The sequence below is a fragment of the Belnapia arida genome (assembly GCF_016773205.1).
In the GTDB taxonomy this organism is placed as follows: domain Bacteria; phylum Pseudomonadota; class Alphaproteobacteria; order Acetobacterales; family Acetobacteraceae; genus Belnapia; species Belnapia arida.
In genome coordinates, this window is sequence record NZ_JAETWB010000002.1 from 1 (window position 1) to 53,913 (window position 53,913).

General features: G+C 71.5%; 56 protein-coding genes, 1 rRNA gene and 1 riboswitch (1 of these 58 only partly in view). Of the genes, 25 read left to right on the forward strand and 32 right to left on the reverse strand.

The window, feature by feature from the left end; genetic code table 11:
• Window positions 1-75 (reverse strand): 16S ribosomal RNA (locus tag JMJ56_RS06935); the annotation flags it as partial.
• A gap of 496 nt (window positions 76-571) precedes the next feature.
• On the opposite strand from JMJ56_RS06935, the gene JMJ56_RS06940 reads away from it, so the two are divergent.
• Window positions 572-1,798, forward strand: a complete 1,227-nt coding sequence (locus JMJ56_RS06940; protein ID WP_202830906.1) for a M23 family metallopeptidase — start codon at window positions 572-574, stop codon at window positions 1,796-1,798.
• A 3-nt stretch (window positions 1,799-1,801) separates the two neighbouring features.
• On the opposite strand, the gene JMJ56_RS06945 is transcribed toward JMJ56_RS06940, so the two are convergent.
• Entirely contained in the window at window positions 1,802-2,074 is a 273-nt protein-coding gene (locus JMJ56_RS06945) for a cytochrome o ubiquinol oxidase subunit IV (protein ID WP_328702332.1), read from the reverse strand.
• A gap of 263 nt (window positions 2,075-2,337) precedes the next feature.
• Complete coding sequence (gene clpB / locus JMJ56_RS06950) at window positions 2,338-4,926, reverse strand: ATP-dependent chaperone ClpB (RefSeq protein WP_202830908.1); 2,589 nt, start codon at window positions 4,924-4,926, stop codon at window positions 2,338-2,340.
• Window positions 4,927-5,050: 124 nt separating this feature from the next.
• On the opposite strand from clpB, the gene JMJ56_RS06955 reads away from it, so the two are divergent.
• Window positions 5,051-5,821 carry an MOSC domain-containing protein gene (locus tag JMJ56_RS06955; RefSeq protein ID WP_202830909.1) on the forward strand — a complete coding sequence of 257 codons (771 nt, stop codon included), beginning with the start codon at window positions 5,051-5,053 and terminating at the stop codon, window positions 5,819-5,821.
• Between the two features lie 186 nt (window positions 5,822-6,007).
• Here the strand turns inward: JMJ56_RS06955 and JMJ56_RS06960 are convergent, their stop codons facing one another.
• The 6 genes from JMJ56_RS06960 to hisS all read right to left on the reverse strand — a co-directional run bounded on the left by JMJ56_RS06960 (window position 6,008) and on the right by hisS (window position 12,549).
• The gene (locus JMJ56_RS06960) at window positions 6,008-6,481 is read right to left on the reverse strand and encodes a VOC family protein (protein WP_202830910.1); all 474 of its coding nucleotides are present in this window, start codon (window positions 6,479-6,481) and stop codon (window positions 6,008-6,010) included.
• Between the two features lie 101 nt (window positions 6,482-6,582).
• Window positions 6,583-8,400 (reverse strand): phosphomethylpyrimidine synthase ThiC, encoded by a 1,818-nt coding sequence (gene thiC / locus JMJ56_RS06965; protein WP_202830911.1) that lies wholly within the window; start codon window positions 8,398-8,400, stop codon window positions 6,583-6,585.
• 67 nt (window positions 8,401-8,467) lie between these two features.
• Window positions 8,468-8,576, reverse strand: a riboswitch (TPP riboswitch).
• Window positions 8,577-8,615: 39 nt separating this feature from the next.
• Window positions 8,616-9,140, reverse strand: coding sequence for a DUF4167 domain-containing protein (locus tag JMJ56_RS06970; protein WP_202830912.1), 525 nt, complete (start codon window positions 9,138-9,140; stop codon window positions 8,616-8,618).
• Between the two features lie 243 nt (window positions 9,141-9,383).
• Window positions 9,384-10,253: a peptide chain release factor N(5)-glutamine methyltransferase gene (prmC, locus tag JMJ56_RS06975; RefSeq protein WP_202830913.1), complete on the reverse strand. Its 870-nt coding sequence runs from the start codon at window positions 10,251-10,253 to the stop codon at window positions 9,384-9,386.
• Window positions 10,250-11,305, reverse strand: a complete 1,056-nt coding sequence (prfA, locus tag JMJ56_RS06980; protein WP_202830914.1) for a peptide chain release factor 1 — start codon at window positions 11,303-11,305, stop codon at window positions 10,250-10,252. The genes prmC and prfA overlap by 4 nt, the downstream gene beginning before the upstream one ends.
• Entirely contained in the window at window positions 11,302-12,549 is a 1,248-nt protein-coding gene (gene hisS, locus JMJ56_RS06985) for a histidine--tRNA ligase (protein WP_202830915.1), read from the reverse strand. Before hisS ends, prfA begins: the two co-directional genes overlap by 4 nt.
• A 129-nt stretch (window positions 12,550-12,678) precedes the next feature.
• On the opposite strand from hisS, the gene JMJ56_RS06990 reads away from it, so the two are divergent.
• Window positions 12,679-13,266 (forward strand): DUF4142 domain-containing protein, encoded by a 588-nt coding sequence (locus JMJ56_RS06990; RefSeq protein WP_202830916.1) that lies wholly within the window; start codon window positions 12,679-12,681, stop codon window positions 13,264-13,266.
• Window positions 13,267-13,289: 23 nt separating this feature from the next.
• Here the strand turns inward: JMJ56_RS06990 and JMJ56_RS06995 are convergent, their stop codons facing one another.
• From JMJ56_RS06995 to JMJ56_RS07015, 5 genes are all read right to left on the reverse strand, one after another.
• A complete protein-coding gene (locus JMJ56_RS06995) occupies window positions 13,290-13,442 on the reverse strand; it encodes a hypothetical protein (protein WP_202830917.1) in 153 nt (50 codons plus the stop codon).
• A gap of 2 nt (window positions 13,443-13,444) precedes the next feature.
• Complete coding sequence (gene ispG, locus JMJ56_RS07000; protein ID WP_202830918.1) at window positions 13,445-14,575, reverse strand: flavodoxin-dependent (E)-4-hydroxy-3-methylbut-2-enyl-diphosphate synthase; 1,131 nt, start codon at window positions 14,573-14,575, stop codon at window positions 13,445-13,447.
• A gap of 73 nt (window positions 14,576-14,648) precedes the next feature.
• Window positions 14,649-15,545, reverse strand: a complete 897-nt coding sequence (locus JMJ56_RS07005; protein ID WP_202830919.1) for a helix-turn-helix domain-containing protein — start codon at window positions 15,543-15,545, stop codon at window positions 14,649-14,651.
• 101 nt (window positions 15,546-15,646) lie between these two features.
• Entirely contained in the window at window positions 15,647-16,684 is a 1,038-nt protein-coding gene (locus JMJ56_RS07010) for an NAD(P)H-dependent flavin oxidoreductase (protein ID WP_202830920.1), read from the reverse strand.
• Complete coding sequence (locus tag JMJ56_RS07015; RefSeq protein ID WP_202830921.1) at window positions 16,684-17,907, reverse strand: aspartate kinase; 1,224 nt, start codon at window positions 17,905-17,907, stop codon at window positions 16,684-16,686. Before JMJ56_RS07015 ends, JMJ56_RS07010 begins: the two co-directional genes overlap by 1 nt.
• 108 nt (window positions 17,908-18,015) lie before the next feature.
• On the opposite strand from JMJ56_RS07015, the gene ubiG reads away from it, so the two are divergent.
• Window positions 18,016-18,708, forward strand: coding sequence for a bifunctional 2-polyprenyl-6-hydroxyphenol methylase/3-demethylubiquinol 3-O-methyltransferase UbiG (gene ubiG / locus JMJ56_RS07020; protein WP_202830922.1), 693 nt, complete (start codon window positions 18,016-18,018; stop codon window positions 18,706-18,708).
• A gap of 3 nt (window positions 18,709-18,711) precedes the next feature.
• On the opposite strand, the gene JMJ56_RS07025 is transcribed toward ubiG, so the two are convergent.
• From JMJ56_RS07025 to JMJ56_RS07045, 6 genes are all read right to left on the reverse strand, one after another.
• Window positions 18,712-19,176: a DUF1178 family protein gene (locus JMJ56_RS07025; protein ID WP_202830923.1), complete on the reverse strand. Its 465-nt coding sequence runs from the start codon at window positions 19,174-19,176 to the stop codon at window positions 18,712-18,714.
• Between the two features lie 98 nt (window positions 19,177-19,274).
• Complete coding sequence (grxC, locus tag JMJ56_RS07030; RefSeq protein ID WP_202830924.1) at window positions 19,275-19,532, reverse strand: glutaredoxin 3; 258 nt, start codon at window positions 19,530-19,532, stop codon at window positions 19,275-19,277.
• Between the two features lie 31 nt (window positions 19,533-19,563).
• Window positions 19,564-19,797 (reverse strand): hypothetical protein, encoded by a 234-nt coding sequence (locus JMJ56_RS07035; RefSeq protein ID WP_202830925.1) that lies wholly within the window; start codon window positions 19,795-19,797, stop codon window positions 19,564-19,566.
• 62 nt (window positions 19,798-19,859) lie between these two features.
• Entirely contained in the window at window positions 19,860-20,276 is a 417-nt protein-coding gene (locus tag JMJ56_RS35235) for a ComF family protein (protein WP_328702296.1), read from the reverse strand.
• A gap of 171 nt (window positions 20,277-20,447) precedes the next feature.
• Window positions 20,448-20,615, reverse strand: coding sequence for a double zinc ribbon domain-containing protein (locus tag JMJ56_RS35240; RefSeq protein ID WP_328702297.1), 168 nt, complete (start codon window positions 20,613-20,615; stop codon window positions 20,448-20,450).
• Window positions 20,612-22,198: a rhodanese-like domain-containing protein gene (locus JMJ56_RS07045; RefSeq protein ID WP_202830926.1), complete on the reverse strand. Its 1,587-nt coding sequence runs from the start codon at window positions 22,196-22,198 to the stop codon at window positions 20,612-20,614. The genes JMJ56_RS35240 and JMJ56_RS07045 overlap by 4 nt, the downstream gene beginning before the upstream one ends.
• A gap of 193 nt (window positions 22,199-22,391) precedes the next feature.
• On the opposite strand from JMJ56_RS07045, the gene rlmB reads away from it, so the two are divergent.
• From rlmB to JMJ56_RS07065, 4 genes are all read left to right on the forward strand, one after another.
• A complete protein-coding gene (gene rlmB, locus JMJ56_RS07050; protein WP_236037550.1) occupies window positions 22,392-23,171 on the forward strand; it encodes a 23S rRNA (guanosine(2251)-2'-O)-methyltransferase RlmB in 780 nt (259 codons plus the stop codon).
• A gap of 13 nt (window positions 23,172-23,184) precedes the next feature.
• A complete protein-coding gene (locus JMJ56_RS07055; protein ID WP_202830927.1) occupies window positions 23,185-23,949 on the forward strand; it encodes a 2-keto-4-pentenoate hydratase in 765 nt (254 codons plus the stop codon).
• Window positions 23,950-24,057: 108 nt separating this feature from the next.
• A complete protein-coding gene (locus JMJ56_RS07060) occupies window positions 24,058-24,285 on the forward strand; it encodes a hypothetical protein (RefSeq protein ID WP_202830928.1) in 228 nt (75 codons plus the stop codon).
• Window positions 24,286-24,337: 52 nt separating this feature from the next.
• Window positions 24,338-24,922 carry a LysE family translocator gene (locus tag JMJ56_RS07065; protein WP_202830929.1) on the forward strand — a complete coding sequence of 195 codons (585 nt, stop codon included), beginning with the start codon at window positions 24,338-24,340 and terminating at the stop codon, window positions 24,920-24,922.
• Between the two features lie 3 nt (window positions 24,923-24,925).
• Here the strand turns inward: JMJ56_RS07065 and JMJ56_RS07070 are convergent, their stop codons facing one another.
• Window positions 24,926-25,312, reverse strand: a complete 387-nt coding sequence (locus tag JMJ56_RS07070) for a zinc-ribbon domain-containing protein (RefSeq protein ID WP_202830930.1) — start codon at window positions 25,310-25,312, stop codon at window positions 24,926-24,928.
• 90 nt (window positions 25,313-25,402) lie between these two features.
• On the opposite strand from JMJ56_RS07070, the gene JMJ56_RS07075 reads away from it, so the two are divergent.
• From JMJ56_RS07075 to JMJ56_RS07090, 4 genes are read left to right on the forward strand one after another with little or no spacing between them, the layout of a single operon-like run.
• Entirely contained in the window at window positions 25,403-26,068 is a 666-nt protein-coding gene (locus JMJ56_RS07075; RefSeq protein ID WP_202830931.1) for a cell division ATP-binding protein FtsE, read from the forward strand.
• A 10-nt stretch (window positions 26,069-26,078) separates the two neighbouring features.
• On the forward strand, window positions 26,079-26,957 hold the full coding sequence (locus JMJ56_RS07080) for an FtsX-like permease family protein (RefSeq protein ID WP_328702299.1): 879 nt from the start codon (window positions 26,079-26,081) through the stop codon (window positions 26,955-26,957).
• Window positions 26,954-27,571 carry a YdcF family protein gene (locus JMJ56_RS07085; protein ID WP_202830933.1) on the forward strand — a complete coding sequence of 206 codons (618 nt, stop codon included), beginning with the start codon at window positions 26,954-26,956 and terminating at the stop codon, window positions 27,569-27,571. Before JMJ56_RS07080 ends, JMJ56_RS07085 begins: the two co-directional genes overlap by 4 nt.
• The gene (locus JMJ56_RS07090) at window positions 27,568-28,326 is read left to right on the forward strand and encodes a lysophospholipid acyltransferase family protein (RefSeq protein ID WP_202830934.1); all 759 of its coding nucleotides are present in this window, start codon (window positions 27,568-27,570) and stop codon (window positions 28,324-28,326) included. The genes JMJ56_RS07085 and JMJ56_RS07090 overlap by 4 nt, the downstream gene beginning before the upstream one ends.
• 266 nt (window positions 28,327-28,592) lie before the next feature.
• Here the strand turns inward: JMJ56_RS07090 and JMJ56_RS07095 are convergent, their stop codons facing one another.
• On the reverse strand, window positions 28,593-29,123 hold the full coding sequence (locus JMJ56_RS07095; protein ID WP_202830935.1) for a gamma-glutamylcyclotransferase: 531 nt from the start codon (window positions 29,121-29,123) through the stop codon (window positions 28,593-28,595).
• Window positions 29,124-29,236: 113 nt separating this feature from the next.
• Between JMJ56_RS07095 and JMJ56_RS07100 the strand changes: the two genes are divergently transcribed.
• The 4 genes from JMJ56_RS07100 to cydB all read left to right on the forward strand — a co-directional run bounded on the left by JMJ56_RS07100 (window position 29,237) and on the right by cydB (window position 33,190).
• Complete coding sequence (locus JMJ56_RS07100; RefSeq protein ID WP_202830936.1) at window positions 29,237-30,199, forward strand: DUF2125 domain-containing protein; 963 nt, start codon at window positions 29,237-29,239, stop codon at window positions 30,197-30,199.
• A 174-nt stretch (window positions 30,200-30,373) separates the two neighbouring features.
• Window positions 30,374-30,646: a hypothetical protein gene (locus JMJ56_RS07105; protein WP_202830937.1), complete on the forward strand. Its 273-nt coding sequence runs from the start codon at window positions 30,374-30,376 to the stop codon at window positions 30,644-30,646.
• 91 nt (window positions 30,647-30,737) lie between these two features.
• Window positions 30,738-32,165 (forward strand): cytochrome ubiquinol oxidase subunit I, encoded by a 1,428-nt coding sequence (locus JMJ56_RS07110; protein ID WP_202830938.1) that lies wholly within the window; start codon window positions 30,738-30,740, stop codon window positions 32,163-32,165.
• The gene (gene cydB / locus JMJ56_RS07115) at window positions 32,162-33,190 is read left to right on the forward strand and encodes a cytochrome d ubiquinol oxidase subunit II (protein WP_328702300.1); all 1,029 of its coding nucleotides are present in this window, start codon (window positions 32,162-32,164) and stop codon (window positions 33,188-33,190) included. Before JMJ56_RS07110 ends, cydB begins: the two co-directional genes overlap by 4 nt.
• Before the next feature lie 68 nt (window positions 33,191-33,258).
• Here cydB and JMJ56_RS07125 read toward each other — a convergent pair whose 3' ends face one another.
• From JMJ56_RS07125 to JMJ56_RS07140, 4 genes are read right to left on the reverse strand one after another with little or no spacing between them, the layout of a single operon-like run.
• The gene (locus tag JMJ56_RS07125; RefSeq protein ID WP_202830939.1) at window positions 33,259-33,744 is read right to left on the reverse strand and encodes a DUF29 domain-containing protein; all 486 of its coding nucleotides are present in this window, start codon (window positions 33,742-33,744) and stop codon (window positions 33,259-33,261) included.
• A 32-nt stretch (window positions 33,745-33,776) separates the two neighbouring features.
• Window positions 33,777-34,664: a prephenate/arogenate dehydrogenase family protein gene (locus tag JMJ56_RS07130; RefSeq protein WP_202830940.1), complete on the reverse strand. Its 888-nt coding sequence runs from the start codon at window positions 34,662-34,664 to the stop codon at window positions 33,777-33,779.
• The gene (hisC, locus tag JMJ56_RS07135; RefSeq protein ID WP_202830941.1) at window positions 34,661-35,752 is read right to left on the reverse strand and encodes a histidinol-phosphate transaminase; all 1,092 of its coding nucleotides are present in this window, start codon (window positions 35,750-35,752) and stop codon (window positions 34,661-34,663) included. Before hisC ends, JMJ56_RS07130 begins: the two co-directional genes overlap by 4 nt.
• Window positions 35,752-36,594, reverse strand: coding sequence for a chorismate mutase (locus JMJ56_RS07140; protein ID WP_202830942.1), 843 nt, complete (start codon window positions 36,592-36,594; stop codon window positions 35,752-35,754). Before JMJ56_RS07140 ends, hisC begins: the two co-directional genes overlap by 1 nt.
• Before the next feature lie 99 nt (window positions 36,595-36,693).
• On the opposite strand from JMJ56_RS07140, the gene metX reads away from it, so the two are divergent.
• Window positions 36,694-37,848 (forward strand): homoserine O-acetyltransferase MetX, encoded by a 1,155-nt coding sequence (gene metX / locus JMJ56_RS07145; protein WP_202830943.1) that lies wholly within the window; start codon window positions 36,694-36,696, stop codon window positions 37,846-37,848.
• Here the strand turns inward: metX and JMJ56_RS07150 are convergent.
• The 4 genes from JMJ56_RS07150 to JMJ56_RS07165 all read right to left on the reverse strand — a co-directional run bounded on the left by JMJ56_RS07150 (window position 37,845) and on the right by JMJ56_RS07165 (window position 40,980).
• Entirely contained in the window at window positions 37,845-38,156 is a 312-nt protein-coding gene (locus JMJ56_RS07150; protein ID WP_202830944.1) for an AtuA-related protein, read from the reverse strand. The genes metX and JMJ56_RS07150 overlap by 4 nt on opposite strands.
• A gap of 2 nt (window positions 38,157-38,158) precedes the next feature.
• Complete coding sequence (locus JMJ56_RS07155) at window positions 38,159-39,493, reverse strand: acyclic terpene utilization AtuA family protein (protein ID WP_202830945.1); 1,335 nt, start codon at window positions 39,491-39,493, stop codon at window positions 38,159-38,161.
• A gap of 4 nt (window positions 39,494-39,497) precedes the next feature.
• Entirely contained in the window at window positions 39,498-40,487 is a 990-nt protein-coding gene (locus JMJ56_RS07160) for a Bug family tripartite tricarboxylate transporter substrate binding protein (protein WP_202830946.1), read from the reverse strand.
• A 64-nt stretch (window positions 40,488-40,551) separates the two neighbouring features.
• Complete coding sequence (locus JMJ56_RS07165) at window positions 40,552-40,980, reverse strand: DoxX family protein (RefSeq protein ID WP_202830947.1); 429 nt, start codon at window positions 40,978-40,980, stop codon at window positions 40,552-40,554.
• Between the two features lie 115 nt (window positions 40,981-41,095).
• On the opposite strand from JMJ56_RS07165, the gene JMJ56_RS07170 reads away from it, so the two are divergent.
• The gene (locus JMJ56_RS07170; RefSeq protein WP_202830948.1) at window positions 41,096-42,046 is read left to right on the forward strand and encodes a LysR family transcriptional regulator; all 951 of its coding nucleotides are present in this window, start codon (window positions 41,096-41,098) and stop codon (window positions 42,044-42,046) included.
• A complete protein-coding gene (locus tag JMJ56_RS07175; RefSeq protein WP_202830949.1) occupies window positions 42,043-43,662 on the forward strand; it encodes a GMC family oxidoreductase in 1,620 nt (539 codons plus the stop codon). Before JMJ56_RS07170 ends, JMJ56_RS07175 begins: the two co-directional genes overlap by 4 nt.
• Here the strand turns inward: JMJ56_RS07175 and JMJ56_RS07180 are convergent.
• A complete protein-coding gene (locus JMJ56_RS07180; RefSeq protein ID WP_202830950.1) occupies window positions 43,659-44,447 on the reverse strand; it encodes an MlaA family lipoprotein in 789 nt (262 codons plus the stop codon). The two genes, JMJ56_RS07175 and JMJ56_RS07180, sit on opposite strands and share 4 nt — an antisense overlap.
• 77 nt (window positions 44,448-44,524) lie before the next feature.
• On the opposite strand from JMJ56_RS07180, the gene hpnI reads away from it, so the two are divergent.
• Genes hpnI through JMJ56_RS07200 form a run of 4 tightly spaced genes read left to right on the forward strand, consistent with a single transcriptional unit; the run spans window position 44,525 to window position 48,909 of the window.
• Complete coding sequence (hpnI, locus tag JMJ56_RS07185) at window positions 44,525-45,658, forward strand: bacteriohopanetetrol glucosamine biosynthesis glycosyltransferase HpnI (RefSeq protein WP_202830951.1); 1,134 nt, start codon at window positions 44,525-44,527, stop codon at window positions 45,656-45,658.
• An 8-nt stretch (window positions 45,659-45,666) separates the two neighbouring features.
• Window positions 45,667-47,109 (forward strand): hopanoid biosynthesis associated radical SAM protein HpnJ, encoded by a 1,443-nt coding sequence (gene hpnJ, locus JMJ56_RS07190; protein WP_202830952.1) that lies wholly within the window; start codon window positions 45,667-45,669, stop codon window positions 47,107-47,109.
• 37 nt (window positions 47,110-47,146) lie between these two features.
• Window positions 47,147-47,947 (forward strand): hopanoid biosynthesis-associated protein HpnK, encoded by an 801-nt coding sequence (hpnK, locus tag JMJ56_RS07195; RefSeq protein WP_202830953.1) that lies wholly within the window; start codon window positions 47,147-47,149, stop codon window positions 47,945-47,947.
• Entirely contained in the window at window positions 47,944-48,909 is a 966-nt protein-coding gene (locus JMJ56_RS07200) for a lysylphosphatidylglycerol synthase domain-containing protein (protein WP_202830954.1), read from the forward strand. Before hpnK ends, JMJ56_RS07200 begins: the two co-directional genes overlap by 4 nt.
• Before the next feature lie 99 nt (window positions 48,910-49,008).
• On the opposite strand, the gene JMJ56_RS07205 is transcribed toward JMJ56_RS07200, so the two are convergent.
• On the reverse strand, window positions 49,009-49,755 hold the full coding sequence (locus JMJ56_RS07205; protein WP_202830955.1) for an SDR family NAD(P)-dependent oxidoreductase: 747 nt from the start codon (window positions 49,753-49,755) through the stop codon (window positions 49,009-49,011).
• Between the two features lie 194 nt (window positions 49,756-49,949).
• Between JMJ56_RS07205 and JMJ56_RS07210 the strand changes: the two genes are divergently transcribed.
• Window positions 49,950-51,116, forward strand: coding sequence for an efflux RND transporter periplasmic adaptor subunit (locus JMJ56_RS07210; RefSeq protein WP_202830956.1), 1,167 nt, complete (start codon window positions 49,950-49,952; stop codon window positions 51,114-51,116).
• A 7-nt stretch (window positions 51,117-51,123) separates the two neighbouring features.
• On the forward strand, window positions 51,124-53,913 hold the 5' portion of the coding sequence (locus JMJ56_RS07215) for an efflux RND transporter permease subunit (RefSeq protein WP_202830957.1). Its footprint extends 357 nt past the window's final position; the window shows 2,790 of its 3,147 coding nt (coding positions 1-2,790); it begins with the start codon at window positions 51,124-51,126; the stop codon falls past the right edge of the window.

Here is a 53,913-nt window from a genome sequence, read left to right on the forward strand (position 1 = left end):
AAGCCCCCGTGCGACTTGCATGTGTTAAGCATTCCGCCAGCGTTCGCTCTGAGCCAGGATCAAACTCTCAGGTTCATACACCAGCTTCACAGCCAGCATACATAACCCAATGCCAAACCTAGCCCCAACCAAACCCAACGCTCACCAGCCATCCCCCCACCATAAACCCAAGGGAATAACCGTAAGCACACATCATCTAATACGCGCTTCCAAAACCAGATGCAGATGTAAAAGAACAAAACTCCCTCGCGGCCGTCTTCAGGCTTTCGCCTGAAGCTTCAGCCGGCGATGCACCCTGCCGGGTTAGGAGAACCGCCTCATCAGCGGGGCGCTTAACTTAGTGACCAGCGTCACTAGCGTCAAGCCCCTCTTTCTCAGCGGCCCGGCGATCGTCGTTGCCGTCGTCGTCGGGAGGCGGCTTCTAGGCCCCTCGTCCGGGCCTGTCAAAGCCCTTTTTTCGAAAATCGTCATACGCTTGAGCTCGTCACGCAGGCGGACACGTCAACCCGTTGACTTTACTTATTTTTCCCTCAAAGGGTTTCGCCATATTTCAGCCCTTGGGAGGGGTTTCATGCTGCACCGCATCGCGCGCCCGGCGCGCTGGCTACCCTGTCTCGTCATTCTGCTAGCCAGCCCCGCCGCAGCTCCGGCCCAGCCAGACCCACCGAAACCCACCTCCTTCGCCCAGACCGAAGCGGTCCGCGTCCTCGTCGCCAGGCCGGGCGATACCCTCGCCCAGCTCCTCGCCGGCGCCGGGGTCGAGCCGGAGGAGGCACGCCCGGCGATAAGCGCGCTCGCCCCGATCTTCCCGCCCCGCCGCCTCCGGCCTGGCCATGAGGTCATCCTCCGCCAGGACCCAAGCCGTGACGACGCCCTTACCGCCCTCATCCTCGATGCCGCGCCGGGCCGCACCGTCACCGTCACCCGCACCCCTTCCGGCTGGCAGGCCGTCGAAGAGGAAGCGACGCGCCATCGCCACCTGGTCTATGCCGAAGGACAGGTGAGCGGCGCGCTGCTGCAGGATCTCGAGGCAGCGGGACTGCCCCCGGCGCTCAGCCTCAACCTCGTGCGCATGCTCGGCCATGCCGTCGACTTCCAACGCGAATTGCAGCCGGGCGACGGATTCACCGTCCTATTCGAGCGCTTCCGCGACGCCGAAGGCGGCCTGCTACGCGACGGCGACGTGCTGCATGCCGGGTTTCGCATGTCCACCCGCCACCTCTCGCTCTGGCGGCAGGAGACGGCGAGCGGGCCCGAATGGTTCGACGAGACCGGGCGCAGCCTTCGCCGCAACTTCCTCCGCACGCCGCTCGATGGCGCGCGCATCTCCTCCGGCTTCGGCCAGCGGCGGCATCCGGTCCTCGGCTTTACCCGCATGCATCAGGGGATCGACTTCGCCGCGCCGCACGGCACGCCGGTGCTGGCCGCGGCCGAGGGCGTCGTCGAGCGCATCGGCTTCGTCAGCGGCTACGGCAAGCTGATCGAGCTGCGCCACCCGGACGGCTCGATGACACGCTATGCCCATCTCTCGGCCTTCGCCCGCGGGCTGAAGCTTGGCACCGGCGTCGGCCAGGCGGAAGTGATCGGCCGCGTCGGCTCCAGCGGCCTCGCCACTGGGCCGCACCTGCACTACGAGATCGTGGAGAACGGCCGGTCGGTCGATCCCGCCATCGCCCGGCCTGCGGCTACGGTACAACTCGCCGACGCGGAGCTTGAGGCCTTCCAGCGCACGCGCCGGGCGATCCTCGCACAGATCGCGCATCTCGACCCGATGCAGGAGGTCGCCTGGGCCGAGTGAAGCCTACATCGGCCTCATGTCGTGGTTCAGGTGGTTCATGATCCAGACGGAGCCGGCGATTACGAAGAAGACGATGAACATGCCGAAGGCCGACCCCATGACATTGTCGGTGTTGTGCGGCGCCGTTGCGACGTGCAGGAAGAAGACGAGGTGGATGCCGATCTGAGCGATGGCGAGCACCACCAGCGCCACAGGCAGGCCGGGACCGTAGATGAATGTCATCCCGGCCAAGCCCAAGGAGCAGACGGCCAGCAACACCGCCAGCCCGAAGCCGATGAGCTAGCTGGTGATCCCCTTGGCGACCCCGCCCAAGCTGGCGGCCTTGTCGTACGGCCAGGCCTGCCGGGCGACGCGGCGCTCAGGGTGGAGCGAGCCACCGCTGCAGGCGACGAGCGACAGCATCAAGACAAGGCCGGCGAGGCGCCAGCGTGGAATCACGTCTCGCCTTTCGCTTCAGCGATGACGTTGCTGCACCCCGAGGGGCTGCGATGCCAGCCTCATGAGGAGGGGCGGGAAAGCCATGCTCTCCCGCCCTTCGGCTAGGCTGCAGCGGCCAGGGGTTGCTGGCTTACCAGCAGGCCGTCGGTGCCCGCCGTGACGGTCAGCTTCTCGCCATCATGGATACGGCCCTCCAGCAGCAGGTTGGCCAGCTGATCCTGCAGGTTCCGCTGGATCACCCGCTTCAGCGGCCGGGCGCCGTAGGCGGGGTCGTAGCCGGCCTCGGCCAGCCACTCGCGCGCCTTGTCGTCCAGCGCCAGGGCGATCTTGCGATCCTCCAGCAGCCGGCGAAGACCCGCGAGCTGGATGTCGACGATGGAGGCCATGTCGCTCCGCGCTAGGCGCCGGAACAGCACGATCTCGTCCAGCCGGTTGAGGAATTCCGGCCGGAAGCGCTCCCGCACCGCCCGCATCACCGCCGGCCGCGCCGCCTCGATATCGGCGGTTTCCGGCAGCTCGGCGATGGCCTGGCTGCCGAGATTGCTGGTCAGCACGATGATGGTGTTGCGGAAATCCACCGTCCGACCCTGGCCATCCGTCAGCCGCCCATCGTCGAGCACCTGGAGCAGGATGTTGAAGACATCCTCATGCGCCTTCTCGACCTCGTCGAAGAGGATGACCTGATAGGGCCGCCGCCGGATCGCCTCGGTCAGCGCGCCGCCCTCGTCATAGCCGACATAGCCCGGAGGGGCGCCGACCAGCCGGGATACGGCGTGCTTCTCCATGTACTCGGACATATCGATGCGCGTCATCGCCCGCTCGTCGTCGAAGAGGAAGGCGGCGAGCGACTTCACCAGCTCCGTTTTGCCGACGCCCGTGGGGCCGAGGAAGAGGAAGCTGCCGATCGGCCGGTTCGGGTCCTGCAAGCCGGCCCGGGCCCGGCGGACGGCCTTGCTGACCGCCTCCAGCGCCTCCGGCTGGCCGACCACGCGCTCGCGCAGCTTGTCCTCCATCTTGAGGAGCTTGGCGCGCTCGCCCTCCAGCATCTTCTCGACCGGGATGCCGGTCCAGCGGCTGACGACGCCGGCGATGCCCTCCTCCGTGACGGCCTCGTTCACCAGCCGCGCATCGCCGTCGCCGGTCGCGGCGAGCTGCTTCTCGAGCGTCGGGATGGTGCCATAGAGCAGCTCGGACGCCTTCGCCAGGTCGCCGCGGCGCTGGGCCAGCTCGACCTCGGTGCGGGCGCGGTCCAGCTCCTCCTTCAGCTTCTGGCTCTCGACGACCTTGCCCTTCTCCGCCTCCCAGCGCTGCGTCATCTGGCGCGAGCGCTCCTCGAGATCAGCGAGCTCCTTCTCGAGCTTGACCAAGCGGTCGCGGGAGGGGGCATCCTCCTCCTTGCGCAGCGCCTCGCGCTCGATCTTGAGGCGCATCAGGTCGCGGTCGATCGCGTCCAGCTCCTCCGGCTTGCTGTCGACCTGCATGCGCAGGCGGGAGGCCGCCTCGTCCACCAGGTCGATCGCCTTGTCGGGCAGGAAGCGATCGGTGATGTAGCGGTTGGAGAGGGTCGCGGCCGCCACCAGCGCGCCGTCCGTGATGCGGACGCCGTGGTGCAGCTCGTACTTCTCCTTGATGCCGCGCAGGATGCTGACCGTATCCTCGACGCTCGGCTCGCCGACGAAGACGGGCTGGAAGCGCCGCGCCAGCGCCGCGTCCTTCTCGACATGCTTGCGGTACTCGTCGAGCGTCGTCGCGCCGATGCAGTGCAGCTCGCCGCGGGCCAGCGCCGGCTTCAGCAGATTGGAGGCGTCCATCGCGCCATCCGCCTTGCCGGCGCCGACCAGGGTGTGCATCTCGTCGATGAAGAGGATGATTTCGCCGGCGGCCTGCTCGACCTCCGACAGCACGCCCTTGAGGCGCTCCTCGAATTCGCCGCGGTACTTGGCGCCGGCGACCATGGCGCCGAGGTCGAGCGCCATGACGCGCTTCGACTTCAGGGCCTCGGGCACGTCACCCTTGACGATCCGCAGAGCGAGGCCCTCGACGATGGCGGTCTTGCCGACGCCGGGCTCGCCGATCAGCACCGGGTTGTTCTTGGTGCGGCGGGCGAGGACCTGGATGGCGCGGCGGATCTCCTCGTCGCGGCCGATGACCGGGTCGAGCTTGCCCTCGCGCGCGGCCTCGGTGATGTCGCGGGCGTACTTCTTCAACGCGTCGAAGCTCTGCTCGGCGTTCTGGCTGTCCACCTTGCGGCCCTTGCGGAGGTCGGTGACGGCGGCCTCCAGGCGCTGGGCATCGGCCCCGGCCCCCTTGAGGATGCGGCCGGCGGTGCCGTCGCTGGCCGCGAGCGCAACCAGAAGGCGGTCCTGCGCGACGTATTCGTCGCCGGCCCGCTGCGCCTGCTGCTGAGCGGCGTCGAGCACGCGGACGATGTCCGGCGTGAACTGGGGCTGGCCGGCGCCGCCACCGGTGACCTTCGGCTGGCGCCCGATCTCGAGATCGACGGCCTGCTTCGCCCGGGCGGGGTCGCCGCCGGCGGCGCGGATCAGCCCGGCGGCTGCGCCCTGCTCATCGTCGAGCAGCGCCTTGAGCAGATGCTCCGCCGTGACGCGCTGGTGGTATTCGCGAATGGCGATGGTCTGTGCGGCCTGCAGGAAGCCGCGGGACCGTTCGGTGAATTTCTCGATGTCCATGCTGTTTGTCCCTCATTGAGGCGACGGGTTCCACCGCCCCTCAAGAGGCGACGGCAGCACCAGTTCGCCATAGGATGTGGTAATTCGCCTTGCGCAGGGTCAAGGGGCGGGAGAATTTATTCCGATGCGCGTCGAACATATCTACCGTTACCCGGTGAAGGGCCTCACCGCCGAGGCGATGGAGGAAGTCACCCTCCGCGAGGGCGAGTGCCTGCCGCATGATCGGCGCTTCGCGCTCGCTCAGGGGGATGCGCCATTCGACCCGATGGCGCCGACCTGGCTGCAGAAGCGGCATTTCGGCTGCCTGATGGCGAATGCCCGGCTGGCGCTGCTGCACAGCGCCTTCGACCCCCGCAGCGGGCAGTTGCTGATCCGCCCGCCGGAGGGCGCGCCCTTCCTCGGCGATACGCGGAGCGAGGCGGGACGGGCGGAGATCGCCGCCTTCCTCGCCGCCTTCATGGGCGAGGAGGCGCGCGGGGTGCCGCGCTTCGTCGAGGCGCCGGGGCATAACTTCACCGACGTGGCGGCGAAGTGCATCTCCATCATCAGCCTGGCCAGCCTCGCCGCGCTGGAGGCGGCGGCCGGGATGCGGCTCGACCCGCTGCGGTTCCGGGCGAATGTCTATGTCTCGGGCGGCGCCCCTTGGGCGGATTTCGGCCTGCTCGGGCAGGAGATCCAGCTCGGCGGGGCACGGCTCCGGGTGTTCAAGCGGATCGTCCGTTGCCCGGCGACGGAGGTGAACCCGGAGACGGCGGAGCGGGATGCGAAGCCGCCCAAGGTGCTGCGGGAGGCCTTCGGCCATGCCGATCTCGGCGTCTATGCCGAGGTGATCGAGGGCGGGCGGCTGGCGGTGGGGGATGCGCTGGAGCCGTTGCAGGGGGAGCTGCTGCATTAGGCCCGCTTCAAACCCTCAACCGGTTGAAGCGGGCCGCAGCGGGGGCGTTGTTTTCCCTGGGGATTGGCGGAAGTTTGAGGATTTGAAGGGTTGAGGAGGCATCCGGACCCTTCGGACGCGGCCTGCTGTTGGCTTTTATTCCTATAAATCCGAACTCATAACGATGCAAGCACAGGCGGCTGGGGATCAGCCTTGGCGCGCCGCCTCGATCGCGGCGACGTCGATCTTCCGCATGGTCATCATGGCCTCGAAGGCGCGCCTTGCTTCCTCGCCGCCAGCGGCGATCGCCTCGGTCAGGATGCGCGGGGTGATCTGCCAGGAGATGCCCCAGCGGTCCTTGCACCAGCCGCACGCGCTTTCCTGCCCGCCATGGCCGACGATGGCATTCCAGTAGCGGTCGGTCTCCTCCTGGTCGTCCGTGGCGATCTGGAAGGAGAAGGCTTCGTTATGCCTGAACGCCGGGCCCCCGTTCAGGCCGAGGCAGGGGATGCCAGCGACGGTGAACTCCACCGTCAGCACATCGCCCTTCCTGCCGCTCGGGTAGTCGCTGGGGGCGTGGTGCACCGCGCCCACCGAACTGTCGGGAAAGGTCGCGGCGTAGAAGCGGGCGGCCGCCTCGGCGTCCTTGTCGAACCAGAGGCAGATGGTGTTCTTCGACATCGCCTTCCCTCCCGTTGCGGCCCCAATGCCCTAGCGCCGTTCCGCCCCCAGCATAGGATGCCCGGCCGGGGAGGATACCGCCTCCCCGGCCTTTTCGGCAGCTAGCGCGCCACAGGCGGCAGGTAGATTTCGCCGCCATTGCCGCGGAAGCGCTCCGACATCTCCTCCATGCCCTGCTGCGCCGCCTCGCGGACCTCCTGGCTGATCTTCATCGAGCAGAATTTCGGGCCGCACATGGAACAGAAATGGGCGAGCTTGGCCCCTTCGGCCGGGAGGGTCTGATCGTGGAAGCGCTCCGCCGTCTCCGGGTCAAGGCCGAGGTTGAACTGGTCGCGCCAGCGGAACTCGAAGCGGGCGCGGCTGAGGGCATCGTCGCGGAGCTTGGCCGCCGGATGGCCCTTGGCGAGGTCAGCGGCGTGGGCGGCGATCTTGTAGGTGATGACGCCGGTCTTCACGTCGTCCCGGTCGGGCAGGCCGAGATGCTCCTTCGGCGTGACGTAGCAGAGCATGGCGCAGCCGAACCAGCCGATCATCGCCGCGCCGATGCCGCTGGTGATGTGGTCATAGCCCGGGGCGATGTCGGTCGTCAGCGGGCCGAGCGTGTAGAAGGGCGCCTCGCCGCAGACCTCGAGCTGCTTGGTCATGTTGACCTGGATCTTGTGCATCGGCACGTGGCCGGGGCCTTCGATCATCACCTGCACGTCGCGGGCCCAGGCGAGCTTGGTCAGCTCGCCGAGGGTCTCCAGCTCGGCGAATTGCGCGGCGTCGTTGGCGTCGGCGATGGAACCGGGGCGGAGGCCGTCGCCGAGCGAGAAGCTGACGTCATAGGCCCGCATGATGTCGCAGATCTCGGCGAAATGCGTGTAGAGGAAATTCTCCTGGTGATGCGCCAGGCACCACTTCGCCATGATCGAGCCGCCGCGGGAGACGATGCCGGTGACGCGCTTGGCCGTCAGCGGGATGTAGGCCAGGCGGACGCCGGCATGGATGGTGAAGTAGTCGACGCCCTGCTCGGCCTGCTCGATCAGCGTGTCGCGGAAGATCTCCCAGGTGAGGTCCTCCGCCTTGCCGCCGACCTTCTCCAGCGCCTGGTAGATGGGCACGGTGCCGATGGGGACGGGCGAGTTGCGGATGATCCACTCGCGCGTCGTGTGGATGTTCCGGCCCGTCGAGAGGTCCATCACCGTGTCGCCGCCCCAGCGGATAGCCCAGACGAGCTTGTCCACCTCCTGCGCGACGGAGGAGGCGACGGCGCTGTTGCCGATATTGGCGTTGATCTTCACCAGGAAGTTGCGGCCGATCGCCATCGGCTCCGATTCCGGGTGGTTGATGTTGGCGGGGATGATGGCGCGGCCGCGGGCGACCTCGTCGCGGACGAACTCCGCCGTGACGTAGTCGGGGATGGCGGCGCCGAAGCTCTCGCCGTCGCGCTCGGCGGCCTCGCGCAGGCGGGCGCGGCCCAGATTCTCCCGGATGGCGACATATTCCATCTCCGGCGTGACGATGCCGGCGCGGGCATAGGCGAGCTGGGTGGGGGCCGCACCGGCGCGGGCGCGGAGCGGCTGGCGCTGGCCGCGGTCGAAGACGGGAACGCGGCGGGCCTCGCCGGGCTTCAGCCCGTCATCCTCGGGCTTGGGGTCGCGGCCGGGATAGGCCTCGACATCGCCGCGGGCCTCGATCCAGCCGGCGCGGAGGGCGGGGAGGCCGCGGCGGATATCGGCCTGGTAGGTCGTGTCCGTATAGGGGCCGGAGGTGTCGTAGACGCGGAGCGGCGGCTCGTTGGCCGAGGGGTCAAGCGCGATCTCGCGCATCGCCACCCGGATGTCGGGGTGGTGGGTGCCGGCGATGTGGATCTTGCGCGAGGCCGGCAGAGGGCCGGTGGTGACCTCGAGGGTCTCGGTGGGGAAGATATCGGGCATTCTTGGACCTCCTGATTGGGAGATCCGGGTGGTGTGACGTGCGGGGGCGGGCATGACCCTTGGGGGCGCTGCCCGCTTGTTCCGTTCCCTACGCCGGCATGACCCGGATCAGGTTCGAAGGGTCACGGCGGCAACGCCGTATCTCAGCCCCTGCTGGGGCCCCCCTTGGAACATCCAGGAGCCTGAGGCCGGCGCCCTGCCCTGTCAACGTGAAGTCAGAGCTGCTCGCGCTCGCGGAGGCCGGGCTGGGGCTGAGGCTCGTCCTCGTCCTGGTCGCCCTCGGCAGTGTGGCCGTTCGCGGGCTGGTTGCCATAAGGCTGGCCATTCTGGGTATGTCCGTTGAGCTCGGGCTGCTGATCGCCCTGGCCCTGGCCTTCACCCTCGCCGCCATCCGTGCCGTTCTGGTAACGGCGGGGCTGCTGCTGGCCGCCCTGCTGCTGCTGGACCTGATTCATGGCGTTGATGATGCGGAAATAGTGCTCCGCATGCTGGAAATAGCTCTCGGCCATCACCCTGTCGCCCGAGCCGGTCGCATCGCGGCCGAGCTGGAGGTACTTCTCGAAGAGCTGCTGCGCGGTGCCGCGCAGGCGCATGTCCGGGCCGTTGGAGTCGAAGACGTGGTTCCGGCTCATCGGCTGGTGGGAGGCCGGGCGGTATTGTCCGCCACCGCCACCACCGCCGCCGCCCCCGCCGCCTCCACCATGCCGGTGGCTGCGACCGCGAATCCGTTTCATGTTCATCGGTATTGCGTCTGCCGTCTCGCAGCTTGACCGCCCCGTCCGTGCCCGGCTGTCGGGTCGGATCGGCTGTGGCGGTCGATGTGGTTCAAAGCGCCGCGGACGCCATGTTTGCCAGGGCTGTCCCACGGATCGGAGCCTGCGCAGCGTGGGACATGCCCGCCGGCTCACGAAGGCCTGCGCTCAAGCTAGTCGCTGCCGGGCCCGGCGCCAAACTGTTTTTTTGCAGCGCCGCGCAAGAAAGGGTCATTCCGCGGCGATGATCAGGGCGCGGTCGATGCCGCCGAGGTCGGCGTGGCAGCCGATGGGGGCGAGGCCGGCGGCACGGGCCAGGGACTCGACGGCCGGGCGCTGGCCCTGGCCGAGCTCCAGCACAGCCCGGCCGCCGGGGGCGAGCAGGCCGGGCAGGATGGCGGCGAGGTGGCGGTAGGCCGCGAGGCCATCGGCACCGCCATCGAGGGCGGAGGCGGGCTCGTGCCGGGCGACATCGGGCATCAGGCCGGGAATCGCATCCGTCTCGATATAGGGCGGGTTGGAGAGGATCAGGTCGAAGCGGGCGGCGAGCGGCGCGGCCCAGTCGGCGGCAAGGAAACGGGCCCGCCCGGCGAGGCCGAGGCGGCGGGCGTTCTCCGCAGCCAGGGCGGCGGCATCCGGGATGCGGTCGGTGCCGGTTCCGATGGCGGCGGGGTACTCCGTGAGGGTTGCCAGCAGCAGGCAGCCGGTACCGGTGCCGAGGTCGAGCAGGCGGAGGGGGGCGGCGCGGTCGGGGAAGGCGTCGAGGGCGGCCTCGACCAGGCTCTCCGAATCCGGGCGGGGGATCAGGGTCGCGGGGGAGACGCGGAAGGGGAGCGACCAGAACTCGGCCTCGCCGAGGAGGTGGGCGATGGGTGCGTGGTCGAGGCGGCGGCGAAGCAGGGTGGCGAAGCGGGCAGCGGCCTCGGGGGGGACGGGGGCGCGGGGGTCGCGCAGCAGATCCTCCTCCCGGCAGGCGAGGCTGTGGGCGAGGAGGAGGCGGGCCTCCTGCCTGGGCGCCTCGATGGCGGCGGCGCGGAGGGCCTGGCCGGCGCGGCAGAGGAAGAAGCCGACCGTCCCCGTCGGGTCGGCGCAGGCGCTCATTCGCCCTCGGCCGCGAGCCGGGCCGCCTCGTCCTCCTGGGTCAGGGCATCGATGATCTCGTCGAAATCACCGAGCATGACCTTGTCGATCTTGTGCAGCGTCAGGCCGATGCGGTGGTCCGTCACCCGGCCCTGAGGGAAGTTGTAGGTGCGGATGCGCTCGCTGCGGTCGCCGGTGCCGACCTGGCTCTTGCGGTCGGCGGCCCGGCCCTCGCTGAGGCGGGCGCGCTGGGCCTCGTAGATGCGGGCGCGCAGCACCTTCATCGCCTTGGCGCGATTCTTGTGCTGGCTGCGCTCCTCCTGCATCGCCACCACCGTGCCCGTCGGGATGTGGGTGATGCGGACGGCACTGTCGGTCTTGTTGACGTGCTGGCCGCCGGCGCCGCTCGCCCGGTAGGTGTCGATGCGGAGGTCGCTCTCGTTGATCTGCACGTCGACCTCCTCGGCCTCCGGCATGATGGCGACCGTCACCGTGGAGGTGTGGATGCGCCCCTGCGTCTCGGTGGCCGGCACGCGCTGGACGCGGTGGACGCCGCTCTCGTACTTGAAGCGGGCGAAGACGCCGGTGCCGGCGATCTCGGCCACGGCGCCCTTCACGCCGCCCAGCTCGCCCTCGTCATACTCCAGCACCTCGAAGCGCCAGCGGCGGCTCTCGGCATAGCGCTGGTAGGCGCGAAACAGCTCGGCGGCGAAGAGGGCGGCCTCGTCGCCGCCGGCGGCGGGGCGGATCTCGAGGATGGCGCTGCGCTCGTCGGCGCTGTCCTTCGGCAGGAGCATGAGGCGGACCTCGCGCTCCAGCCGCGGCACGGCCTCCTTCTGGGCGAGGTACTCGTCCTCGGCCAGCTCGCGCAGCTCGGGGTCGCCGAGCATGGCCTCGGCCTCGTCGCGGGCGCGGATGGCGGCGCGGAGGGCCTCGACCCGCTCGACCAGCGGCTCCAGCTCGGACAGTTCCTTGGAGAGGGCGCCGAACTGGCTGCCATCGGCGGTGGCGAGGAGGTGGCGGACCTCCTCGGCGCGGGTCAGGACGCGGTCGAGCTTGTCGGAAATGCTCATGCGAGGCGGCCGGGGATCTCCGCCAGCGGGACCGTCTCCTGCGTGCCGGCGTCGAGGTCGCGGAGCTGGGCGGTGCCCTGCGCCAGCTCCTCCTCGCCGAGGATGACGGCGGCGCGGGCGGATTGGCGGTTGGCGCGCTCCATGCGGCGCTTCAAGTTGCCCTTGTAGGCGATTTCGGCCGTGATGCCGGCTCGGCGAAGGCTTTGCAGCAGGTGCAGGGCCTGGGCCTCGGCGGCATCGCCCACCGGAATCACGGCGACGGGGCGCGGCGCGGGCGGGGTGAGGTCCATGGCTTCCAGCAGCAGGGCGAGGCGGTCCACGCCGGCGGCCCAACCGACCGAAGGGGTGGGCGGGCCGCCCATCTCCTCGACCAGCCCGTTGTAGCGGCCACCACCCATCACCGTGCCCTGGGCGCCGAGCCGCTCGGTGACGAATTCGAAGGCGGTGTGGCTGTAGTAGTCGAGGCCACGCACGATCCGCGGGTTGATGCGGAAGGGCACGCCGAAGGCTGCGAGGTGGCGCTGCACGGCGTCGAAGAAGGCGGCGGCCTCGGGCGTTAGGTGGTCGAAGATGGTGGGGGCGTCGGCGATGATGGCGCGGTCGCCGGCATCCTTGCTGTCGAGGATGCGCAAGGGGTTGCGCTCCAGCCGCATGCGGCTGTCGGCGGAGAGCCGGTCCTGGTGGGCGGTGAAGTAGGCGACCAGCGCGGCGCGGTAGGCGTCGCGGCTCGGGGCGTCGCCGAGGGTGTTGATCTCGAGGACCGTGCCCTCGGTGATGCCGAGCGCCTGCTGGATGTGCCAGCCGCAGGCGATGACCTCGGCATCGGCCAGCGGCTCGGCGGCGCCGAGGATCTCGATGCCGATCTGGGTGAACTGGCGGTACCGGCCTTTCTGCGGCCGCTCGTAGCGGAACATCGGGCCGGCGTAGAAGACCTTGCGGGGCAGGTTCGCCTGGGTAAGCCCGTTACTAACCAGGGCGCGGCAGACGCCGGCGGTGTTCTCGGGCCGGAGGGTGACGCTCTCGCCGCCGCGGTCTTCGAAGCTGTACATCTCCTTCGAGACGACATCCGAGGTGTCGCCGAGGCCGCGGGCGAAGACGCGGGTATCCTCGAAGATGGGCGTCGCCCATTCCTCGAAGCCGTAGAGCGTGGCGATCCGGCGCGCGGCCTCGATGACGTGGTGATGGCGGCGGAACTCATCGCCGATCAGGTCACGGGTGCCGCGGGCGGGTTGCAGGGGGGTCATGGGATGCCGGATAGCCCTCCGCCCGGTCCAGGGCAAGCGATCCGGGGCAAGCGACGCAACGGAACGGCGCCGGTTCTCAGGCGCTGTTACATCGCCCGCTCGCGGGATCCCACGGTAAGGAGACGCAGGATGAGACAATGGCTCTGGTCGGCGGCGCTGATGCCCGCCCTGCTCATGGGCTGCGCCCAGACCCAGCAGGCGGCGGACACCACCGTTGCCGCGGCGAAGGCGCAGGTGAACCCGACCCTCTCCACCACTGATGCCGGGTTCATGACGACGGCGACCCGCGGCGGCATCGCCGAGGTGCAGATGGGCCGGCTGGCCCAGCAACGCGGAAGCTCCCCGGCGGTGCGGCGCCTCGGCGAGCGGATGGTGGCGGACCATACCCGCGTCAACCAGGAGATGCTGACCCTCGCCCAGCAGAAGCAGATCACCCCACCGGACAGCATGGGCGCCCAGCACCAGGCGATGTACGACCGGCTGGCCGGGATGCGCGGCCGGGCCTTCGACCGGGCCTTCGCCCAGGCGATGGTCGCGGATCACCAGGAGGATGTGGAGGCCTTCCAGACCGAGGCACGGGACGGCACCGACCCGGATGTGAAGGCCTTCGCCCAGCGCCACCTGCCGCTGCTGCAGGAGCATCTGCAGGCGGCGCAGCGGCTGGAAGGGACGCGGACCAGCGCGCGGGGCGCCACCCACAGCCACAGCCACCGCTGAAGTACCTCAGGACCGCTTGCCGCTCAGCGCGGCAGGCGGTCCGCCAGGGTAATGGCGAGAAAGAGTACGAGCTCCGCCAGCAGCATCCAGCCGAGGCCGCGAAGGTCGCGGGGCGCAGCCTCCTCCCGCGGCTTCAGCCGGCCGAGCAGCAGGGCGGAGAAGCCGAGGCCGTTCACCGCTATTCCGCCGCGAGCGCAGCCTTCTCGGCCGCGTCCGCGGCCTTGATCGCCTCGACCCGGCGCTCCACCAGCTCGACCAAGTGGTCGACCATGGCCGCCTCGTCGATGGTGTGGTCGGTCTTGCCGGAGGCGTAGATCATGTGCCGGCCGGCGCCGCCGCCGGTCAGGCCGATATCGGTCATCAGCGCCTCGCCGGGGCCGTTCACCACGCAGCCGATGATCGAGAGCGTCACCGGCGTCTCGATATGGGCCAGCCGCTCCTCCAGCGTCTCCACCGTCTTGATGACGTTGAAGCCCTGCCGGGCGCAGGAGGGGCAGGAGATGATCTTCACGCCGCGATGCCGCAGCCCGAGGGACTTCAGCATCTCCCAGCCGACATGCACCTCCTCCTCCGGTTCCGCCGAGAGCGAGACGCGGAGGGTGTCGCCGATGCCGGACCAGAGCAGGTTGCCGAGGCCGATGGAGCTTTTCACCGTGCCGGTGCGCTTGCCGCCCGCCTCGGTGATGCCGATGTGCAGCGGGTGGTCGCAGACCTCGGCCAGCTGCTGGTAGGCGGCGACGGCCAGGAAGACGTCGGAGGCCTTCACGCTGATCTTGAACTCGTGGAAGTCGTTGTCCTGCAGGTGGGCGGCGTGCCAGAGCGCGCTCTCGACCAGCGCCTCCGGGTTGGGCTCGCCGTACTTGTCGAGCAGGTGCTTCTCGAGCGAGCCGCCGTTGACGCCGATGCGGATCGAGCAGCCGTAGTCGCGGGCGGCCTTCACCACCTCCTTCACCCGCTCGGGGCTGCCGATGTTACCCGGGTTGATGCGGAGGCAGGCGGCGCCCGCCTTTGCCGCCTCGATGGCGCGGCGGTAGTGGAAGTGGATGTCGGCGACGATCGGGACATTCACCTCGCGCACGATCTCATGCAGCGCGGCGGTGCTCTCCGGCGTCGGGCAGGAGACGCGGACGATGTCGACGCCCGCCACCTCGGCCCGGCGGATCTGGGCGATGGTCGCCGCGGCATCCTCGGTCGGGGTGTTGGTCATGGTCTGGACGGTGATCGGGGCGTCGCCGCCGACCGGCACCTTGCCCACCATGATCTGGCGCGACTTGCGCCGGGTGATCATCTGGTACGGGCGATAGCTCATGCGGTGAAATCCCGTTTGGGTCCTGGCGGGCAATATGGCAGCGCGGGCGGCGATGCCCAAGCCGCCTGGCGGATCATTGCGCTGGGCGTGGCGCGACGGCCTGGGGCGGCTGGCCGGATTTCAGCCGCTCCGGCTCCAGCAGCAGGTCGCGGCGGACGGGCTGGGCGCCACCGAGCGCCGGCACCGGCTGGCCATCCACCAGGATGTCGAGCCCGCCGGCATTGCCGGTGCTGAAGAGCAGGCCCTCGCGCGGCGGGACGGCATAGGTCTCGCCCGGGCGGAGGACACGGTTGAGGATCACCGTGCCGGTGCCGCGGTCGCGGAGCTGGATCCAGCTTTCCGACCTGGCACGGATGAGGATGCGACCCTCGGGCGCGGCGGCCGGGGCTGCGGGCGGGGCTGCGGCGGGGGCCAGGGGGGGCACCGGCGCCGCCTGCGCGGTCGTCGGCGAGGGGGCGGGCGGTGCCATCGGCGAGGGCGGCGGCGCGGCGAGGCTGGGCGCCGGCTCCAGCCGGGCGGCCTGCTCGATGCGGGGCGGGACCGGGGCGACGGCATCCACCGTGCGGTCACCGCTGCCGGACCATTGGTACCAGCCGATATAGGCGCCGACCGCGAGCACGGCGCCGCCCAGGATCACCGCGCCGGCAGGCAGGCCGCGCTCCGGCACCGGCTCGGGGAAGACGAGGTCGGTCTTGCGCTGTACCACCGGGCCGCTGGCCTCGCGGAAGCGGCGGACGACCTCGTCCTCGTCGAGGCCAAGGGCGCGGGCATAGGTGCGGACGAAACCGACGGCATAGGCAGGGGCCGGCAGGTCGCGCACGCGGCCCTCCTCCAGCGCCACCAGATAGGGGCGGCGGATGCGAAGCGAGGCGGCGATGTCATCGACGGAAAGGCCGAGGGCGAAGCGGGCGTCGCGCAACTCCTCGCCAAGCCGGGCGGCCTCGCCGGCGGTGGGTTCGGGGCGTTTCATGGTGTCCAGCACGTCGCCGGGATTTAGACCCTGGCCAGCCCTGCGGCAAACCGAATCGCATCCTCGGTTGCGCATGTCATGCGCCCGTCACCCGCTGCGGCTCAACCTCCCCGTCGGGCGAGGGCGGCGGCGGCCTGGCCGATCAGCTCGGCGATGATCTCGGCCGCCGGGGCCTCGCGGTCCACCATGCCGACGGACTGGCCGGCCATCAGGCTGCCATTCTCCACATCGCCGTCGACCACGGCGCGGCGGAGGGCGCCGGCCCAGAAATGCTCGATCTCGAGCTGGGCCGCGTCCTTCGCCAGCTCGCCGGACTGGAAGCGCGCCAGCACCTCGGCTTGGTGGGCCATGAAGCGCTTGGTCCCGGCATTGGTGAGCGCGCGCACCGGGATGACGGGGAAGCGCTCGTCGATCTGCAGGGTCGGCACGGCGTCGCGGGCGGCGCCGCGGATGAAGGCGCGCTTGAACAGCGGATGGGCGACGCATTCGGTCGCGCAGACGAAGCGGGTGCCGAGCTGCGCGCCGGCGGCGCCCATTTCCAGGTAGGAGAGCATGGCCTCGCCGCGGCCGATGCCCCCCGCCACGAAGATCGGCACCTGGTTGGCCATGGCGGGCAGGATCTCCTGCGCTAGGACGTTGAGCGAGACCGGACCGATATGGCCACCGGCCTCGGAGCCTTCGATCACCAGGGTATCGGCGCCGGAGCGGACCAGCTTCTTCGCTAGGGCGAGGGCCGGGGCGAAGCAGACGACCTTGGCGCCGCCCTCCTTCGCCCGCTTGATCGCCGAGCCAGGCGGGATGCCGCCGGCGAAGACGATATGCCCGACCTTCGCCTCCAGGCAGGTCTCGACCAGCGCGTCGAGGCGCGGGTGCATGGTGATGAGGTTCACGCCGAAGGGGCGGCGGGTCAGCGCCTGGGTGCCGGCGATCTCCTGGGCCAGCCGGTCGGGCTCCATCGCCCCGCAGGCGATGACGCCGAAGGCGCCGGCATTGGAGAGGGCGGCGACGAGATTGCGCTCGCTGACCCAGGACATGGCGCCGCCGAGGATGGCGTAGCGGCTGCCGAGGAAGGCGGCGCCGCGCTCCATCAACCGGTCGAGCGCGGCCATGCCCGGCGCGAGGGGGGTGATGCCGTCCATCAGCCGGGGCCGTCCAGGCCATAGGCGGTGTGGAGGGCGCGCACCGCGAGCTCGGTGTAGTCGGCGCCGACCAGGACGCTCACCTTGATCTCGCTGGTGGAAATGACCTGGATGTTGATGCCCTTCTCGGCCAGGGCGCCGAACATGGTGTTGGCGACACCCGCATGGCTGCGCATGCCGACGCCGACGACGCTGATCTTGGCGACGTTCGGGTCGGCGACCAGGCTTTCGAAGCCCATCTCGGCCCGGGCCTTCTCCAGCACGTCCTGGGCGCGGGCGAGGTCGGCCTTGCCGACGGTGAAGGTCATGTCGGTGGTGCTGTCGGCGCCGATGTTCTGGACGATCATGTCCACGTTGACGTTCGCCTTCGCCAAGGTGCCGAAGACATTGGCGGCGACGCCCGGCCGGTCCGGCACGCGCCTGAGCGTCACCTTGGCGTCGTCACGGGAATAGGCGATGCCGCTTACGACCGGCTGTTCCACGATCTCGTCCTCATCCACCACCAGGGAACCTGGCTTGTCCTCGAAACTGGAGAGCACCTGCACCCGCACGCGCTGCTTCATCGCCAGCTCGACTGAGCGGGTCTGCAGCACCTTGGCACCCACCGAGGCAAGTTCCAGCATCTCCTCGTAGGAAATGCGCTCTAGCTTGCGGGCGCGGGGGACGATGCGGGGGTCGGTGGTGTAGATGCCGTCGACATCGGTGTAGATATCGCAACGGTCGGCCTTCACCGCGGCGGCGATGGCGACGGCCGAGAGGTCGGAGCCGCCGCGGCCGAGGGTCGTGACGCGGTTTCGCACCGGCTCCAGCCCCTGGAAGCCGGCGATGACGGGCACCTGCCCGCCCTGCATCCGCTCGATCAGGAGCGAGCCCTCGATGCTCTCGACGCGGGCCTTGCCATGGGCGGCATCGGTGAGGATCGGCACCTGCCAGCCCTGCCAGGACCGGGCATCGACGCCGATGGTCTGCAGCGCGATGGCCAGCAGGCCGATGGTCACCTGCTCGCCGGTGGCGACGACCGTGTCGTATTCGCGGGCGTCATGCAGCGGCGACAGCTCCTGGCACCATTTGACGAGTTGGTTCGTCACGCCGGACATGGCGGAGACCACCACGGCGACCTCGTTCCCCGCCTCCACCTCGCGCTGGACGCGGCGGGCGACGTTGCGGATACGGTCGAGATCGGCGACGGAAGTGCCGCCGAACTTCATCACGATGCGGGCCATGGCGGGGCGTCTGGGTCCGAATTAGGGCCGTGGCGGCAGTTGCGGCCACGGGAAAGGCGGCACAGATACCGATCCGGCCTTCGGGCCGCAACCGGAAGAGGAGCGCGTATGCCGGGACCCGGAACCGCGATCGGCGCGGAGATCGCCAAATTCGACCGGCTGGCGGCCGAATGGTGGGACCCGAAGGGGCCGATGGCGCCGCTGCATGCGATGAACCCGGCGCGGATGGGCTGGATCGTCCAGCGGCTGGGCGGGATGCTCGATGGGCTGCGGGTGCTGGATGTCGGCTGCGGGGCGGGGCTCGCCAGCGAAGCCCTGGCGCGGGCCGGAGCGCGGGTGACGGGGCTGGATGCCGCCGCCAGCGCGCTCGGGGCGGCCAGGGCGCATGCAGCGAGCCAAGGTCTCGCAATCGACTACCGGGAGGGGATGCCGGAGACGCTGGAGGCCGGCGGCTTCGACGCCGTCATCGCCCTCGAGGTGATCGAGCATGTGGCGGACCGGGTGGAGTTCTGCCGGCAGCTTGCGCGGCTGGTGAAGCCCGGCGGGCCGGTCTTCCTCTCGACGCTGAACCGGACGCCGCGCTCCTTCCTGATGGCAAAGCTCGGGGCGGAATACCTGCTGCGGCTGCTGCCGGTGGGCACGCATGACTGGCGGATGTTCGTGCGGCCGGCGGAGCTCGGCGCCGACCTCCGGGCGGCGGGGTTGCGCGTCGCGGACATCACCGGGCTGACGATGGGGCCGGGTGGCAGCTGGCGGACCAGCCGCGACGTGGGCGTCAACTACATGGTGATGGCGCGGTAGAGGCTAATCCGCCAGCGGCACCCAGGGGATGCGGGCGACCTCGACGCCCTCGTCCCGCAGCGCCTCGGCATCGGCATCCGAGGCTTCGCCGTAGATGGCGGTGCGCTCGCTCTCGCCGCGATGGAGCTTGCGGGCCTCCTCGGCGAAGTCGCGGCCGACATAGTCGGCGCGCTTCTCGATCTCGGAACGGACGCGCTGGAGAAAGGCGACCATCTGTGCCGGGATGGGTGGCGGCGGAGCTGCGGGGGCGGGCGCCGGAGCCTCGGCGACGGGGGCCGGGGCCTCTTTCGCGCGGCTGCGGCCCTTCTTCGGGATGGCCGGGGCCATCAGACGCTTGCTGACATCCTTCGAGCCGCAGACCGGGCATTCGACGAAGCCGGCCTTTGATTGGGCAGCGAAGGCCTCGCTGTCCTTGAACCAGCTGTCGAAGTCATGCCCGGCGCCGCAGCGCAGATCGTAGTGGATCATTCCCCGCTCTTCCCTGGGCCCGGATCGGGCCGCAACCGGCCTGCAATATAGCCTGGCAGTTGAGCAATTCGAGTGCCAGACCCTTGCGCCGGCGGAATTCAGGCGACGAGCAGCGGGTCCAGCCTGCCGGAGCGGTCAAGGGCGGAGAGCTCGTCCGAACCGCCGACAGCCCGCCCGTCGATGAAGATCTGCGGCACGGTGGTGCGGCCGCCGGAGCGGGCGATAGCGTCCTTCCGGGCCTGAGAGCCGGTGGGGGCGTCGATTTCCTCGAACGCCACGCCCTTCCTGCCGAGAAGCGCCTTGGCGCGGTCGCAGTAGGGGCAGAACGGGATGGTGTAGATTTCGACCTTGGGCATAGCATGGAGCTTGGCACCCGACCCATGCGGATCAAGGGCCGGGGAGGATCGCGAGGCTGAGCAGGATCGCCGCCGGGGCGAAGACCAGGGCGAGGGCGAAATGGCGGAGCGCATGCTCCTCCTCCGCACTGCGGCCGGAGCGTGATGGCCCTGCGGCGGGGTGGGGCGGCTCGGGCGGCGCCGGCGCCGGGGTGCGACGGCTGAGAATGGGCTCCGCCGGCGGGGGCGGGATGGTGAAGGGGTCGGGCTCGGGGGTTTCGGGCATCCTGCCGCATCCGTCCGTACTGGCTGACGCGGGCAGTCTCGCCGATCCCCATTAAGGCGAGGTTATTGTGGGACCGGAATCCTCGGATCGGGCACGCGGGCGGCGGCCAGCACATCGACCGCGGCGGCGCCGGCCGCCAGCAGGATCGCCGCGCAGGCATCGGCGGTGGCGCCGGAGGTGAGGATGTCGTCCACCAACAGCACGCGGCGGCCCGGGATGCGCGAGGCGGCGCGGCGGCCGAGGGCGAAGGCGCCCCGCAAGGCCTCCTCGCGCTCGGCGGCGCCCAGCTCGCCGAGCGGGATGGTGCGGCGGATGCGGCGGAGCAGGCGCGGGGCGTAGGGCTTGCGGGCCTGCCGGGCGAGGCGGGCAGCCAGCAGCCCGGCCTGGTTGTAACGCCGGGCGAATTGACGGCGCCAGTGCAGGGGCACCGGGGCGATGAGGTCGGCGCGGGCCAGCAGTGGGGCGCCGGCCCGGGCCATCTGCCGGGCGAGGAAGCCGGCATATTCCGTGCGGTCGGCATATTTGAAGGGCAGCAGCAGGCGCTGGGCGGCGGCGTCGTAGCGCAGGGCGGCGCGGGCGGCGGCGAAGCCGGGCGGGCGTTCCTCGCAGCCAGGGCAGAGCGGGGCGGCTTCGGCGAGCGGGATGCCGCCCTAGGGGACGCCACAATGCGGGCAGAGCGGCTCCGTCAGGAAGGCAAGGCCGCCATGGCAGGCCTCGCAAAGCGTGCCCTGCTCGCCGACCTCCGCCTCGCAGGTGAGGCAGTGGGGCGGCAGCAGGGCATCCAGGACCCGGATGCCGAGGCGGGCGAGGCCGCTCACATCCGGCCGAAGCGGGCGTCGCCGTCGCGGGCGACCTCGTGGATCAGGTCGATCTCCCAGGACAGGTACTCGTGCATCGCCGCCTCGACGCCCTCGTTGCGGTCATAGGGGCGGAGATAGGTGTCGATGCAGTCGGCATCCTCCGGCGTGCGGCGATCGGCCGCGAAGGGCAGCCCGGCCTCGCGCCAGCCGGCGAGGCCGCCCGCGAGCAGCCGCACCGGGGCCGCGACCAGCGCCTGCAATTCGGGAATGGCCAGGCGGGCGATGGCCTCTTCCGGTGCCGTGACCACCACCGGGCGGCCAGCGGCGAGGCGGGGGGCGAGCGCGGCGAGGCGGGTGCGGACGCCCCAGAGCGCGCCCGGGATATGCGCCTCGCGGAAGTCGATGGAGCGGGAGAGCTGGACGACCTGGGCGCCGCCTTCGGCCAGCAGGGCCGAGAGCCCGGCAGGAGTGACGGCCTCCGCCTGGATGGCATCGGCCTCGGGGCAGGCGGGGCGCCAGGGGCCGGTCTTGAGCGGGCCGGCGAGACCGTCCTCCAGCACCAGGACTTTCCACTGGCCGAGCTGGCGGAGCCAGCCGCCGGCCATGCGGGCACGGACGCCGGTATCGTCGACGAGGATGATGCGGGCGCCGCGGACGGCGACCCATTGGTCGGTCGCCTGGACCAGCTGGCCGCCGGGGGCGCTGCGGCTGCCGGCGAGGTGGCCGGCGGCGTATTCGGCCGGGTCGCGGACATCGAGGAGGTAGGTGGTGCGCGTGGTGTCGGCGAGCAGCCCTGGAAGGTCGGCGCGGCGGAGCGTCCTCACCCCCGAGCGCTCGGCGAAGGCGGTGGCGCGGGCGAGGGCTGCGGGCAGGCTTTCCGGCGTGCCGGGGCGATAGCTGTCGGTGCGGCCGGTCTCGCAGGCGAAGCCGGCCAGCTCCCAACCCATGGTGCCGTTCCGAAGTGCCATGACCTTGTTCGGCAGTCCGGCGCTGCGCAGGCTCTCGGCGCCCATGATGCTGCGGGTGCGGCCGGCGCAATTCACCACGATGGTGGTGGCGGGGTCGGGGGCGATGTCGCCGATGCGGTAGACCAGCTCGCCGCCCGGCACGTCGATGGCGCCGGGGATGGACATGCGGCGGAACTCGTCCATCGGGCGGCTGTCGAGGATGACCATGGGCTCGCCCGCCTCGCGCATCGCCTGCAGCTCAGCCGGGTCGATGGAGGGGGTGTGGTAGTGGTGCTCCACCCATTCGCCGAAGGCCTTGGAGGGCACGTTGACGCCGGAGAAGAGGACGTAGCCGGCGGCCTCCCAGGCCGGGGTGCCGCCCTCCATGACGGAGACGTCGGTGCAGCCGATGCCTTCGAGGTAGGCGGCGAGGCGCTCGGCCAGGCCGCCTTCGCCGCCATCGACGCAGGCGATGCGGGTGCCGGGGCGCGGCAGGATGGCGCGAGCCCGCAGCTCGGCGCGGGAGAGGCCGCAGGGATTGGCCCAGAACAGGTGGGAGCGGCCGAACTCGCCATCCTCCCGCGCATCGAGGATGGCCAGCTCCTGCCCGTCACCGATCCAGGATTTGAGGGTGGCGGGGGTGATCGTCCTCATGCGCGGCGTCCCATCTGTGATGGAGGCTTCGCCTCCACGGCGGCACCGGCCCGCTCCCCACCCGGCCGCCCCCTCGGGCATGCCGGTCGTGGGTGGCCGGGTGGGGGAGCGGGCCTCGGCCGAAGCGTTTCCCGCGGCGGAGGGTATGGCGCGGAGGAGTGGACAGCAACACGGGCGCGGGCCAAATGAGGCCATGCGTCGATCGAGCCAGACCCCGCCTGCCCCCCGCCGTCCGCCCCAGCCGGAGGCACGCGGGGCGGCCGGCGGCCTCTGGCTCCATGGGCTGCACGCGGTGGCGGCGGCGCTCGCCAACCCGGCGCGGCGGCTCAAGCGCCTCCTGGTGACCGAGGAGGCGGAGGCGGCGCTGGCCGCGCGGCTCGACGGGCGCTGGCGGGTGGCGCCGGAGCGGGTGGAGCGGGGGCGCTTCGCCACCTTCCTGCCGGAGGATGCGGTGCATCAGGGCGCGGCGCTGCTGGTAGAGCCGCTGCCGAACCTGACCCTCGACCGGGCAGTGGAGCATGGCACGGGGCCGGTGCTGGTGCTCGACCAGGTGACGGACCCCAGGAATATCGGCGCGATCCTGCGCTCGGCGGCGGCCTTCGGCGCCTCGGCGCTGGTGATGCAGGACCGGCACGCGCCGCCGGAGACGGGGGCGCTGGCGCGGGCCGCCTCCGGGGCGCTCGAGATCGTGCCGGTGGTGCGCGTCGTGAACCTTGCCCGCGCGCTCGACGAGTTGAAGAAGGCCGGGCTCTGGGTCGTCGGGCTGGCGGGCGAGGCGCCGGTGACGCTGGCGCAGTCGGGCCTCGGCGGGCGGCGGGTGGCCCTCGTCCTCGGCGCCGAGGGCGACGGCATGCGGCGGCTGACGCGGGAGGGCTGCGACGAGCTCTGCCGCCTGCCCATCGCGCCGGAGATGGAAAGCCTCAACGTCTCCGCCGCGGCGGCGGTGGCGCTCTACGAGTTGGGCCGGAAATAGCGGGAGGGACGCGATGGGCGCGGCGGCGGAGGCGATCCTCGATGCGGGGCGGGCGCGGCGGGTGCTGGCGCCGCTGGGCGCTGCGGCGCCCGGCAGCGAGGCCGAGGGCTATGCGGTGCAGCGCGAGGTGGCGGAGGCGCTGGGCGCCTTGCCCCCGGCCGGCTTCAAGATCGGCGCGACGACGCGGAAGATGCAGGAGTATCTTGGCCTCGGTGGGCCGGCGGCGGGCTTCGTCACGGCGGCGAGCGTCAATCCGAGCGGGACGGAGTTTCGATTCGCGGATTTCGTCGCCCCCGGCGTCGAATGCGAGATCGGGGTGCGGCTCGGGCGCGACCTGCCGGCCGGGCCCTGCACCCGGGCGCAGGCGGCGGAGGCGGTGGCGGAGCTGTTCCCGGCCATCGAGATCGTCGAGCGGCGCTATGGCGACCTCGTGGAGCTGGGGACGCCGACGCTGATCGCCGACCGGGTCTTCCATGCCTCGGGCGTGATCGGGGCGCCGGTCGCGGGCTGGCGGGGGATCGACCTCGCGGCGGTGCGCGGCCGCTTCCATATCGGCGGGCGGATGGTGGCGGAGGGGCATGGGCGGGAGCTGCTCGGCCATCCGCTGGAGGCGCTGGCCTGGCTGGCGGGCTCCGGCGCGGCCAGGGCGTTCGGCGGGCTGCGGGCGGGGCAGGTGGTCTGGCTCGGCTCGGTGACGCTGCCGGTCTGGCTGGATGGGCCTTGCGAGGTCGTCGCCGATTTCGAGGGGCTGGGCGAGGCGCGGCTCCGCCTGGCGTGATGCCGGCGGCAAGGGGCCGTTAACCAGGGTGGGGCATGATGACGGTGCCGCCATGTGGCGGCGTATTAGTGGCTTCCGCCAGGACGGCGACAGGGATCGGGAAACCCCATGCCGCCCGCCGACTGGAATCTGCTGACCGACGACCTGCAACTCGCCCTCTCGCGCGAGGCGCTGCGCCGTGCCACCGAAACACTGGCCGAACACGCCAAGCTCCTCGCCCTGGAGATGGAACAGGGCACGCTGACCGACCGTGGCGGGCCGGAGGCGCTGCGCCTCTTCGCCGCGGTCGTGACGGCGACCAGTCAGGATGCCTTCGGGCCCATCGGCCATGCTTGAGCCGGGGCGCGGGCCGGACTAAGCGGCTGGGGCCATTGCTGCCCGAGGACCCATGACCGACCCACTGCTCTTCACCCTTGCCGTGCTCGCCGTACTGGCGACGCCCGGACCGACCAACACGCTGCTGGCGACCTCGGGGGCCATGGTGGGCCTGCGGCGTTCCCTGGCGCTCGTGCCGGCGGAGGCGGCGGGGTACTGCATCGCCATCCTGACGCTCGGGCTGGTGCTGGGGCCGGTGATGGCCGGTCAGCCGCTGCTGGCGGCGGCGCTCCGGGCCGCGGTCGGTGCCTACCTGTTGGTGCTGGCCTGGCGGCTGTGGCGGCGGGGCGCCAAGGAAGTTGTCGGCGCGGTGGCCGGGCTGGTGCGGCCGGGGCAGTTGTTCGTCACCACCCTGCTCAACCCGAAGGCCATTGTCTTCGCGCTCGGCATCCTGCCCTTCGGCAAGGTGCCGGTGCTGCCCTACATGCTCGGCTTCGTCGCGTTGCTGGCCTCGGTGGCGGTGTGCTGGATCGGGCTCGGCGCAGTGCTGGGGCAGGCTGCGGCGCGGCGGGGCATCGCCGGGGTGGTGCCGCGGGTCGGGGCGACGGCGGTGGCGGGGTTCGGCGTGCTGTTGCTGGTCGGGCCGCTGCTGCGATAGGGGTCAAGCCTTGCCGAGCAGCACGTAGAGGCGCGCGGCCGGTGGCCAGGCGGCGGTGATCGGCGCCTGATAGGCGAGGATCGCGGCGACGAGGCCCGCCAGCGCCAGGGCGGAGGCGGCCCAGGCGGCGGCGAGGGCGAGGCCCGGGCGGCGCGACGGGCGGGGTGGGTCGATCGGCTGGTGCGCGCGGTGCTGGCCCGGGATCGGCGGCGGCGCGGGGCGCGGGGGCGCGGGCTCCGGTGCCGGCTTGGGCGGGGGTGGGGGCGGGGGCGCTTCGGCCTCCTCGCGCCATTCGTGCCGGCACTTCACGCAGCGCAGCACGCGGCCGCCGGCGATCAGCCGCTCCGGGACTTCGTAAGCGGCCTGGCACTGGGGGCAGAGGATGCGCATCGGGCCCGTAATGTGCGGCCCCCCTGCCCGCGCCGCAAGCGCCCGTACGGGCCTTGGCGCGCCGCCTCGCCGGCGGCATTGTCCGGCCCCATGGTGCGCTTCGATGATGTCGGGCTGCGATACGGGTCCGGGCCGGCGCCGGAGGTGCTGCGCGATGTCAGCTTCACTCTGCCGCAGGGCAGCTTCCACTGGCTGCTCGGGCCGTCGGGCGCGGGCAAGTCCTCGCTGCTCGGGCTGATGCACCTCGCCTTGCGGCCGAGCCGGGGCGAAGTGGAGGTGCTCGGCCAGCCGCTCTCCCGGCTGCGGCGCGGGGCGCTGCCGGGGCTCAGGCGCCGGATCGGCGTGGTCTACCAGGATTTCCGGCTGCTGCCGCACCTCACCGTCTTCGACAACGTGGCACTGCCGATGCGCATCGCCGGGCGGGCGGAGGCGCAGCTGCGGGCCGACGTGGCCGAGATGCTGCGCTGGACGGGGCTCGACGGGAAGGCGGGGGCGCTGCCGGCGACGCTTTCGGGCGGCGAGCAGCAGCGGGTGGCGCTGGCCCGCGCGGTGGTGACGCGCCCTGCCCTGCTGGTCGCCGACGAGCCGACGGGCAACCTCGATGGCGCGCAGGCGCGGCGGGTGCTGGCGCTGCTGCGCGAGATGCATCGGCTCGGCACCACGGTGGTGGTGGCGACGCATGCAGAGGGGCTGGTCGCCGAGCATCCGGCGCCGGCGCTGCGCATGAGCGAGGGGCAGCTGGTGGCGCATGGCTAGACCGCCAAGGGTGAGGCGCAGCCGGGGGCGGGACCCGCTCGGGCTGCGGCGGGCACTGTCGGACCGGCTGCTGCCGGCGCTGGTGGCGGCGATGGCGCTGCTGGCGGCGATGGCGCTGGCCGGCGCGCAGGGTGCGGCGGAGCTGACATCGCGCTGGGAGGCGGGGGCGGCGGCGGCGGTGACGGTGCAGCTGCCGCCGGGCGTGGCCTCGGGCGGGCGGTTGGAGCGGGCGCTGGCGGCGCTCGAGGCACTGCCGGAGGTGGCCGAGGCCCAGCTTATGAGCGAGGCGCAGATGCAGGCGCTGCTGCGGCCCTGGCTCGGCGAGGCGCCCGCTGTCGCGCTGCCGCTGGTCATCGAGCTGCGGCTGGCCGAGCTGCCGGCCTCGCCCGAGGCGCTGGCCGGGCGAATCGCCGCGGCAGTGCCGGGCGGCGTCGTCGAGTCGCATGGCGTCTGGGTGGCGCGGCTGGTGGCGCTGGCGCGCAGCCTGCAGGCGGTGGCGCTCGCCGCGCTGGTGCTGGTGGCGGGGATCGCGGCGGCCGTCGTCGCCGTCGCGGTGCGGGCGGGAATCGCGGCGCGGCGGGCGGCGATCGCCCTGCTGCACGACATGGGCGCGACGGATGCCGATATCGCCGGGCGCTTCGCCGGGCGGGCGGGGCTGCTGGTGGGCACCGGGGCGCTGCTCGGGACGCTGCTGGCGGCGCCGGTGCTGGCGGGCTTCGCCGACCTGGCTGCGCCCCTGCTGGGGCAGGTGCCGGCCGGGTCGCTGGCCGGGCTGCCCTGGGAGAGCGTACCCTGGGGGGCGCTCGCCCTGCTGCCGCTGCTCGGCGCGGCGCTTGGCTGGCTGACGGCGCAGGCGACGGTGCGGCGCTGGCTGCGGCGGCTGCCATGAGCGGCGGGCGGCGCCGGCGACGCTGGCTGGTGCTGGCGCCGGTGCTGGGCTTCACCCTGCTGGCGCTCGGCTTCGGCTGGTTCCTGGTCGTGGTCTCGCATGGGCCGGCTGAGCCGGAGCGGCACACGGATGGCATCGCCGTGCTGACCGGCGGGGCGGAGCGGGTGGAGACCGGCCTGCGCCTGCTGCGTGAGGGGCGGGCGGAGCATCTGCTGGTCTCCGGCGTGCATCCGCAAGTGACGCTGGCCGATCTGGCGCGGCTGGCGGCGCTGGAGCCGGAGGCGCTGGGCGAGCGCGTCAGCCTCGGCCCACGGGCGACGACGACGCGGGGCAATGCCGTCGAGATCGCCGATTGGGCACGGGCCACGGGCATCCGCTCGCTGCGGGTGGTGACGGCGGGGTATCACATGCCGCGGGCGCTGCTCGAGCTGCGCCGGAGATTGCCGGAGGTGGAGCTGGTCGCCCATCCGGTGGTGCCGGCCCGGCTGCGCGACCCGGCGGCAGGCGGTCGGGCGCGAACCTGGTCGCTGCTGGCGGGCGAGTATCTAAAATTGCTCGCAGCCTGGGCCGGCCTGCCCTACTGGCTCGGCCTTCCCCTGGATCCGCCGCGATGACCTGGCTTCGTTCCGTCCTGTTCAACTTCGCCTTCTTCACCACCACGGCAATGGTCGCCGTGCTGGCCACGCCTGTCCTGCTGGCGCCGGGCCGCTGGACCATGCCGGTGATCCGCTTCTGGGCCTGGCTGGTGGTGCAGGAGTTGCGCCTGATCTGCGGCATCCGCCTGCATGTGACGGGGCGGGAGCACCTGCCGCAGCAGGGGCCGGCGCTGATCGCGGCCAAGCACCAGTCGGCGCTCGACACCATCGTCTGGCTGCTGCTGGTGCCGCGCTGCTGCTACGTACTGAAGCAGGAGCTGCTGCGCATCCCGTTCTACGGCTTCCTCGTTGCCAAGGCGGGGATGATCCCGGTGGACCGCGAGGGCGGCGGGGCGGCGATGCGGCAGTTGCTGAAGGACGGCAAGGCGGCGACGGCGGCGGGGCGACAGCTCGTCATCTTCCCGGAGGGGACGCGGGTGGCACCCGGCGAGTACAGCCCCTACCAGCCGGGGATCGCGGCGCTGGCCTCGGCGACGGGGCTGCCGGTGATCCCGGTGGCGACCGACAGCGGACGGCTCTGGGGCCGACGGGCCTTCCGCAAGCGGCCGGGGGTGATCTCGATCTCCGTGCTGCCGCCGCTGCCGGCAGGGCTGCCGAGGCCGGTGCTGATGCGCGAGCTGGAGGCCGGGATCGAGCGGGAGACGGAGCGGCTGATGGCCGCCGGGCCTGTGGATAAAGCCGTGGATGAGTTGGTGCCGACCGCTGTGCCGTGAGGCCAGCCAGGAGCCGCAAGCTGCTGCCCGGGCGGAGTTTTTCCACGGATCGGGGCTGTGCAGTGCCACTCATCCACCGCACATTGCACAGGTTAAGTCATTGACATAGGTGGATATTCCGCGAGATAGCCACAAGGCGTCCCCTGGCCGCTCCCCAAGCCCCGGCAATGATTCGGGCGCAAATTGAAGGGTTTGGGAGATATGTGGATGCTTTGTTCCTCGGCTTGCTGCCTGAGCGCACGGGCCACGCCTTAGGCGATCATACCCTAGCCTGGAGGCAACAGGGCGGCGATCCGGTCGAGCGCGGCATCGCGAATGCCGAGCTCGCGGAGGTGGGAGACCGTGTTGATCAGGTAGTCCCGATTTGCACCCGCCTGGCCGATGCCGCGGGCGATGGCGGCGGCGGCGGCCTCCGGCGCCGGGCGGCAATAGGCGGCGTGGCGCCGGTCCGCAACATAGGTGACAGCCTGGACAACGCGGCCGCTGTCGAGCAGGCGGGCGGGCAGCAGGCGGCGGGTATAGACGATCTCGCCGGCGACGTTCTCCCGCGCATCGAGATAGGCAAGCGTCGCCTCCGCCGCCTCGGCCGCCACGGTGAAGGCGACGCCGCGGCAGGCGCCGCCGCGATCGAGGCCGAGCACCAAGCCGGGCTGCTCCGCCGTGCCGCGGTAGTAGCGGCTGGTGAGGCAGAAGCGGCGATGGAAGCCGCGCAGCAGCGCCGGATGCCGGGCCTCGTAGGCGAAGCCGGGGCGCCAAATCAACGAGCCATAGGCGAAGACGTGGATGGGGTCGGGCATGCGGGTCCGGCGCTCGGCATTCGCGTGCCGCGTGGGGGCGCGGTATAGCGCCGTGCATCATGCCAGCCAAGCCGAACTCGCCCTTGCGCCGCCGCCTCTTCCTCGGAGGGCTGATGCTGCTGCTTCTGCTCGGGCTGGGTCAGGTGGCGCTCTGGCGCTGGATGGCGGGGCAGATGGAGGCCGGGCTCGCCGGCTGGGCGGCGGCGCGGCGGGCCGAGGGATGGGTGGTGCAGCATGGCGCGCCGGTGCGCGGCGGCTGGCCGCTCACCGCGCGGCTGCGCGTGCCGGATTTCCGCCTGGTCTCCGAGGGGATGGAGTGGCGGGCGCCATCGCTCGATCTCGCCATCGCCCTGCTTCGGCCGAGGCGGCTGGAGGTCGGGCTGGCGGGTGAGCATCGGCTGCGCCTCGGCGCCGAGGAATGGCCGGTGACGGCGGAGCGGCTGACCGCCAGCCTGCCGGTCGAGCGTCGGGCGCTGCCGAGCGAGGCGGTGATCGAAGGGGGTGGGCTGAGGGCAGGGATGCTCGGCGTGGCGGCGCTGCGACTCGATCTCGAAACCCGGGAAGCCGCCGCCGAGGGCGAGGCGGCGCTGGTCCTGCGGGGCGGGCTCGACGGGGTTGAGCTACCGGTCGCCCTCGCCGGGCTCGGCCGGCGGCTGGAGAGGGCCGGGCTGGAGGCGGTGCTGACCGGGCCGGTGCCGCCTCCGGGCGGACCGCGGGCGCGGGCGACCGCCTGGCGAGATGGCGGGGGGACGCTGGCACTGCAACGGCTCGACCTCGCCTGGGGGCCATCGACGGGGGTGCTGGCCGCGACCCTCTCGCTCGACCAAGCCTTGCAGCCCATGGGGGCGGGCACGCTGCGGCTTACCGGGGCGGAGGCGGCGCTGGAGGCGCTGGTCGCCGCCGGGGTGGTGGCGCCGCGTGGCGCGGGGATGGCGCGGGTGATGCTCGGCATGCTGGCCCGCGTGCCGCCGGAGGGTGGGCCGCCGCGGATCGAGGTGCCGGTGACGCTGGAGCGGCAGCGGCTCGGCATCGCCGGCATGGCGGTGGGACGGATCGGGGCCTGGGACTGGCCGTGACATCGGGGGATAGCCAAGCCGGGAGCGATGGTCTAGGCTCCGCCCCGATGCACAATCGCTTCTTCCGTACTGCGCGAATTACCGGCCCGGCAGCCTGAGCCGCGCCGTGGGTACGGCGCGTCCGCGCCGCCGGGTTATCCCGCCCACCCACACGCCAGTCCGGAAGCCGATCCCATGTGCACCTCCACCCTTGTCACCGTCCGTTTTTCCGTCCTCGCCGAGAGCAGCCCTGGCCTGTTGCCGCGCCTGCTGCAGCCGCTCGCCAAGCGCGACCTGACCGCCGATGCCATGACGGCGCGGCGGGAGGGCGACGACATGCAGGTGGAGCTGGTGCTGGAGGCGATGCCGCAGGAGATGGTGCATCTCGTCGCCGGCAATCTCGGGCAGGTTATCGGGGTGATGGAGGTGCGGGTCGATGCCGGGTCCGCCTTGAAAATGGCGGCCTGATCTCCGAGGTTGCGGTGCAGCGCAGCATGGCGCTGCGGCCGCTCCCTCGGCTGGGGCTTGTTTGGCCGGGGACGGAATAAGGACCAGGCCGATGCTGTGGGATGCCCTGCCGGATGCGCTGCTGCTGGCCCGCATCCAATTCGCCTTCACCGTCACCTTCCACTTCCTCTTCCCCGCCTTCACCATCGGCCTCGCAAGCTACCTGGCGGTGCTGGAGGGGCTGTGGCTCTGGACCGGGCGGGCAGCCTATCTCGACCTGTTCCGCTACTGGCTGAAGGTCTTCGCCGTGAACTTCGCCATGGGCGTCGTCTCCGGCATCGTGCTGTCCTACCAATTCGGCACCAATTGGTCGGTCTTCGCCGACCGCACCGGGCCGGTCCTCGGGCCGCTGATGGGCTATGAGGTGCTGACGGCCTTCTTCCTCGAGGCAGGCTTCCTCGGGGTGATGCTGTTCGGGCTGGGGCGCGTCGGGAAGGGGCTGCATTTCGCGGCGACCAGCCTCGTCGCCATCGGCACGCTGATTTCGGGCTTCTGGATCCTCTCGGCCAATTCCTGGATGCAGACGCCGGCGGGCTACACCATCGGGCCGGACGGGCGCTTCCTGCCGGCGGATTGGTGGGAGATCGTCTTCAACCCTTCCTTCCCCTTCCGCTACCTGCACACCATCACCGGCGCCTACCTGACGACGGCGATGATCGTCGGCGCCGTGGGCGCCTTCCACATCCTGCGCGACCGGGCCAACGAGCGGGCGCGGATCATGTTCTCGATGGCCATGTGGATGGCGGCGACGGTGGCGCCGGCGCAGGCCGTCTTCGGCGACATGCAGGGGCTCTGGGCGCTGCACTACCAGCCGCAGAAGGTCGCCGCCATGGAAGGGCATTGGGAGACGCAGCGCGGCGCGCCGCTGATCCTGTTCGGCATGCCGGACATGGAGCGGGAGGAGACGCGGATGCGGGTCGAGATTCCCTATCTCGGCAGCCTGATCTTGCGGCACAGCCTGGATGGAGAGATCAGGGGCCTCAAGGACTTCCCGCCCGATCAGCGGCCGACCAACGTGCCGCTGGTCTTCTGGTCCTTCCGCATCATGGTGGGCATCGGCTGCCTGATGATCGCGCTGGGGACAGTCTCGCTCTGGCTGCGGATCAGGGGGCGGCTCTACGATACGCCCTGGTTCCAGCGATGGGCGGTGGCGATGGCGCCGTCCGGCCTCATCGCCGTCACCTTCGGCTGGATCACCACGGAGGCGGGGCGGCAGCCCTTTACCGTCTATGGGCTGATGCGGACGGCGGAGAGCGTGAGCCCGATCGCGGCGCCGGCCGTCGCGGCCTCGCTGGCGGCCTTCGTCATCGTCTACTTCTGCGTCTTCGGCGCGGGCATGTGGTACCTGTTCCGCCTGCTGGGCAAGCCGCCGCTGCCGCATGAGGAGGGGCCGCGGGACGACCAGCCGATCCGCACCGCCGGCATCACGCCCGCGCCCTCCGCGCAGCGCCCGTCGCGGCAGCCGGAGGAGGTGTCGTGACGGCCGAGACGATTGCGACGATCTGGGCCTTCCTGATCGCCACCGCCGTCTTCCTCTATGTCTGCATGGATGGCTTCGACCTCGGCGTCGGCATCCTCTTCCCCTGGATCAGGGGGCAGGAGGATCGCGACGTCTCGGTCAACACCATCGCGCCGGTCTGGGATGGGAACGAGACCTGGCTGGTAATGGGGGGTGCGGGGCTCTTCGCCGTTTTCCCGCTGGCCTACGCGACGATCATGCCTGCGCTGTACATGCCCATCATCCTGATGCTGCTGGCGTTGATCTTCCGCGGCGTCTCCTTCGAGATGCGCTTCCGTGCGGCGACCGAGGGGCAGCGGCTGGGCTGGGACCGCGCCTTCTCCTGGGGGAGCTATGCGGCGACGCTGTGCCAGGGGGTGGCGCTCGGCGCCTTCGTCCAGGGGATCGAGGTGGAGAAGCGCGCCTATGCCGGCGGCTGGTGGGACTGGCTGACGCCCTTCTCCTGCCTCACCGCGGTCGCGCTGGTGGTGGGCTACGGGTTGCTCGGCGCCTGCTGGCTGGTGTGGAAGACCGAGGGCGAGCTGCAGGACCAGGCGCGCGGGCTGGCGCGGCGGCTTGGCGTGCTGACGCTCCTGCTCATCGCGTTGGTGAGCGCGATCATGCCCTTCCTGCTCCCGGAATTCCGGGAGCGGTGGTTCGCCTTCCCGGCGATCCTGGCGGCGCTGCCGGTGCCGGTGCTGGTGGTCTACCTCGGCTGGCGGATGTTCAAGGCGCTCGGCGAGACGGATGGGCATCCCTGGCGGGATGGGCTGCCCTTCCTCTGCGCGCTCGGGCTGTTCTTCCTCGCCTATACCGGGCTTGGCATCTCGATGTGGCCGATGATCGTGCCGCCGGAGCTGACCATCTGGGATGCGGCAGCGCCGCGGGATTCGCAGCTTTTCCTGCTGGTCGGGGCGGCGGTGCTGATCCCGATCATCCTGGCCTATACGGGCTACGTGTACTGGCTGTTCCGGGGGAAGGTGAAGCCGGGAGCGGGGTATCATTAGCCGCTGGCTTTGGTTCCTCGGGCTTTGGGCGGCGGGGGTGGTGACGGTCGGGGCCGTCGCCATGGTGCTCAGGACGCTGATGAAGGCGCTGTGAGCCGGGCCAGCAGGGCGTCGATATCGGCTTCGGAGGCCAGGAGTTCGGCAAGGGTATAGGGGCAGGCGGGCGGCAGCAGGTGAGCCGGGCCGCCCATCGCCTGGAGCTTGCGGCCGGCGAGACGGCAGGCGTCGCGCCAGCCGCCTTGCAGGTCGATCCGCTGCGCCATGCCAGGGGTAAAGTGCTTCCGGGCGCTTTGCAGAGCTGCCAGTGCCTTGACCAGCCAATGCTGCACAGGCTCGGGCTGGGGCGAGGCATGGGCGAGCAGCAGATGGCGCAGCGCCACCTCGATCAGGCTCTCGACCGCGTGCAACTCGCTCCGCCCCACGCTCTCGACCTCGTCGATCAGGTTGGCCCAGTCGACGGCGTCGTTCACCCGCTCGCCGGCGGCGAGGCGGCGGAGCAGCTCGGCCTGCTGCTCGGACCAGAGCAGGATGTCACGGTCGTAGAGCCCGTCCATGGGCTGAAGATAGGGCGGGGCGAGACCGGGCGCTACGCCTGCTTCCGCTCGATCAGCCCCCGGCGGATGCGCCGGCCCCGCCGGATGCGGTCCTCGATGAAATCCGCCTCGCCCCAGCGCACCGCGCGGGCCAGGGCGTGACTGTCCTCGGTGAAGCGGGCCAGCATCTCCAGCAGCGCGTCGCGGTTGTTGAGGAAGATGTCGCGCCACATGTCGATGTCACTCGCCGCGATGCGGGTGAAGTCGCGGAAGCCGGAGGCGGCGAAGCGCAGCACGGCCTCGCGCGTCTCCTCCGCCAGGTCGTCGGCCGTGCCGCAGATGGTGAAGGCGATCAGGTGCGGCAGGTGGGAAACGATAGCGACGACCTTGTCATGCGTCGCCGCATCCATGCTCTCGACCGTGGAGCCGGCGCGGCGCCAGAGCTCGGCCACCCTCTCCTGAGCGGCGCGGTCGCCGCCCGGCAGCGGCGTCAGGATGGTGTAGCGGCCCTCGAAGAGCGTGGCGAAGCCGGCATCGGGGCCGGAATGCTCGGTACCCGCCATCGGATGGGCGGGGACGAGATGGACGCCCGGCGGCAGCAGCGGCGAGAGGTCGCGGATCACGCTGCCCTTGGTGCTGCCGACATCGGTGAGGATGCAGCCGGGCGCCAGGTGCGGCGCGATCTGCGCCATCACCCCGGCATAGGCGCCAACGGGCACGCAGAGGATGACGCAGTCGGCGCCCGCGACGGCGCGCGCCGCATCTTCCTCCACCACATCGGCGAAGCCTAGTTCGCGGATGCGCGCCAGCGTCTCCGGCTTGCGGGTATGGGCGACGATCGTCTCGGCGATGTCACCCCGCTCCCGTGCCAGCCGGGCGATGGAGCTGCCGATGAGGCCAGCGCCGAGGAGGCAGAGGCGCCGGAAGAGGGGCTCGCTCATGTGGCGCCGCGCAGGAAGCCCGTCAGCGCATCGAGCACCATTCCGCATTCCTCCGCGGTGCCGATAGTGATCCGCAGGCACTGCGGCAGGCTGTAGCTCGCCATGGCGCGGACGATGAGGCCGCGCGACTTCAGCGCTGCGTCCGCCCCCTTGGCGCGCTCGGCGGTGCCGAAATCGGCGAGGATGAAGTTGCCCTCGCTCGGATGGACGGTGATGCCCGCGGCGCGGAGGCCATCGGAGAGCTTCGCCCGCCATTCGCTGTTGTGGGCGACGGACATCTCCACCCAGCCGGGCTCGGCGAGCGCGGCGATGCCGGCGGCCATGGCCGGGGCGTTGACGTTGAAGGGACCGCGGACGCGGTTCAGCACGTCGGTGATGTGCGGCGGTGCGTAGGTCCAGCCGAGCCGCACGCCGCCGAGGCCGAAGACCTTGCTGAAGGTGCGCGTCATGATGGTGTTGGTGCCGGCCTCGACCAGCGCCACGCCCGGGTCGTAGTCGGGGCGGGTGACGTATTCGGCATAGGCGCTGTCGAGCACCAGCAGCACGTCCTCCCGCAGCCCGGCGCGCAGCCGCTCGATCTCGGACTGCGGCAGGATGGAGCCGGTCGGGTTGTTCGGGTTGGCCAGGAACATCAGCCGGGTGCGCGGGCCGACCGCGGCGAGCAGCGCGTCGACATCCGCCGTCAGGTTGCGCTCCGGCACCTTGATGATGCGGCAGCCGGCATAGCGGCCGGCGATGTCGTACATGACGAAGCCATGGGCGCTCATCACGAGCTCCGTGCCCTCGCCGCCATAGGCCATGATGATGTGGCCGATCAGCTCGTCGGAGCCGTTGCCGCAGACGATCCTCTCGGCATCCAAGCCGTAGCGCTGCGCGATCGCCTGGCGGAGGGCGGTGCTGCCGCCGTCGGGGTAGCGGTGCAGCTCGGCGGCGAGCCTGGCATAGGCGGCCTGGGCGCCGGGCGGCACGCCGAAGGCGCCCTCGTTGGAGGAGAGCTTGATGATCCGGTTGACGCCCGGGATCTTCGACTCGCCGCCGACATAGGGCTCGATGGAGAGGATGTAGGGGCGGGGCAGCAGGGTGGGCATCAGCCGATGTCTCCTCTCTCGGGCACCGCGTAGAAACCCAGCGGCAGGGCACGGTCGACAGGCAGGGCGGCGAGGCGGGGGTCGCCCGCTTCCAGCACGCCATCGACCTCGACCAGGGCGCGCAGCACGCCGCCGTCGCGGCGGAGCTGCATCATCCGGGAGGCGAGGCCGGCGGTGGTCAGCGCCCCGGCGAGCTGGGCACGGCTGCGGTCCTCCGTCGTCTCGATCCGCAGCAGGGAGCGGTCGGCGCCGCTCGGGTCCGGCGCGCCGGGGGCGAGGGCGAGGGCCTCGGGCCGCGGCTCCGCGCCGTAGAAGGGCAGCCGGGCGATGACCTGGAGGCACGGGCTGTCGAGGCCGGTCCACCAGGCCTCCTCGGGCGCCTCGGCCTCCTCCGGCAGGGGGAGGATCGCGACCTGCGCCTCGCCGGCGGCGACGGCGGCGAGCGCCCGGGCCGCGGTCGGCAGGGTGCGGAGCGGCGTCAGGCTCCCGAAATGCTCGCGGGCGACGCGACCGAGCTCCGGGCTGCGGGCATAGACGGCGACGGTGAAGCCGCCCTGCTGGGCGGAGGAGGCGGCGAGGATCTCGCGCCAGAGCCGCACCAGCGCCTCGGCCGGCAGGGCGCCGTGGTGGCGGGCGAGCAGGCGGCGGAGGATCATCGCCTCGCGCCCCGGGCGGAGCGGGCTCGGGCTGCCGGCCTTGGCGCGGCTGGCGGCGAGGCGGGCGACGACATCGGCCCGGCGCATCACCAGATCGTGCAGCGCGTCGTCCAGCGCATCGATCTCCGCGCGCGCGGCGGCGAGCGGGTTGGGCAGGGCGGGGTCGAGGGCAGTGTCGGGGGTCATGATCCAGGCGTCTTTGCCCGGCAGCTTTAGACTTGGAGCGGCGCCCCGCCAAGGCATACCGTTGAAGACCTGGGCCGGGGGGCCTATTCCTCGCTTGCCATGTCAACACACGTCGCCCCCTTCCCGCAGGTCGACCACCAGCGCGCCCTCTTTCCCGAGGGGCTGGCGCTGGATTGCGGCATGGCGATCGCGCCGCTCGCCGTCGCCTACCGGACCTACGGCCGGCTGAATGCGGCACGCAGCAACGCCATCCTCGTCTGCCACGCGCTCACCGGCGACCAGTACCTGGCGGAGCCGCAGCCGCTGACCGGCAAGCCGGGCTGGTGGCAGACCATCGTCGGGCCGGGGCGGCCGCTCGATACCGACCGCTACTTCATCATCTGCGCCAATGTGCTCGGTGGCTGCATGGGCTCGACCGGGCCGCGCGACGAGATGACGGATGCCGAGGGGCGGCCGATGGGACGGCCTTGGGGGACGGACTTCCCCAACGTCACCATCCGCGACATGGTCCGCGCGCAGAAGAAGCTGACGGACCACCTCGGGATCGAGCGGCTGCTGGCCGTGGTCGGCGGCTCCATGGGCGGGATGCAGGTGCTGGAATGGGCGGCAACCTTCCCCGATGCCGTCTATGCGGCGGCGCCGATCGCCACGGCCGCCTACCACAGCGCGCAGAACATCGCCTTCCACGAGGTCGGGCGTACCTCGATCCATGCCGACCCGGACTGGCGCGGCGGGCGCTACTGGGAGGAAGGGCTGGTGCCGGCCAAGGGCCTCTCCGTCGCGCGGATGGTCGCCCACATCACCTATCTCTCCGAGCAGGCGCTGACGCGGAAATTCGGCCGGCGGCTGCGCGGCGCCTCGGCGCTGACCTTCCTCGAGGATGTCTTCGAGGTGGAGAGCTACCTCAGGCACCAGGGCAGCACCTTCGTTCGGCGGTTCGACGCCAACAGCTACCTGACCATCACCCGGGCGATGGACTATTTCGACCTCGCGGCGGAGCATAACGGCGACCTGCCGGCCGCCTTCCGGGGGACGCGGACGCGCTTCTTCGTCGCCTCCTTCTCCTCGGACTGGCTGTTCCCGACGACGGAGAGCCGCGCCATCGTCTGGGCGCTGAACGCGGCGGCGGCGAATGTCAGCTTCGTCGAGATCGCCTCCGACAAGGGGCATGATGCCTTCCTGCTGGAGGAGCCGGACTTCCACCGGGCGCTGGGCGGGTTCCTGGCGGGGTGCGCGGACCGGCTGGGAGTCTAGGCCTCCTCCGGCAGCTCGATCTCCAGCATCGCCGAGGCCAGGCACTTGCCATGGGCGTCGAGCGCGAGGGAGCGGGTGACGCCGCCGCCCAGCGCGCCTTCCATCACGAAATTCAGCGCACCGATCCCCGGCAGCGCGTAGCGCCGGACCTCGCCATGGACGATGCCGGCGAAATGCGCGCGCACGCGCTCCGGCGTCAGCAGGCGCTCGAGGCGGGCATAGTCCTCGGCGCGGTAGGCGATGACGCCGATGGAGGAAGTGTCGCCCTTGTCGCCGGCGCGGGCATGGGCGAGGTCGCGGAGCAGCATGGTCAGGCCTCCAGCCAATGGAGCGCGGGGCGGGCCATCGCGGCGGGCACCAGGCAGGAGCGCATGCCGATCACCTCGCGCACCGCGGTGGTCACGCCGCCGCCGCTGGCCGGGCCGTTGAGGTAGAGGCTGTCCACCTCATGGCCGATGCGCTCGGCCGCCGTCGCGCTGGCGCAGCGGCCGATGACGCGGAGGCGGACCTCGCGCGGCTCGGCGGGCGCCGCACCGGCGGCGATGATGGCGTCGAGGCCGATGAGGTCGAGGCGCAGGTCCTCGGCTTCCAGGCCGATGAGGCGCAGCCGCTCGCGCACCACCGTCCGGGCCAGCTCGCCGCGGGCAAGCGCCCCCGGCCCGGCATAGGAGATCTGGCCCTCGCCGAACCAGCCCTCGTGGCAGCCGACGGAGACCTTCAGCATTCCCGTCCGCGCGGTGCCGGTGCCGCCCGAGATGCGCACCGCATCCTCGCCGACGGCCTCGAGCCGGACGCCGGTGAAGTCCGCCGCGACGTCCGGCTGCAGGTAGCGGGCCGGGTCGTGCACCTCGTAGAGCAGCTGCTCCTTGCAGGTGGCGGGCGTCACCCTTCCGCCGCTGCCGGCGACCTTGGTGAGGATCGCATCGCCATCCTCCCCCACCTCGGCCAGCGGGAAGCCGAGGCGGGCGAGGTCGGGCACGTCCTTGAAGCCGGGATCGGCGAAGTAGCCGCCGGTCACCTGGCCGGCGCATTCCAGCAGGTGGCCGACCACCGTGCCGCGGCCGAGGCGGTCCCAGTCCTCCAGCGACCAGCCGAATTCGCGGATCATCGGGGCGAGGAACATGGCCGGGTCGGCGACGCGGCCGGTGACGACGACCTCGGCGCCGCCGGCCAGCGCCTCGGCGATCGGGGCGGCGCCGAGATAGGCATTGGCCGAGACCAGCCGGTTGCCGAGGCCGGCGACGGTGCCGCCCTCCTCCAGCGGCGTCTCGGTGCCGCGCAGCGCATCGGCCACGTCGTCGCCGGTCAGCGCCGCGACCTTCAGCCCGGCGAGGCCGAGGCTGCGCGCCACCTCGGCCACCTTGCGCGCGGCGGCGAGCGGGTTGGCGGCGCCCATGTTGGTGACGATCTTGATGCCCTGGCGCCGGCAGGCCGGCAGCACCGCCTGCATCCGGGCGGCGAGCAGCCGGTCGTAGCCCGCCTCCGGGTCGCGCTGGCGGGCGAGCTGGGCGAGGGCGATGGTCCGCTCCGCCAGGCATTCGAAGACGAGGTACTGGAGGCCGCCGTGCTCGGCGAGCTCCAGGGCGGGGTCGATGCGGTCGCCGGAGAAGCCGGCCCCGGCGCCGATGCGGATGCTGCGGGTCATGGGCTCAATCCGGCTTGATCTGGGCGGTCTGGACGACCTCGCGCCACTTGGCGATGTCGGCCTCGAGCCAGGGGCGGAACTCGGCGGGCGGCATGGCGACCGGCTCCAGCCCCTGCTCGACCAGCCGCGGCCGCAGCTCGGGGTCGCCGAGCGCCGTGGCGAGGGCGGCGTAGATCCGCTCCGTCACCGGGGCCGGCAGGCGGGCGGGGGCGAAGAGGCCGTGCCAGGCGGCGACGTCGAAGGGGGCGACGCCCTGCTCCTCGACCGTCGGCACCCCCGGCGTCCAGGACAGGCGGCGGTTGGAGGTGGTGGCGAGCGCCTTCAGCCGCCCGTCGCGCACCAGCGGCAGCACCGCCGTCACCTGGTAGATGGTCATCGCCACCTGCCCGGCCATGATGTCGCTCAGCGCCTGCGGGGCGTTGCGGTAGGGGACGTGCTCGAGCGGCGCGCCGGTCTTGAGCTTCAGCAGCTCGCCCGCGAGGTGGGAGGAGGTGCCGTTGCCGGCCGAGGCGTAGGAGGCGCCGCCGCGCTGCGTCTTCGTCCAGGCGAGGAATTCCTGGAGGGTGTTCGCCGGGACGTGGTTGCCGACGACGAGCAGGTTGGGCGCGGTGGTCACCAGCGAGATCGGGGTGAAGTCGCGCAGCACGTCATAGGGCAGGCGCGGCATCAGCGAGGCATTCACCGAATGCGAGGCGATGCTGCCCATGCAGAGGCTGTAGCCGTCGGGCGGCGCCTTGGCGACGGCGTCGGAGCCGACGATGCCGCCGGCGCTCGCCCGGTTCTCGACGACGAGGCTCTGGCCCAGTTCCTGGCCCATGCGCGGCGTGACCAGCCGGGTCATGATGTCGGTGCTGGTGCCCGGAGCGAAGGGCACCACGACGCGGATCGGGCGGTCCGGCCAGCCCGCCTGGGCGGCGGCGGGGCGAATGATGGCGGGGGCGGCGAGCAGCCCGGCGCCGGAAAGGAACAGGCGGCGGCGCGGCAGGGAGGGCAAGCGGCTTCTCCGTCTCAGGTCGGGGGAGGTAACCCCGTCCTGCCGCGCGGGGCAATGCCCGGCCTCAGGCGATGGCGGGCCGCCGCGCCGCGGTCCGGACGCCGTCCAGCGCCCAGGCGCCAGCGCCGAGCCCGGCCTGCACCAGCAGCGTCACCGTCCAGAAGGCTGGATACTCCCAGCCGCCGCCCGGCACGTTGAACAGCCAGCCATTGCCGGTGTGCTGCAGCATGGCGCCGAGCATGAGCGGCACCAGGGCGAGGCTCACCCAGCGGGTGGCGAAGCCGGCGATGAGCGCCAGGCCGCCCAGGATCTCGGCGGCGATGACGACGGCGCCGAGCGCGGCCGGGTAGCCGATGCTGGCGAAGTAGCCCATCGTCCCGGCTAGGCCGAAGGTGCCGAGCTTCAGGACGGCGCCATGGGCGAGGAACATGACCCCCTGCGCGATGCGCAGCAGGGCGGCGGCATAGGGGGTGGTGGCGGAGGTTTCGGGCATCGGTCTGTCTCCACGGAGGGATGTGCGATGCCCGGAAGGTGCCGCGCGCCCGCCCCCGCTTCCAACGCGGGGACGGAACGTCCATCATCACGCCGGTGAATGATACGGGGCGTGAATGGCCGGTCTCGGCAGCCTTGACCTCAACCTGCTGCGCGTCTTCGACGCCGTCGCCCGCGAGCGCCACGTCACCCGCGCGGCGGAGCGGCTGAACCTCTCGCAGCCGGCGGTTTCCAATGCGCTGGCGCGGCTGCGGCATGCGCTGGGGGACGAGTTGTTCCTGCGGCGCCCGGGCGGGGTGGAGCCGACAGCGCTCGCCCTCAGCCTGGCCGGGCCGGTGGCGGATGCGCTCGACCGGATCGGCGCGGCGATCTCGGCGCAGGCGCCCTTCAACCCGGCGGCCACCGACCGCGTCTTTCCGCTGGCCCTCAGCGAATATGCCGAAGCCGTGCTGGCGCCGCCGCTGCTCGCCCGCATGGCGGAGGAGGCGCCGCATGCGCTGCTCGCCATCAGCCATGCCGACCGGACGAATTGGGAGGCGCTGCTGGAGGGCGATGGCGCCGTCATGGCGGTCGGCGTGCTGCCGGAGCCGCCGGCGCTCTACACCCGGCTGCGGCTGCTGCCGGAGGGGTTCTGCACGCTGATGCGCCCCGACCATCCGCTGGCGGAGGGCGAGCTGACGGTCGAGCGCTTCACCAGCGTACCCCACCTGCTGCATTCGCCGAACGGCTCGCGCAGCGGGGCGATCGACGACATGCTGGCCGAGATCGGCCATACGCGGCGGCTCGGCGCCGTGGTCGCGCATCTCTCGGCGGTGCCGGAGATCCTGCTGCGGACGGAGATGATCATGACCCTGTCCTCCCGCCTCGCCGTCCGCCTGGCGGAGACGCATGGGCTGGCGCTGCGCGACCCGCCGGTGGCGCCGCGGCATACGCGGTTGTCATTGCTGTTCCATCGCCGCTTCGAGGCGGATGCGGGGCATGCCTGGATGCGGCGGCTGGTGCTGGCGGTGGCGCGGGGGGTGGAGCCGCCCTCCGGGTTGCAGACCGGGCCGGAGCTGATGGAATGACGGGACCCTTCGACTACGTCATCGTCGGTGGCGGCAGCGCCGGCTGCGTGCTGGCGGCGCGTCTCTCCGAAGACGGGCGGGCGAGCGTCGCGCTGGTGGAGGCCGGAGGGCGGGACCGGCACCCTTATATCCACATCCCGGCCGGCTATGCACGCATCCTCGGCCATCCGCGCCTGACCTGGGGCTACCGGACGGAGCCCGATCCAGGCACCGCGAGCCGCGCCCTCGACTATCCGCGCGGGCGGGTCTGGGGCGGCTCCTCCTCGATCAACGGGCTGGGGCATGTGCGGGGGCATCCGTCGGACTACGACCTCTGGGCGCAGAAAGGCTGCACCGGCTGGGGGTGGGACGACCTGCTGCCCTACTTCCAGCGGCACGAGGCCTATGCGGGCGGGGGCGAGGGGCGCGGGACGGCAGGGCCGCAGACGGTGGAGGCTCTGGCCGACCGCCCTCCCCTGCTCGACCATCTGGCGGAGGCGGCGCGGGCCATCGGCCTGCCGGTGCAGCCGGACATGAACGGGCCGGTGCGCGAGGGCTTCTCCGAGTTCCAGCAGACCAGGCGGGGGCGGCGGCGCATCTCGGCGGCGCGGGCTTATCTGCATCCGGCGCTCCGGCGGCCGAACCTCAGCGTGATCGACGAGGCGATGGCACTGCGGGTCGTCGTCGAGGACGGGCGGGCGACGGGTGTCGCCATCCGTCGGGGTGGGGTGGAGCAGGTGGTGGAGGCACGTCGGGAGGTGATCCTCTCGGCGGGCGCCATCGGCTCGCCGCAGCTGCTGATGCTCTCGGGGATCGGGCCGGGGGAGGCGCTGCAGGATCTCGGCATCCCGGTGCTGCGGGAGATGCCGGGGGTCGGGGCCAACATGCAGGACCACTACATCATCCGGCTCGGCTACCGGCTGGCTTCGCACCGCTGGTCGGCCAACCGGCGCATCCATGGCTGGCGGCTGCCGATCGAGGCGATGCGCTGGGCGCTCAACGGAACTGGGGTGCTGACCTGGTCGCCGGGGATGTTTTCGCTCTTCGCCCGCACTGCGGCGGGGCTGGAAGCGCCCGACATCCAGATCAATGGGGGGCCGTTGTCCTGGGCCGAAGTACCCGGCGAGGGGCGCTGGCTGGGGCTTGCCATCGGCACGCCCGAGGCCGCGCCGGGGATGACCATCGGCGTCTGGCAGTGCCGGCCGGAGAGCCGCGGAAGCGTCAGTCTCGCTTCACCCGATCCGGCCGTGGCACCGCGCATCGCCCCGCGCTACCTGGCGACGGAGGGGGACCGGGCCTGCGTGCTGCGTGGCCTGCGCTTGGCGCGGCGCTGGATGGCAGCGGCGCCGCTGGCGGGCATCGTCACCGGGGAAGCGCGGCCGGGGCCGGCGGCGGAGAGCGATGCCGATCTGCTCGATTTCGCCCGCGCCACCGGCGGCACCGTCTATCACCCCTGCGGCACGGTGCGGATGGGCGCGGACCCGGAGGCGCCGCTCGATGCCGCGCTGCGGCTGCGGGGGGTCGAGGGGCTGCGCGTCGTCGATGCCTCGGTCTTCCCGGACATCCCGGTCTGCAACATCAACGCGACGGTGCTGAGCGTCGCCGAGAAGGCGGCGGACCTGATCCGGGGCGCTTAGTTCGCGCCCGGGTCGTCCAGCACCTCGATCGAATTGGCCGAGGTGCGGCCGAGCTCGGCATTGCGGTGCTGCTGCCAGAGGCTGCGCAGCCGCGCATAGCTGTCGAGCGAGCCGTTGCGGATCTCGTCCAGCGTCTCGATATTCTGCTCGCGCGTGTCGAGCCCCCCCACCGCGCCGCGGCCGATATTGGCCCCGAACGGGATGACGTAGCTGAGCGGGTTCATGAAGCCGTTGACGACCGAGCCGGTCAGCTCGCGCGGGTTGGAGGGGCCGAGGACCGGCACCATCAGATAGGGCCCGTCCGGCAGGCCCCAGGCATGGAGCGTCTGGCCGAAATCCCGCTCCAGCCGCGGCGGCCCGCCGATCTGGGCGAGGTCGAACATACCCCCGAGCCCGGCCGTGCTGTTGAAGACGAAGCGCAGCACGGTCTGCGCCGATTCCAGGGGCCGGCCCTGCAGCAGGCTGTTGGCGGCGACGGCCGGTTCGTTCAGGTTGTTCAGCACGTTGCGGATGCGCGTGCGGGTCCAGTTGCCGACCGAGTTGCGGTAGAAGACCGCGGCCGGGCGGATCGCCACGTCATCCACGGCGAAGTTGAAGTCGAGGACCCGGCGGTTGGTCGCCTCGTAGGGGTCGGTCGGGTCGGTCGGCGCCGTCACCGTCACCGGCGGGGCCGTGCCGGTGACATCGGTGGCGGTGCGGCCGCTGGAGGCGACGACCTGCCGCCCGTCGCCCTGCTGGGCGCAGGCGGCGAGGAGCAGGACGAGGATGGGGGCTATACGGCGCATGGGACCAACCGGCAGGGGGAAGGCGACGCTAACGCAAAGCGGGAGCGCGCGGCACCCCGCATCGCGGGACCCCGCGCGTGCTTGATCTCGTCCTCGCCATCCCGGCGCTGGCCGGCGCGGTGACGGCGGCGATGGGGGCACGCGCGCTGCGCCGCCTCGGCCGGACCGCGCCGCCCGCCGGCCCTGCCCTGCCCGCCAGCATCCTGAAGCCGCTGCATGGGGCGGAGCCGGGGCTGCGGGAGAACCTGCTCTCGACGCTCGACCAGTCACATGCGGCGCCCTTCGAGGTGCTCTTCGCCATCCCCGGCGATGCCGATGGCGCCGGGCCGGTGGCCGAGGCCGCCATGGCGGATCGGCCGGATGTTCCGGCGCGGCTGGTGGTCGACCCGCGCATCCATGGGCCGAACCGCAAGGTGTCGCAGCTCGTCAACCTCGCCGAGCGCGCCGCCCATCCGGTGCTGGTGGTGGCGGACGCCGACATGCGGGTGCCGCCGCATTGGCTGACGGCGGTGACGGCACCTCTGGCGGACCCCGAGGTCGGGCTCGTCACCTGCCTCTACCAGGGCGAGCCGGCGGAGCCGGGGCTCTGGTCGCGGCTGGGCGCGCTCGGGATCGATTGGCAGTTCCTGCCGAATGCGGCGCTCGGCGAGGCGATGGGGCGGGCGAATGGCTGCTACGGCGCCACCATGGCGCTGCGGGCGGAGACGCTGGAGCGCATCGGCGGCTTCCGGGCGCTGGCCGGGCTGCTGGCGGATGACCATGCGCTGGGCGCGGCCGTGCGCCGCCTCGGCCTCCGGGTGGTGATGGCGCCGGTGCTGCCGCTGCATGTCCAGGCGGAGGCGAGCCTCCCCGCCCTGTTCGGCCACGAGCTGCGCTGGGCGCGGACGCTGCGGCTGCTCGACCCGCGGGGCTATTGGGGGATGGGGCTGACCTATCCGCTGGTGCCGGGGCTGCTGGCGGCGCTGCTGGCGCCGCGGGGGCTCCTGGTGCTGGGGGTGGCGCTGGCGGCGCGGCTCGGCCTCGCCCTCACGGTGGATGGGGTGCTGGGCCGTCCCTGGCGCATGGGCCGGCTGGCACTTCTGCCGCTGCGCGACGTGATCTCCTTCGCTATATGGGGGCTTGGGCTTGCCCGCGGCACGGTGACGTGGCAGGGCCAGCGATATCGGATGGACCGCGAAGGCCGCATGGCCGAGGCGCGGGTTGGGGATTGATTCCGGCGATGATGCGTACCCTGTTCCTCCAGGCTCCCTCGTTCGACGGTTTCGACGGCGGCGCCGGCTCGCGCTACCAGGCGCGGCGCGAGATCAAGAGCTTCTGGTTCCCGACCTGGCTCGCCCAGCCGGCCGCGCTGGTCGAGGGCTCGAAGCTGGTCGATGCGCCGCCGCACCGGCAGAGCCTGGCCGACGTGGCGCCGATGGCGCGCGATCACGACATGGTCGTGCTGCACACCTCGACGCCCTCCTTCAGCTCCGACGTGAAGGTGGCGGAGCGGCTGAAGGCCGAGAACCCGAACATCAAGGTCGGGCTGATCGGCGCCAAGGTCGCCGTACAGGCCGAGGAGAGCCTGCGCGACGCGCCGGTGGTGGACTTCGTCGCCCGCAACGAGTTCGACTTCACCGTCAGGGACGTGGCCGAGGGGCGCGACTGGGCCTCGATCAAGGGCCTGTCCTGGCGCAACAGCCAGGGCGTGCTGGTCCACAACGCCGACCGGCCGGTGCTGGAGGACATGGACAGCCTCCCCTTCGTCTCGCCGATCTACAAGCGCGACCTCGACTACAAGAAGTACTTCATCGGCTACCTGAAGCACCCCTACGTCTCGATCTATACCGGCCGGGGCTGCAAGAGCCGCTGCACCTTCTGCCTCTGGCCGCAGACGGTGGGCGGGCACCGCTACCGCACGCGCTCGGTCGGCAACGTCATCGAGGAGATCCGCTACATCCGGGACAATTTCCCGGGGCTGAAGGAGATCTTCTTCGACGACGACACCTTCACCGACGACCTGCCGCGTGCCGAGGCGATCGCCCGCGAGATGGGCAAGCTCGGCGTCACCTGGTCCTGCAACGCCAAGGCGAATGTTCCACGGGAAACGCTCAAGGTGCTGAAGGATGGCGGGCTGCGCCTGCTGCTGGTCGGCTACGAGAGTGGCAACCAGCAGATCCTGCACAACATCAAGAAGGGCATGCGGATCGACGTCGCCAAGCGGTTCACCAAGGACTGCCATGAGCTCGGCATCATGATCCACGGCACCTTCATCCTCGGCCTGCCGGGCGAGACGACGGAGACCATCCGCGAGACCATCCGGTTCGCCATCGAGACCAACCCGCACACGTTGCAGGTCTCGCTGGCGGCGCCCTATCCGGGGACCTTCCTGTTCGACCAGGCGCAGAAGGAAGGCTGGCTCGACACGGCGCACACGGAATACGTGGATGCGCATGGCGTGCAGATCGCGCCGCTGGCCTACCCGCATCTCAGCCATACCGAGATCTTCAACGGCGTTGAGGAATTCTATCGGAAGTTCTATTTCCGGGCGCCGAAGATCGCCTCGATCTGCGGCGAGATGATCCGCGACCGGCAGATGCTGGTGCGACGGCTGCGCGAGGGGGTGGAGTTCTTCCACTTCCTACGCGAGCGGAAGACGGCGGGAGAGCAGCAGGCCGCCTGAGCCGGAACACCCCCGGGCCCTGGGCCCGGGGACTGCCATGTCCCCTCGCCTGATCCTCAACGCCGACGATCTCGGCCTCGCCGCGCCGGTGAATGCTGCCATCGAGCAGGCGCACCGCGAGGGCGTGCTGACGGCCGCCAGCCTCATGGTCGGCGAGCCGGCTGCCGCCGAGGGCGTCGAGGTGGCGCGGCGCAACCCGCGCCTCGCCATCGGTCTGCACCTGACGCTGACCGACGGCACGCCGACCCTGCCGCCGGAGCGTATCCCGGCCCTCGTCCATCCGAATGGACGCTTCCGCGACGACATGGCGGGGCTCGGCCTGACGCTGGCCACCTCTCGCGCCGCCCGCACCCAGCTTCGCGCCGAGATCACCGCGCAATGCGATGCCTTCCGGGCGACGGGACTCGAATGCGACCATCTCAACGCGCACAAGCACTACCACCTGCACCCCGTCATCGCGGCCGTGGCCTTCGCCGAGGCGGCACGCCGCGGCATCCGCGCCGTCCGCATCCCGCATGAGCCCGGGGCGGGCCGCGCGTTGGCGCCGCTGATCCTCTGGCTCCGGCGGCTGGCCGCGCGGCATGGGCTGCGGGCGCCGGACCGGGTGGTCGGCCTCGCCTGGACGGGCGCCTTCACCGCCGAGCGGCTGGCGGGAGCGCTCGCAAGGCTGCCCCCCGGCGTCACCGAGCTGTATTTCCATCCGGCGACGGCGGGCGGCTTCCCTGGGGCCGCGCCGGGCTACCGCTATGCGGAGGAGCTGGCGGCGCTGATCGATCCGCGAGTCCGCGCCGCCTGCGCCGGCCTCGCCACCGGCGGCTACACGGCGATGCTGGCGTGAACCGCCTTGGGCTCCTGCTCGCGGTCGCTGGGCTGGCCGGTGCGCTGCTGCTGATCGGCCAGCAGGACCTCACCGAAGTGGGCGCGCTGCTGGCGACGGCCGGCTTCGGACTGGTGCTGGCGGCGCTGGCGCATGTTCCGTCGATGGCGCTGAACGGCCATGCCTGGCGGCTGCTGCTACCGCGGGCGCGCCGGCCTGGGCTCGGGGCGATGACGGCCAATGTCTGGATCCGCGAGTCCGTGAACGGGCTGCTGCCGGTGGCGCGGATCGGGGGCGAGATCGCCTCCTACCGGCTGCTGCGGGGCGAGGGCGTCGCGGTGGCGCCGGCGGCGGCGAGCCTGATGGTGGACATGGCGCTTTCCATCCTCAGCCAGCTTGCCTTCTCCCTGCTCGGCCTGGCGCTGCTGGCCTGGGCGGGGGCGGGCATCGGCTGGGGCGCCATCGCGCTCGGCCTGCTGGCCGGGTTGGCGATGGCGGGTGGCTTCATCCTGGCGCAGCGGGCCGACATCCTCTCGCGCCTCGCCCGGCTGCTGAACGGCGTCGCGGCCGGGCGCTTTCCGGGGATTGCCGCTCATTCCGCGCGGATCGACCGGATGACGCGGCGCATCTGGCGGGTGCGCGGGGCGATCGCCGGCTGCTTCCTCTGGCAGCTCGCCGGCTGGCTGGCCGGCTCGCTCGAGATCTGGATCGCCCTCGCCGCCCTCGGCCACCCGGTCTCCATCGCCGAGGCGATGGCGATCGAGGCGATGATCCAGGCGCTGTCCTCGGCCGCCTTCCTCGTCCCAGGGGCGCTCGGCCTGCAGGAGGCCGGGTTCCTCGGCCTCGGCCTGCTGCTCGGCCTGCCGGCGGAGGCGGCGGCGGCGCTCGCCATCGCCCGCCGCCTGCGCGACCTTATCGTCTTCCTGCCCGGCCTGCTGGCCTGGGTCTGGGCGGAGCGGCGGATGGCGCCCCAGCCCTCCTAGAGCGGTTTCCGTTGGCGCCGGCTCACGGATCCCGCTCTAGCCTGTTGTTTGGACGAGCAAATTACTCCGATCGGTTGGTCCACCCGATCGGAGTTTGCTCTAGCCCTTGTGGACGCGGAGCGGACCGAAGCTCTGCACCACAGGCATCACCTGCAGCAGGTTGACGTTCACCCGCGCCGGGCGCGTCGCCACCCAATGCACGATGTCGGCGATGTCCTCCGGCGTCAGAGGGTCGGTCCCGGCATAGACGCCGGCGGCCTTCTCGGCATCGCCGCCGAAGCGGACGGTCGAGAATTCCGTCCCGCCGACGAGGCCCGGCTCGATATCCGTCACCCGCACCTTCGTCCCGTGCAGGTCGGCGCGGAGGTTGTAGCTGAACTGCCGGACGAAGGCCTTGGTGGCGCCGTAGACATTGCCGCCGGGATAGGGCCATTCCGCCGCCGTCGAGCCGATATTGAGCACGTGGCCGGCATTGCGCTTCACCATCCCCGGCAGCACGGCATGGGTGAGGTACATCACCCCCTTCACGTTGGTGTCGAGCATCGCCTCCCAGTCGTCGAGCGAGGCCTCCTGCGCCGGCGCGATGCCACGCGCGAGGCCGGCATTGTTCACCAGCAGGTCGATGGCGGCCCATTCGGCGGGGAGGCCGGCGATGGCCGCCTCCACCGCCGCCCGGTCGGCGACGTCGAGGGCGAGCGGCAGGACCTGGCCGGGCAGCTCGGCGGCCAGGGCGTCCAGCCGCTCCTGCCGGCGGCCGGCGGCGATGATGCGGGCGCCGTCGGCGGCGAAACGGCGGGCGATGGCAAGGCCGAACCCGGCGGTTGCTCCGGTGACGAGGACGATCATGATACACTCCTTCGCGCGGGCGTGATCGAGGCCAATGCGGCCGGGGATTGAAAAATCTTAAGTTTTGTCCATCTTCTGCCGGGTCGGCCGGCGCTGCAGACCACTGCCAGGGTGGCACGTTCCCGCTTATATGGGGACCTGTTGAGCCGATGCGCCACCGCCCGGGCGGTTGGTGCGCATAAAGGCGCTGAGCCATGCGCCTCCCGACCCATCCGGAGGCCCAGACCTTGCGAATAGCCCTCGGCGCGCCCTTTCTCGCGTGCGCCCTGTCGTCCCTGCTGCTCCTGGCTCCGTTGCCAGGGCATGCGGCAGAGCCTGCGCCGAACGAGGTGCAGATCCCGATCGACGAGCGCCAGTACCGCGCCGCCGGCATCGAGGTCGTGCGCGTCGAGGCCGAGGGAGGTACCACCCAGACCATGCTGCCCGGCACGGTGAGCGTGCCGCCGCAGCAACTGCGCATCGTCGCCGCCCCGGCGGCGGGGCTCGTGGAGGCCGTCCTGGTCGCGCCGAACGAGCCGGTGAAGGAAGGCCAGCCCATCGCCCGGCTGCGCAGCACGGACCTGCTCGAGGCGCAGCGCACCTATCTCCAGGCCCTCTCGGCCGAGAGGCTGGCCGCCGAGAAGCTGCGGCGCGACGAGCAGATGCACCGCGAGCGCATCATCGCCGAGCGCCGCCTGCTGACGACGCGCGCCGATCACGACTATGCCCGCACCACCCTGCAGGAGCGCGAGCAGATGCTGGCGCTGCTCGGCATGGCGGAGGTGGATATCCGTGCCGTCCGCGACCAGCGCCGCATGGTCCCGGCCCTCACCGTCAGCGCGCCGGCCGATGGCGTGGTGCTCGAGGTCCGCGCCACGGCCGGCGAGCGCATCGCCCCGGCCGCGCCGCTGTTCAGCATCGCCCAGCTCGACCCGCTCTGGATCACCTTGCAGATGCCGCTCTCCCAGGCGAACGCCATCACCCCCGGCACCCGCGTCGGCGTGCCGGGGACGCCGGCGCAGGGCGAGGTGATCCGCCTCGGCCGCGCCGTGGATGCCGCCACCCAGTCCCTCGCCGCCGTGGTCGAGGTCTCTGACGGGGCGGAGGCGCTGCGGCCCGGCCAGGTGGTGACGGCGAGCGTCGCGCTCCGCCCCAACGGCACGCCGCAGTGGCGCCTGCCTTCCGGCGCCGTGGTGCGCCATGCCGGCCAGTCCTGGGTCTTCGTCCGCAGCGCGCATGGCTTCCGCGCGCGGCCGGTGGTTGTGATCGCGGAGACTGCCAGCACCGTTTCCATCCGTGCCAGCCTCACCACGGAGGACCAGGTGGCGACACGCGGCATCCTCTCGCTGCTGGCCGAACTCACCGAGATCTACGGGGGCTGACCGCACCATGCTGATGCGCCTTGTGGCGCTGGCCTTGCGCCAGCGGCTGATCGTCGCGCTCGCCACGCTCGGGCTGATCGCCTGGGGGGTGAACGCCTATCGCAAGCTGCCGATCGACGCCTTCCCCGACGTCTCGCCGACCCAGGTGCTGGTGGCCATGCAGGCGCCCGGCCTGCCGCCGGAAGAGCTCGAGACGCAGGTAACCAACCCGGTCGAGCTGGCGATGAAGGGCATTCCCGGCCTCGTCAACATCCGTTCCATCACGCGCTACGCGACGGCGCTGATGACCTTCGAATTCGCCCCTGGCACCGATATCTACTGGGCGCGGACGCAGGTGGACCAGCGGCTCGACGACCTCGAATCGCAGTTCCCCGACGGCGTCTCGGGCGGCCTCGCCCCGGTCATCACGCCGCTCGGCGAGATGTTGATGTTCACCCTTGAGGGCGGCACGCTCTCGCCCATGCAGCGGCGGACGCTGCTCGACTGGGTGATCCGCCCGCAGCTCCGCGGCCTGCCGGGCGTCGCCGACGTCAACACCCTCGGCGGCCATGTACGGACCTACGAGGTGGCGCCCGACCCGGCGGCGATGGCGGCGCGCGGCATCACCACCGCGATGCTGGCGGAGGTGCTCGGCCAGAACAACCGCAACGACGGCGCCGGCCGCGTGCAGGACGGCGAGGAGGCGCTGCTGGTGCGCGCTGAGGGCCGCATCCGCACGCTGGAGGATATCCGCTCCATCGTCGTCGTCTCGCATCCGACGGGCGTGGTGCGCGTCGGCGACATCGCCGATGTCCGCTTCGGCGCGCTGGCGCGCAACGGCGTCGTCACCCGCAACGGCGAGGGCGAGGCGGTGTGGGGCATCGTGCTCGGCCTGCGCGGCGCCAATGCGCGCACCGTGGTCAACGGCGTCACCGCCAAGCTGGCCGACATCCAGAAGACGCTGCCTGAGGGCGTCAAGATCGATATCTTCTACGATCGCAACGACCTGATCGAGAAGGCGGTCTGGACGGTCCAGAAAGTGCTGCTGGAGGCGATCGCCCTCGTCACCGTGCTGCTGATCCTATTCCTCGGCAATCTCCGCGCGGCGCTGGTCGTCTCGCTCGCCCTGCCGCTCTCGGTGCTGGCGACCTTCGGGGTGATGTCGCTCTACGGCCTCTCGGCCAACATCATGTCGCTCGGCGGCCTCGCCATCGCCATCGGCCTGCTGGTCGACTGCGCCGTTGTGGTGGTTGAGAACGTGGCGCACCGCCTGGCCGGGATGGAGGGCAAGCCGGGCCTCAAGGCGCGCAGCCAGGCGACGCTGGAGGCGGTGCAGGAGGTGGCGGTGCCGCTGGTCTCGGGCGTGGTCGTCATCGTCACCGTCTTCGTCCCCCTGCTCTCGCTGCAGGGGCTGGAGGGGCGGCTCTTCGGCCCGGTGGCGCTGACCATCATCTTCGCCCTCTGCGCCGCGCTGCTGCTCTCGCTCACCGTCGTTCCGGCGCTCGCCGCCTCGGTGCTGAAGGCAGGCGGGCACGCGAAGGAGCCCTGGCTCGTCCGCCGCCTGCACGCCATCTACGACCCCTTCCTCGCCTGGGCGATGAAGAACCCGTTGAAGGTAGGCGGCGCGGCGCTGGCCGGGCTGGGCCTCGCGGTGTTCCTGTTCGGCCGCATCGGCTCCACCTTCATGCCGGTGATGGACGAGGGCACGCCGGTCCTCACGCTGCGCAAGCATCCGACCATCAATGTCGAGCAGGCCGCCGAATCCGACCTGCTGCTCCAGCGCGAGATCATGCAGCGGGTGCCCGAGGTGCGCGGCATCATGGGCCGCGCCGGCGCCGACGAGCTGGGCATCGACCCGGTCGGGTTGAACGACAGCGACCTGTTCCTCAACATCGCCCCGCGCGAGGAGTGGCGCGACAAGAAGAACCGCGACTTCGTCATCGACGAGGTGCGCAAGGTGCTCGATGCCTTCCCCGGCATCTCCTATGCCATCAACCAACCGATCGACATGCGGGTGCAGGAGATGATCATCGGCGCCCGCGGCGACGTGGTGGTGAAGGTCTTCGGCTATTCCATCGGCGAGCTGAACAAGATCGCCCGGCAGGTGGAGGAGGCGGTGCGCAGCATCCAGGGCTCCTCGGACGTCTTCGCGCTGCGCAACGAGGGGATGAAGTACCTCCGCGTCGAGATCGACCGCTTCGCCGCCGGGCGTCTCGGCCTCAACGTGCGCGAAGTGCAGCAGGCGCTGCGCGTCTGGGTGGACGGGCGCGACATGGGGCTGGTGCTGGAGCAGGAGCGGCGCATCCCGCTGATGCTGCGCGGCGAGGGCAGCCTGCGGCGCTCCGCCACCGACCTGCAGCGGCTGGTGCTTGCCCTGCCGGGCGGGCGCACCGTGGCGCTCTCCCAGGTGGCGCGCATCGCCGAGGAGGAGGGGCCGATCCAGGTGATCCGCGAGGGCACGCAGCGCTATGCCACCATCCTCGCCAATGTCCGCGGGCGGGACCTGGTCGGCTTCGTCGCCGAGGCGCAGGCGGCGGTCGCGCAGCGGGTGGAGCTGCCGCCCGGCTACCGGATGGAATGGGGCGGGCAGTTCGAGAACCAGCAGCGCGCCTCGGCTCGCCTCGCCATCGTCGTGCCCATCGCGCTCGGCATGATCTTCCTGCTGCTCTACTTCACCTTCGGCTCGGCGCGGCAGGCGGCGCTAGTCTTCTGCAACGTGCCCTTCGCCGCGATCGGCGGCGTGGTGGCGCTCTGGCTCTCGGGCGAGTTCCTCTCGGTGCCCGCCTCGGTCGGCTTCATCGCGCTGATCGGCATCGCC

Coding starts and splice junctions, on each gene's coding strand:
- JMJ56_RS07005 (WP_202830919.1), bottom strand. CDS start 15,545: ATGAAACGCCCCGAACCCACCGCCGGCGAGGCCGCCCGGCTTGGCGAG.
- JMJ56_RS06990 (WP_202830916.1), top strand. CDS start 12,679: ATGAGACAATGGCTCTGGTCGGCGGCGCTGATGCCCGCCCTGCTCATG.
- JMJ56_RS07100 (WP_202830936.1), top strand. CDS start 29,237: ATGCTGCTGCTTCTGCTCGGGCTGGGTCAGGTGGCGCTCTGGCGCTGG.
- JMJ56_RS07065 (WP_202830929.1), top strand. CDS start 24,338: ATGACCGACCCACTGCTCTTCACCCTTGCCGTGCTCGCCGTACTGGCG.
- clpB (WP_202830908.1), bottom strand. CDS start 4,926: ATGGACATCGAGAAATTCACCGAACGGTCCCGCGGCTTCCTGCAGGCC.
- JMJ56_RS07205 (WP_202830955.1), bottom strand. CDS start 49,755: ATGATCGTCCTCGTCACCGGAGCAACCGCCGGGTTCGGCCTTGCCATC.
- JMJ56_RS07130 (WP_202830940.1), bottom strand. CDS start 34,664: ATGAGCGAGCCCCTCTTCCGGCGCCTCTGCCTCCTCGGCGCTGGCCTC.
- JMJ56_RS07075 (WP_202830931.1), top strand. CDS start 25,403: ATGGTGCGCTTCGATGATGTCGGGCTGCGATACGGGTCCGGGCCGGCG.
- JMJ56_RS35235 (WP_328702296.1), bottom strand. CDS start 20,276: ATGGCCCGGGCCGGCGCCCCACTGCTGGCCCGCGCCGACCTCATCGCC.
- prfA (WP_202830914.1), bottom strand. CDS start 11,305: ATGAGCATTTCCGACAAGCTCGACCGCGTCCTGACCCGCGCCGAGGAG.
- hpnJ (WP_202830952.1), top strand. CDS start 45,667: ATGATGCGTACCCTGTTCCTCCAGGCTCCCTCGTTCGACGGTTTCGAC.
- JMJ56_RS07045 (WP_202830926.1), bottom strand. CDS start 22,198: ATGAGGACGATCACCCCCGCCACCCTCAAATCCTGGATCGGTGACGGG.
- thiC (WP_202830911.1), bottom strand. CDS start 8,400: ATGCCCGATATCTTCCCCACCGAGACCCTCGAGGTCACCACCGGCCCT.
- JMJ56_RS07055 (WP_202830927.1), top strand. CDS start 23,185: ATGGGCGCGGCGGCGGAGGCGATCCTCGATGCGGGGCGGGCGCGGCGG.
- JMJ56_RS07015 (WP_202830921.1), bottom strand. CDS start 17,907: ATGGCCCGCATCGTGATGAAGTTCGGCGGCACTTCCGTCGCCGATCTC.
- JMJ56_RS07110 (WP_202830938.1), top strand. CDS start 30,738: ATGCTGTGGGATGCCCTGCCGGATGCGCTGCTGCTGGCCCGCATCCAA.
- JMJ56_RS07035 (WP_202830925.1), bottom strand. CDS start 19,797: ATGCCCGAAACCCCCGAGCCCGACCCCTTCACCATCCCGCCCCCGCCG.
- JMJ56_RS07090 (WP_202830934.1), top strand. CDS start 27,568: ATGACCTGGCTTCGTTCCGTCCTGTTCAACTTCGCCTTCTTCACCACC.
- JMJ56_RS06955 (WP_202830909.1), top strand. CDS start 5,051: ATGCGCGTCGAACATATCTACCGTTACCCGGTGAAGGGCCTCACCGCC.
- ubiG (WP_202830922.1), top strand. CDS start 18,016: ATGCCGGGACCCGGAACCGCGATCGGCGCGGAGATCGCCAAATTCGAC.
- rlmB (WP_236037550.1), top strand. CDS start 22,392: ATGCGTCGATCGAGCCAGACCCCGCCTGCCCCCCGCCGTCCGCCCCAG.
- JMJ56_RS07060 (WP_202830928.1), top strand. CDS start 24,058: ATGCCGCCCGCCGACTGGAATCTGCTGACCGACGACCTGCAACTCGCC.
- hisC (WP_202830941.1), bottom strand. CDS start 35,752: ATGCCCACCCTGCTGCCCCGCCCCTACATCCTCTCCATCGAGCCCTAT.
- JMJ56_RS07155 (WP_202830945.1), bottom strand. CDS start 39,493: ATGACCCGCAGCATCCGCATCGGCGCCGGGGCCGGCTTCTCCGGCGAC.
- JMJ56_RS07140 (WP_202830942.1), bottom strand. CDS start 36,594: ATGACCCCCGACACTGCCCTCGACCCCGCCCTGCCCAACCCGCTCGCC.
- JMJ56_RS07105 (WP_202830937.1), top strand. CDS start 30,374: ATGTGCACCTCCACCCTTGTCACCGTCCGTTTTTCCGTCCTCGCCGAG.
- JMJ56_RS07210 (WP_202830956.1), top strand. CDS start 49,950: ATGCGCCTCCCGACCCATCCGGAGGCCCAGACCTTGCGAATAGCCCTC.
- hpnK (WP_202830953.1), top strand. CDS start 47,147: ATGTCCCCTCGCCTGATCCTCAACGCCGACGATCTCGGCCTCGCCGCG.
- ispG (WP_202830918.1), bottom strand. CDS start 14,575: ATGAGCTATCGCCCGTACCAGATGATCACCCGGCGCAAGTCGCGCCAG.
- JMJ56_RS07070 (WP_202830930.1), bottom strand. CDS start 25,312: ATGCGCATCCTCTGCCCCCAGTGCCAGGCCGCTTACGAAGTCCCGGAG.
- JMJ56_RS06970 (WP_202830912.1), bottom strand. CDS start 9,140: ATGAACATGAAACGGATTCGCGGTCGCAGCCACCGGCATGGTGGAGGC.
- JMJ56_RS06960 (WP_202830910.1), bottom strand. CDS start 6,481: ATGTCGAAGAACACCATCTGCCTCTGGTTCGACAAGGACGCCGAGGCG.
- JMJ56_RS07170 (WP_202830948.1), top strand. CDS start 41,096: ATGGCCGGTCTCGGCAGCCTTGACCTCAACCTGCTGCGCGTCTTCGAC.
- JMJ56_RS07180 (WP_202830950.1), bottom strand. CDS start 44,447: ATGCGCCGTATAGCCCCCATCCTCGTCCTGCTCCTCGCCGCCTGCGCC.
- JMJ56_RS07150 (WP_202830944.1), bottom strand. CDS start 38,156: ATGCTGCTCCGCGACCTCGCCCATGCCCGCGCCGGCGACAAGGGCGAC.
- JMJ56_RS07095 (WP_202830935.1), bottom strand. CDS start 29,123: ATGCCCGACCCCATCCACGTCTTCGCCTATGGCTCGTTGATTTGGCGC.
- JMJ56_RS07085 (WP_202830933.1), top strand. CDS start 26,954: ATGAGCGGCGGGCGGCGCCGGCGACGCTGGCTGGTGCTGGCGCCGGTG.
- JMJ56_RS07010 (WP_202830920.1), bottom strand. CDS start 16,684: ATGGACGGCATCACCCCCCTCGCGCCGGGCATGGCCGCGCTCGACCGG.
- metX (WP_202830943.1), top strand. CDS start 36,694: ATGTCAACACACGTCGCCCCCTTCCCGCAGGTCGACCACCAGCGCGCC.
- prmC (WP_202830913.1), bottom strand. CDS start 10,253: ATGAGCGCCTGCGCCGACCCGACGGGGACGGTCGGCTTCTTCCTCTGC.
- JMJ56_RS07025 (WP_202830923.1), bottom strand. CDS start 19,176: ATGATCCACTACGATCTGCGCTGCGGCGCCGGGCATGACTTCGACAGC.
- JMJ56_RS07125 (WP_202830939.1), bottom strand. CDS start 33,744: ATGGACGGGCTCTACGACCGTGACATCCTGCTCTGGTCCGAGCAGCAG.
- grxC (WP_202830924.1), bottom strand. CDS start 19,532: ATGCCCAAGGTCGAAATCTACACCATCCCGTTCTGCCCCTACTGCGAC.
- JMJ56_RS06940 (WP_202830906.1), top strand. CDS start 572: ATGCTGCACCGCATCGCGCGCCCGGCGCGCTGGCTACCCTGTCTCGTC.
- JMJ56_RS07175 (WP_202830949.1), top strand. CDS start 42,043: ATGACGGGACCCTTCGACTACGTCATCGTCGGTGGCGGCAGCGCCGGC.
- hisS (WP_202830915.1), bottom strand. CDS start 12,549: ATGACCCCCCTGCAACCCGCCCGCGGCACCCGTGACCTGATCGGCGAT.
- JMJ56_RS07165 (WP_202830947.1), bottom strand. CDS start 40,980: ATGCCCGAAACCTCCGCCACCACCCCCTATGCCGCCGCCCTGCTGCGC.